General features: G+C 74.6%; 52 protein-coding genes, 2 pseudogenes and 1 riboswitch (1 of these 55 running past the window's edge). Of the genes and pseudogenes, 27 read left to right on the forward strand and 27 right to left on the reverse strand.

Annotation, left to right across the window (positions count from 1 at the left end; all coding sequences use genetic code 11):
* Positions 1 to 109 precede the first annotated feature (109 nt).
* The 3 genes and pseudogenes from AB0881_RS28500 to AB0881_RS28510 form a co-directional block, all read left to right on the forward strand.
* Positions 110 to 316: pseudogene (locus AB0881_RS28500) on the forward strand (helix-turn-helix transcriptional regulator); the annotation flags it as partial.
* 115 nt (positions 317 to 431) lie between these two features.
* Positions 432 to 2000, forward strand: coding sequence for an AMP-binding protein (locus tag AB0881_RS28505; RefSeq protein WP_366621685.1), 1569 nt, complete (start codon positions 432 to 434; stop codon positions 1998 to 2000).
* A 65-nt stretch (positions 2001 to 2065) separates the two neighbouring features.
* Complete coding sequence (locus AB0881_RS28510; RefSeq protein ID WP_366621687.1) at positions 2066 to 3019, forward strand: AMP-binding protein; 954 nt, start codon at positions 2066 to 2068, stop codon at positions 3017 to 3019.
* Here the strand turns inward: AB0881_RS28510 and AB0881_RS28515 are convergent.
* The gene (locus tag AB0881_RS28515) at positions 2997 to 3146 is read right to left on the reverse strand and encodes a hypothetical protein (RefSeq protein WP_366621689.1); all 150 of its coding nucleotides are present in this window, start codon (positions 3144 to 3146) and stop codon (positions 2997 to 2999) included. The two genes, AB0881_RS28510 and AB0881_RS28515, sit on opposite strands and share 23 nt — an antisense overlap.
* Positions 3147 to 3193: 47 nt before the next feature.
* Positions 3194 to 4633 (reverse strand): aldehyde dehydrogenase, encoded by a 1440-nt coding sequence (locus AB0881_RS28520; protein WP_366621691.1) that lies wholly within the window; start codon positions 4631 to 4633, stop codon positions 3194 to 3196.
* Positions 4634 to 4767: 134 nt separating this feature from the next.
* Between AB0881_RS28520 and AB0881_RS28525 the strand changes: the two genes are divergently transcribed.
* The gene (locus AB0881_RS28525; RefSeq protein WP_366621693.1) at positions 4768 to 5379 is read left to right on the forward strand and encodes a disulfide bond formation protein DsbA; all 612 of its coding nucleotides are present in this window, start codon (positions 4768 to 4770) and stop codon (positions 5377 to 5379) included.
* 18 nt (positions 5380 to 5397) lie between these two features.
* Here the strand turns inward: AB0881_RS28525 and AB0881_RS28530 are convergent, their stop codons facing one another.
* Positions 5398 to 5817, reverse strand: a complete 420-nt coding sequence (locus AB0881_RS28530) for a deaminase (protein WP_366621801.1) — start codon at positions 5815 to 5817, stop codon at positions 5398 to 5400.
* Between the two features lie 70 nt (positions 5818 to 5887).
* Positions 5888 to 6574: a dihydrofolate reductase family protein gene (locus AB0881_RS28535; RefSeq protein ID WP_366621695.1), complete on the reverse strand. Its 687-nt coding sequence runs from the start codon at positions 6572 to 6574 to the stop codon at positions 5888 to 5890.
* A 134-nt stretch (positions 6575 to 6708) separates the two neighbouring features.
* Here AB0881_RS28535 and AB0881_RS28540 point away from each other — a divergent pair, with 134 nt between their 5' ends.
* A complete protein-coding gene (locus AB0881_RS28540) occupies positions 6709 to 7839 on the forward strand; it encodes an exonuclease SbcCD subunit D (protein WP_366621697.1) in 1131 nt (376 codons plus the stop codon).
* A 28-nt stretch (positions 7840 to 7867) separates the two neighbouring features.
* Positions 7868 to 8398: pseudogene (locus tag AB0881_RS28545) on the forward strand (SMC family ATPase); the annotation flags it as partial.
* A gap of 560 nt (positions 8399 to 8958) precedes the next feature.
* On the opposite strand, the gene AB0881_RS28550 reads toward AB0881_RS28545, so the two are convergent.
* From AB0881_RS28550 to AB0881_RS28560, 3 genes are read right to left on the reverse strand one after another with little or no spacing between them, the layout of a single operon-like run.
* Positions 8959 to 9786 carry an ABC transporter permease gene (locus AB0881_RS28550; RefSeq protein WP_366621699.1) on the reverse strand — a complete coding sequence of 276 codons (828 nt, stop codon included), beginning with the start codon at positions 9784 to 9786 and terminating at the stop codon, positions 8959 to 8961.
* Positions 9783 to 10730 carry an ABC transporter permease gene (locus tag AB0881_RS28555; protein ID WP_366621701.1) on the reverse strand — a complete coding sequence of 316 codons (948 nt, stop codon included), beginning with the start codon at positions 10728 to 10730 and terminating at the stop codon, positions 9783 to 9785. Before AB0881_RS28555 ends, AB0881_RS28550 begins: the two co-directional genes overlap by 4 nt.
* 1 nt (position 10731) lies before the next feature.
* On the reverse strand, positions 10732 to 12336 hold the full coding sequence (locus AB0881_RS28560; protein ID WP_366621703.1) for an ABC transporter substrate-binding protein: 1605 nt from the start codon (positions 12334 to 12336) through the stop codon (positions 10732 to 10734).
* A 51-nt stretch (positions 12337 to 12387) separates the two neighbouring features.
* A riboswitch (cobalamin riboswitch) is annotated at positions 12388 to 12517 on the reverse strand.
* 130 nt (positions 12518 to 12647) lie between these two features.
* Here AB0881_RS28560 and AB0881_RS28565 point away from each other — a divergent pair.
* From AB0881_RS28565 to glgX, 4 genes are all read left to right on the forward strand, one after another.
* Positions 12648 to 13208, forward strand: a complete 561-nt coding sequence (locus AB0881_RS28565) for a DUF4262 domain-containing protein (protein WP_366621705.1) — start codon at positions 12648 to 12650, stop codon at positions 13206 to 13208.
* Positions 13209 to 13218: 10 nt separating this feature from the next.
* Positions 13219 to 13740 carry a GNAT family N-acetyltransferase gene (locus AB0881_RS28570; RefSeq protein ID WP_366621707.1) on the forward strand — a complete coding sequence of 174 codons (522 nt, stop codon included), beginning with the start codon at positions 13219 to 13221 and terminating at the stop codon, positions 13738 to 13740.
* Between the two features lie 136 nt (positions 13741 to 13876).
* A complete protein-coding gene (locus tag AB0881_RS28575; RefSeq protein ID WP_366621709.1) occupies positions 13877 to 14362 on the forward strand; it encodes an ATP-binding protein in 486 nt (161 codons plus the stop codon).
* Positions 14363 to 14406: 44 nt separating this feature from the next.
* Entirely contained in the window at positions 14407 to 16509 is a 2103-nt protein-coding gene (gene glgX, locus AB0881_RS28580; RefSeq protein ID WP_366621711.1) for a glycogen debranching protein GlgX, read from the forward strand.
* Here glgX and AB0881_RS28585 read toward each other — a convergent pair.
* Together AB0881_RS28585 and AB0881_RS28590 are read right to left on the reverse strand one after the other, a co-directional pair.
* A complete protein-coding gene (locus AB0881_RS28585) occupies positions 16506 to 17402 on the reverse strand; it encodes a MerR family transcriptional regulator (protein ID WP_366621713.1) in 897 nt (298 codons plus the stop codon). The genes glgX and AB0881_RS28585 overlap by 4 nt on opposite strands.
* A gap of 83 nt (positions 17403 to 17485) precedes the next feature.
* Positions 17486 to 17893, reverse strand: a complete 408-nt coding sequence (locus tag AB0881_RS28590) for a hypothetical protein (RefSeq protein ID WP_366621715.1) — start codon at positions 17891 to 17893, stop codon at positions 17486 to 17488.
* Between the two features lie 135 nt (positions 17894 to 18028).
* On the opposite strand from AB0881_RS28590, the gene AB0881_RS28595 reads away from it, so the two are divergent.
* The gene (locus AB0881_RS28595; protein WP_366621717.1) at positions 18029 to 18775 is read left to right on the forward strand and encodes a pyrimidine reductase family protein; all 747 of its coding nucleotides are present in this window, start codon (positions 18029 to 18031) and stop codon (positions 18773 to 18775) included.
* On the opposite strand, the gene AB0881_RS28600 is transcribed toward AB0881_RS28595, so the two are convergent.
* Positions 18757 to 19461, reverse strand: coding sequence for a dihydrofolate reductase family protein (locus tag AB0881_RS28600; RefSeq protein WP_366621719.1), 705 nt, complete (start codon positions 19459 to 19461; stop codon positions 18757 to 18759). The genes AB0881_RS28595 and AB0881_RS28600 overlap by 19 nt on opposite strands.
* Before the next feature lie 88 nt (positions 19462 to 19549).
* On the opposite strand from AB0881_RS28600, the gene AB0881_RS28605 reads away from it, so the two are divergent.
* A complete protein-coding gene (locus AB0881_RS28605) occupies positions 19550 to 20623 on the forward strand; it encodes an ATP-dependent DNA ligase (RefSeq protein ID WP_366621721.1) in 1074 nt (357 codons plus the stop codon).
* A gap of 57 nt (positions 20624 to 20680) precedes the next feature.
* On the opposite strand, the gene AB0881_RS28610 is transcribed toward AB0881_RS28605, so the two are convergent.
* On the reverse strand, positions 20681 to 22384 hold the full coding sequence (locus AB0881_RS28610) for an alkaline phosphatase D family protein (RefSeq protein ID WP_366621723.1): 1704 nt from the start codon (positions 22382 to 22384) through the stop codon (positions 20681 to 20683).
* A 315-nt stretch (positions 22385 to 22699) separates the two neighbouring features.
* On the opposite strand from AB0881_RS28610, the gene AB0881_RS28615 reads away from it, so the two are divergent.
* Positions 22700 to 25120 carry an ATP-binding domain-containing protein gene (locus tag AB0881_RS28615; RefSeq protein ID WP_366621725.1) on the forward strand — a complete coding sequence of 807 codons (2421 nt, stop codon included), beginning with the start codon at positions 22700 to 22702 and terminating at the stop codon, positions 25118 to 25120.
* Positions 25121 to 25186: 66 nt separating this feature from the next.
* On the opposite strand, the gene AB0881_RS28620 is transcribed toward AB0881_RS28615, so the two are convergent.
* The 3 genes from AB0881_RS28620 to AB0881_RS28630 are packed head-to-tail and all read right to left on the reverse strand — an operon-like array spanning position 25187 to position 27007.
* On the reverse strand, positions 25187 to 25801 hold the full coding sequence (locus AB0881_RS28620; protein ID WP_366621727.1) for a maleylpyruvate isomerase N-terminal domain-containing protein: 615 nt from the start codon (positions 25799 to 25801) through the stop codon (positions 25187 to 25189).
* Positions 25802 to 25814: 13 nt separating this feature from the next.
* The gene (locus AB0881_RS28625) at positions 25815 to 26312 is read right to left on the reverse strand and encodes an N-acetyltransferase family protein (protein WP_366621729.1); all 498 of its coding nucleotides are present in this window, start codon (positions 26310 to 26312) and stop codon (positions 25815 to 25817) included.
* 20 nt (positions 26313 to 26332) lie between these two features.
* On the reverse strand, positions 26333 to 27007 hold the full coding sequence (locus AB0881_RS28630; RefSeq protein WP_366621731.1) for an FCD domain-containing protein: 675 nt from the start codon (positions 27005 to 27007) through the stop codon (positions 26333 to 26335).
* 178 nt (positions 27008 to 27185) lie between these two features.
* On the opposite strand from AB0881_RS28630, the gene AB0881_RS28635 reads away from it, so the two are divergent.
* Positions 27186 to 28889 carry a 2-isopropylmalate synthase gene (locus AB0881_RS28635; protein ID WP_366621733.1) on the forward strand — a complete coding sequence of 568 codons (1704 nt, stop codon included), beginning with the start codon at positions 27186 to 27188 and terminating at the stop codon, positions 28887 to 28889.
* A 226-nt stretch (positions 28890 to 29115) separates the two neighbouring features.
* Here the strand turns inward: AB0881_RS28635 and AB0881_RS28640 are convergent, their stop codons facing one another.
* Positions 29116 to 29319: a DUF4236 domain-containing protein gene (locus tag AB0881_RS28640; protein ID WP_366621735.1), complete on the reverse strand. Its 204-nt coding sequence runs from the start codon at positions 29317 to 29319 to the stop codon at positions 29116 to 29118.
* 203 nt (positions 29320 to 29522) lie between these two features.
* Between AB0881_RS28640 and AB0881_RS28645 the strand changes: the two genes are divergently transcribed.
* Positions 29523 to 31466 (forward strand): Xaa-Pro dipeptidyl-peptidase, encoded by a 1944-nt coding sequence (locus AB0881_RS28645; protein ID WP_366621737.1) that lies wholly within the window; start codon positions 29523 to 29525, stop codon positions 31464 to 31466.
* Between the two features lie 68 nt (positions 31467 to 31534).
* Here AB0881_RS28645 and AB0881_RS28650 read toward each other — a convergent pair whose 3' ends face one another.
* Positions 31535 to 32590, reverse strand: coding sequence for a DNA polymerase domain-containing protein (locus AB0881_RS28650; protein WP_366621739.1), 1056 nt, complete (start codon positions 32588 to 32590; stop codon positions 31535 to 31537).
* 65 nt (positions 32591 to 32655) lie between these two features.
* Between AB0881_RS28650 and msrB the strand changes: the two genes are divergently transcribed.
* Complete coding sequence (gene msrB, locus AB0881_RS28655; protein WP_366621802.1) at positions 32656 to 33057, forward strand: peptide-methionine (R)-S-oxide reductase MsrB; 402 nt, start codon at positions 32656 to 32658, stop codon at positions 33055 to 33057.
* 49 nt (positions 33058 to 33106) lie between these two features.
* Here msrB and AB0881_RS28660 read toward each other — a convergent pair whose 3' ends face one another.
* The 3 genes from AB0881_RS28660 to hemG form a co-directional block, all read right to left on the reverse strand.
* Complete coding sequence (locus AB0881_RS28660) at positions 33107 to 33691, reverse strand: hypothetical protein (protein ID WP_366621741.1); 585 nt, start codon at positions 33689 to 33691, stop codon at positions 33107 to 33109.
* A gap of 76 nt (positions 33692 to 33767) precedes the next feature.
* Positions 33768 to 34460 (reverse strand): hydrogen peroxide-dependent heme synthase, encoded by a 693-nt coding sequence (hemQ, locus tag AB0881_RS28665; RefSeq protein ID WP_366621743.1) that lies wholly within the window; start codon positions 34458 to 34460, stop codon positions 33768 to 33770.
* A gap of 2 nt (positions 34461 to 34462) precedes the next feature.
* Complete coding sequence (gene hemG, locus AB0881_RS28670; protein ID WP_366621745.1) at positions 34463 to 35887, reverse strand: protoporphyrinogen oxidase; 1425 nt, start codon at positions 35885 to 35887, stop codon at positions 34463 to 34465.
* Between the two features lie 176 nt (positions 35888 to 36063).
* Between hemG and AB0881_RS28675 the strand changes: the two genes are divergently transcribed.
* Positions 36064 to 37113, forward strand: coding sequence for a DUF4349 domain-containing protein (locus AB0881_RS28675; RefSeq protein ID WP_366621747.1), 1050 nt, complete (start codon positions 36064 to 36066; stop codon positions 37111 to 37113).
* Positions 37114 to 37128: 15 nt separating this feature from the next.
* On the opposite strand, the gene hemE is transcribed toward AB0881_RS28675, so the two are convergent.
* Complete coding sequence (gene hemE, locus AB0881_RS28680; protein WP_366621749.1) at positions 37129 to 38193, reverse strand: uroporphyrinogen decarboxylase; 1065 nt, start codon at positions 38191 to 38193, stop codon at positions 37129 to 37131.
* 165 nt (positions 38194 to 38358) lie between these two features.
* Between hemE and AB0881_RS28685 the strand changes: the two genes are divergently transcribed.
* From AB0881_RS28685 to AB0881_RS28695, 3 genes are all read left to right on the forward strand, one after another.
* Positions 38359 to 38625 (forward strand): hypothetical protein, encoded by a 267-nt coding sequence (locus AB0881_RS28685; protein WP_366621751.1) that lies wholly within the window; start codon positions 38359 to 38361, stop codon positions 38623 to 38625.
* Between the two features lie 217 nt (positions 38626 to 38842).
* On the forward strand, positions 38843 to 39409 hold the full coding sequence (locus AB0881_RS28690; RefSeq protein WP_366621753.1) for a DUF3000 domain-containing protein: 567 nt from the start codon (positions 38843 to 38845) through the stop codon (positions 39407 to 39409).
* Between the two features lie 262 nt (positions 39410 to 39671).
* On the forward strand, positions 39672 to 40871 hold the full coding sequence (locus tag AB0881_RS28695; RefSeq protein WP_366621804.1) for a ribonuclease D: 1200 nt from the start codon (positions 39672 to 39674) through the stop codon (positions 40869 to 40871).
* A gap of 97 nt (positions 40872 to 40968) precedes the next feature.
* Here AB0881_RS28695 and AB0881_RS28700 read toward each other — a convergent pair whose 3' ends face one another.
* The 6 genes from AB0881_RS28700 to AB0881_RS28725 are packed head-to-tail and all read right to left on the reverse strand — an operon-like array spanning position 40969 to position 44994.
* Positions 40969 to 41298 (reverse strand): tetratricopeptide repeat protein, encoded by a 330-nt coding sequence (locus tag AB0881_RS28700; RefSeq protein WP_366621755.1) that lies wholly within the window; start codon positions 41296 to 41298, stop codon positions 40969 to 40971.
* Positions 41299 to 41333: 35 nt separating this feature from the next.
* A complete protein-coding gene (locus AB0881_RS28705) occupies positions 41334 to 41696 on the reverse strand; it encodes a hypothetical protein (RefSeq protein ID WP_366621757.1) in 363 nt (120 codons plus the stop codon).
* Positions 41697 to 41755: 59 nt separating this feature from the next.
* Positions 41756 to 42946 carry an ABC transporter permease gene (locus AB0881_RS28710; RefSeq protein ID WP_366621759.1) on the reverse strand — a complete coding sequence of 397 codons (1191 nt, stop codon included), beginning with the start codon at positions 42944 to 42946 and terminating at the stop codon, positions 41756 to 41758.
* Positions 42943 to 43605 carry an ABC transporter ATP-binding protein gene (locus tag AB0881_RS28715; RefSeq protein WP_366621761.1) on the reverse strand — a complete coding sequence of 221 codons (663 nt, stop codon included), beginning with the start codon at positions 43603 to 43605 and terminating at the stop codon, positions 42943 to 42945. Before AB0881_RS28715 ends, AB0881_RS28710 begins: the two co-directional genes overlap by 4 nt.
* Positions 43598 to 44647 carry a peptidoglycan-binding protein gene (locus AB0881_RS28720; RefSeq protein ID WP_366621763.1) on the reverse strand — a complete coding sequence of 350 codons (1050 nt, stop codon included), beginning with the start codon at positions 44645 to 44647 and terminating at the stop codon, positions 43598 to 43600. The genes AB0881_RS28715 and AB0881_RS28720 overlap by 8 nt, the downstream gene beginning before the upstream one ends.
* Positions 44644 to 44994, reverse strand: coding sequence for a hypothetical protein (locus tag AB0881_RS28725; RefSeq protein ID WP_366621765.1), 351 nt, complete (start codon positions 44992 to 44994; stop codon positions 44644 to 44646). Before AB0881_RS28725 ends, AB0881_RS28720 begins: the two co-directional genes overlap by 4 nt.
* 367 nt (positions 44995 to 45361) lie before the next feature.
* Here AB0881_RS28725 and AB0881_RS28730 point away from each other — a divergent pair, with 367 nt between their 5' ends.
* From AB0881_RS28730 to AB0881_RS28745, 4 genes are all read left to right on the forward strand, one after another.
* A complete protein-coding gene (locus AB0881_RS28730; RefSeq protein ID WP_366621767.1) occupies positions 45362 to 46774 on the forward strand; it encodes an arylsulfotransferase family protein in 1413 nt (470 codons plus the stop codon).
* A gap of 64 nt (positions 46775 to 46838) precedes the next feature.
* Positions 46839 to 47744 carry a superoxide dismutase gene (locus AB0881_RS28735; RefSeq protein WP_366621769.1) on the forward strand — a complete coding sequence of 302 codons (906 nt, stop codon included), beginning with the start codon at positions 46839 to 46841 and terminating at the stop codon, positions 47742 to 47744.
* A 41-nt stretch (positions 47745 to 47785) separates the two neighbouring features.
* Entirely contained in the window at positions 47786 to 48442 is a 657-nt protein-coding gene (locus AB0881_RS28740) for a response regulator transcription factor (protein ID WP_366621771.1), read from the forward strand.
* Entirely contained in the window at positions 48442 to 49644 is a 1203-nt protein-coding gene (locus AB0881_RS28745) for an ATP-binding protein (protein ID WP_366621773.1), read from the forward strand. Before AB0881_RS28740 ends, AB0881_RS28745 begins: the two co-directional genes overlap by 1 nt.
* Here the strand turns inward: AB0881_RS28745 and AB0881_RS28750 are convergent.
* Positions 49562 to 51316 (reverse strand): AMP-binding protein, encoded by a 1755-nt coding sequence (locus AB0881_RS28750; protein WP_366621775.1) that lies wholly within the window; start codon positions 51314 to 51316, stop codon positions 49562 to 49564. The genes AB0881_RS28745 and AB0881_RS28750 overlap by 83 nt on opposite strands.
* A gap of 146 nt (positions 51317 to 51462) precedes the next feature.
* Here AB0881_RS28750 and AB0881_RS28755 point away from each other — a divergent pair, with 146 nt between their 5' ends.
* The 3 genes from AB0881_RS28755 to AB0881_RS28765 form a co-directional block, all read left to right on the forward strand.
* Positions 51463 to 52665: a thiolase family protein gene (locus AB0881_RS28755; RefSeq protein ID WP_366621777.1), complete on the forward strand. Its 1203-nt coding sequence runs from the start codon at positions 51463 to 51465 to the stop codon at positions 52663 to 52665.
* On the forward strand, positions 52662 to 54758 hold the full coding sequence (locus tag AB0881_RS28760; protein ID WP_366621779.1) for a 3-hydroxyacyl-CoA dehydrogenase NAD-binding domain-containing protein: 2097 nt from the start codon (positions 52662 to 52664) through the stop codon (positions 54756 to 54758). The genes AB0881_RS28755 and AB0881_RS28760 overlap by 4 nt, the downstream gene beginning before the upstream one ends.
* Before the next feature lie 153 nt (positions 54759 to 54911).
* On the forward strand, positions 54912 to 55778 hold the 5' portion of the coding sequence (locus tag AB0881_RS28765; protein WP_366621782.1) for an amino acid permease. The gene runs 612 nt beyond the window's last position; 867 of the gene's 1479 nt are visible here — the first part of the coding sequence; the start codon lies at positions 54912 to 54914; its stop codon lies off the right edge, out of view.

The following is a 55778-nucleotide window of genomic DNA, read 5'->3' on the forward strand; positions in this document are numbered from 1 at the left end:
GCCAAGGTCAGTGATGGGACCGCCGGCGCCACCAGGGCAGGTCGGGGGCGGCGAACGGGTCGGGGCTGGTGCGGGCCAGGAAGATGTCGCGGCCGCGCCGGTGACCCCGCCGGCCACCCTCACCGCCCGCGAACGGGAGATCGCGGCGCTGGTCGCGCGCGGCCTCAGCAACCGCGGCATCGCCGACGAGCTGGTCATCAGCCCGGCGACCGTGGCCCGGCACGTCACCAACATCCTCACCAAGCTGGGCTTCGGGTCGCGCGCCCAGGTCGCGGCCTGGGCGGTCGACCACCTGGGCGACGGCCCCCGCGGCTGACCGGTGTGTACACAGGGCGCGGTCCGGGCGGCGGTGCCGGGCGCCGCCGGGATACGAGCCCGGATCCCCAGACCGGCGCATGCGCGGGCGCGCCGCCGCGATCTAGGTTCGGAGCATGATCCCGATCGGTGGCGACGCTGACCCGCTGGCCGCGTTCCCCGCGGTGACGCTGACGGAGGCCGTGCTCGGGACGCCGGCCGCCGATCCCGGCCGCGCCGCCGTGGTCGACGCGCCGACCGGCCGCGCCCTCACGCACGCCGGGCTCGCCCGGGAGGTCGCGGCCGCGGCGGCGGCGCTGGCCGCCGAGGGCGTACGGCGGGGGAGCGCGGTGGGGGTGCACCTGCCCGACGGCCCCGAGTTCGCCGTCGCGGTGCACGCCGTGACCGCCGCCGGGGCCGTGCCGCTGCCGCTGCGGGTGACGGCCCCGCCGGCCGAGCTGGCCCGCCTGCTGCGCGCGGGCGGCGCGGAGGCGCTCGTCACCTGGCCGGCCCTGAGGAGGAGCGCCCGGGACGCGGCCGAGACCGCCGGCATCGCGCGCCTGCTCACCACCGCCGATCTCGCGCCTCCCCACGCGCCCACCGGCGATTCCCCGGCCGGACCGGCGCCGGCCCGGGACGTTTCGCGTTCCGGCCCCCCGTCCGAGGGCGGTGCCGCCCGGCCTGAGGCGCCGGGCGTGGACGCGGTGGCGGTGCTGGGCTGCACGCGGGGGACGGCCGGGCCCGCGCGGGTCGTCCCGCTCACGCACGCCGAGATGGTCGCCGGGCTCGTCCGGGTCGCGGACTCGGGCATGGTCGGGCGGGACGACACCGTGCTGCCGGCGCTGCCGCTCAGCGGCTTGCTCGGGCTGAACGGCGCGCTCAACCCCGCGCTGCGGCTGGGCGCCACCGTCGTCGCCGGGCCCGGCGGCGGGCGCCACGACCTGCTGCGCGCCCTCCAGGACCGCGCGGTCACGGTCGCGCTGCTGCCGCCCCGGCTGGTCGAGACGCTCGCGTACGACCGCGTCGTGCCGCGCTACGAGCTCGGCGCGCTGCGCTCGGTCGTCGCGGCGGGCGGCCCGCTGCGCGCCGAGACCGCGCGCGCCTGCGCCGCCCGGCTCGGCTGCGCGGTGCGGCAGGCGTACGGGCTGACCGAGGCCGCCGGGCTCACCCACCTCAACGTGCGCGGCGCCGAGGAGGGGGCGCTCGACTCGGTCGGCCGCGGCCTGCCCGGCGTGGCCTGGCGCGTCGTGGACGCCGCCACCGGCAAGGAGCAGGCGGCGTACCAGCCCGGTGAGCTGTGCGTGCGGCTGCTCGCCACGGGGACCGCCCGGCCCGGCTCGGTGCGGTGGTCGGCCACCGGCGACGCCGCGTTCCGCGACGACCACGGCCGCGCGTACATCCTCGGCCGGCTCGGCGAGGGCCGCCCCGAGCCGCCCGCCGAGCCCGAGACGGTGCTCGCCGTCCACCCCGCGGTGCGGGACGCGGTCGTCGCGCCCGCCCCCGACCCCGAGCTGGGGCTGGTCCCGTACGCGTTCGTGGTGCTGTCCGAGTCCGCCGCGGCAGGCGACCTCCTGGACTACGTCAACGACCACGTGCCGCCGTACAAGGGCGTGGTCGCCGTGCGCGTCGTGGACGAGATCCCGCGCACGGAGGACGGCGAGGTGCGGCGGCGCGCCCTGCTGGCAAGAGCGGGGTTGCCCGGATGAGCTACATACCTGTCTACACACTTCTTCTGATGTGACGGGCCGTGCGCGCGGCGTACGGTCGTGCCATGTTCGACGGGGACACCGGCCGGTCGGCCGTTTCCGACGCCACGGTCACCGCGACCGTGCTGGACGCCGCGCGCAGGAACGCGCTGCGCTGCGGCGGCCGCCCCGCCATGGTGGGCCCCGGCCGGGAGCTCGGCTACTCGCGGTTCTCGGTGGTCGTCCCCGCGGCCGCCGCCGGGCTGGCCAGGCACGGTGTCCGGCCCGGCGACGTCGGCGCCGTCCACCTCGCCGACGCCTGCGACACGGCCCTGGCCGTGCACGCGGTGAGCGCGGTCGGCGCGGTACCCGCCCCGCTGCCGCCGCACTCGTCCGCCAGGGAGCTGGCGCAGATGCTGAACGAGTGCCGGGCGCGGTTCCTGATGACCGGGTCCGGCGAGGAGGCCGTCCTGGCGCTGGCCGCGGCGGAGCGCTCCTACGTGCGGCAGGTGTTCGCGTTCGGCGACCTGCCCGGCGCGACGCCGTTCGCCCGGCTCGTCGACAACCACGAGCTGCGCGCGCCGCTCGCCGACCCGGCCCCGCCGGTCGACCTCGCCCGCGACGTCGCGCTGCGGCTGTGCGACCCGCCCGCGCGGCCGACGCACGCCGAGCGGCTCGCCGAGCTGCACCGGCTCGCCGCCCGCGCCGGGATCGAGCAGGGCGACGTGCTCGCCTGCTGCTCCTGGGACTGCACGGCCTCCACCTGGCTCGGGCTCATGAACCTGTGCCTGATCCAGGGCGCGACGTTCGCCGGGGTCGCCGAGTCCGGCACCGAGGCGCTGCTGCGGGACGTCCGCGAGCACAGCGCCACGCTCGCGGTCGTCACCCCCGACAAGCTGCGGGCGCTCGCCCGCGAGGGCGATCCCGGACCCGGCCGCCCGCGCCTGCGGCTGCTGGTGACCGGCACCGCCGACCCCGAGGACGTGCGGGCCTGCCGCGCCCGCCTCGGCTGGACGGTCACGGATCTGGGACGGCCTTGAGCGCCAGGATGGCCATGCCGCCGTCCGGCGGCCGCCCGCCGCGCCGGCCGGCCGAGTGGAGGACGTGGCCGCGAAAGAGGCCCTTCGGCTCCTGGTTCAGGAGCCGGAGGGCCTCCTCGCGGCGCATGGGTCCCTGCCCGGCCGCCGCGGGGCGGGCGGGCCCGACGCCGTCCGCTAGCCGGCGGCGGGGCGGGGGATGGCCTTGTGCTCCAGGTACGGGGACAGGCCCTCGGGGCCGAGCTCGCGGCCCAGGCCGCTGTCCTTGTAGCCGCCGAACGGGGTGTTCGGGTCCATGACGTACATGTTGACGCCGCAGCTCCCGGTGCGGATGCGCCGCGCGACCTCGACGCCGTGGTCGACGTCGGCGGTCCACACCGAGCCGCCGAGGCCGTAGTCGCTGTCGTTGGCGATCCGGATCGCGTCCTCCTCGTCCTCGTACGGCAGCAGCGCCAGCACCGGGCCGAAGATCTCCTCGCGGGCGATCCGCATGTCGTTGGACACGCCGCCGAACACGGTGGGACGCACGTACCAGCCGCGGTCGTGCGGGCGGTCCAGGCCGCCGGTGATGAGCTTGGCGCCCTCGTCCTGGCCGATCCGGATGTAGTTCTCGACGCGCTCCTGCTGGCGGCGGGCGACGAGCGGGCCGATCTCGGTGGTGTAGTCGGCCGGGTCGCCGACCGACAGCCCGCCGACCATGGCGGCCAGCGCGTCGGCGACCTCGTCGTAGCGCGAGCGCGGCGCGAGGATGCGGGTCTGCGCGGCGCACGCCTCGCCGTTGTTCATCAGCGAGGCCAGCTTGAAGCCCTCGACGGTGGAGGCGAGGTCGGCGTCCTCCAGGATGATCGCGGCCGACTTGCCGCCCAGCTCCAGCGTGACCGGGCGCAGCCGCTGCCCGCAGGCCGCGCCGATCTGCCGGCCGGCGGCGGTGGAGCCGGTGAACGCGACCTTGTCGACGCCGGGGTGCTCGACCAGGTACATGCCGGCCTCGCGCCCGGCCGGGACGATGTTGACGACCCCGTCCGGGATCCCGGCCTCCTTGATCCACTCGGCGAGCAGGTAGGAGTCCAGCGGCGCCTCGGGGGACGGCTTGGCCACCACCGTGCAGCCCGCGATGAGCGCCGGGGCGAGCTTCATCATGAGCGTGAACTGCGGCACGTTCCACGGGTAGATCGCGGCGACCACGCCGACCGGCTCACGGGTGACGGTGACCGGGCCGAGCATGCCGGGCCGCTCCTCCTCCCAGGTGAAGGAGGCGGCCAGGTCCACGTAGTACTGCAGGGTCATCTGCGGGATGGCGGCCTGGCCGAAGATCGAGAACCCGATGGGCGAGCCCATCTCCTCGGTCGCCAGGTCGGCCATCTGCTGCTGCCGCTCGGCGTAGATCGCCGACAGCCGGCCGAGGATCTCGGCCCGCTCGGCGGGCGTCATCCGCGGCCAGGGGCCGCGGTCGAACGCCTCGCGGGCGGCGGCGACGGCGGCGTCCATGTCGGCCGGGGTGCCGTCCGGAACCCGCCCGATGATCTCCTCGGTGTGCGGCGAGATCACATCGATCGTGCCGGTGCCCGAGGGGGTGGTCCACTGGCCGCCGATGAACAGCCGATCGTGCTCGCGCATGCTGCCGTACCTTCCCCAGCGCAGGAAAAACTTTGACCGAGTGCTTGCTTGGCCACAGCATCGCATGCCGCCCCCCGGCGTTGGCAAGAGCTGATGAGACTACAGTCTCATTTTGGTCGTGGGAGCATGGCCGGATGACGATCGCGGACTTCTGGTTCGACCCCGCCTGCCCGTACACCTGGATCACCTCCCGCTGGCTGCTGTCGGCGGCCGAGGTGCGGCCGATCGAGGTGCGGTGGCACGTGCTGAGCCTGTCGGTCCTGAACGAGGACCGCGAGGACGACCCGGAGAACGACCCCGAGGGCTACCTGTGGCTTCCCGTGCGGGTCTGCGCGGCCGTCGCCGTCGAGCACGGGCAGGAGGCGCTCGGCCGCTTCTACACCGCGCTCGGCGAGCGGCTCCACGAGGGCGACGGCGAGTGGGACCCGGACGCGTTCGCCACCGCGCTCGCCGAGGCCGGCCTGCCGACCGACCTCACCCAGGCCGCGCTGACCGAGGAGTACGACCCCGCCGTGCGCGCCTCCCACTGGGAGGGCATCGCCAAGATCGGCACCCATGTCGGCACGCCGATCATCGTGGCGACCGGCGCGGACGGGGCGGAGTCGGCGTTCTTCGGCCCGGTGATCTCGCGCATCCCGCGCGGCGAGGAGGCCGGCCGGCTCTGGGACGGGACGCTGCTGGTCGCCGGCGTCGAGGGCTTCCACGAGCTCAAGGGCTCCCCGCACGCGCCGCCGGACTTCGGCTGAGACCGCGGCCGCGGCCGTTCAGCGGCCGAGCAGGTGGGCGTTGGGCTCGCGGGCGAGACCGGCCAGCGCGGGCATCTCGACGACCTCGACGCCGTGCGCGCGGAGCCGTTCGGCGCCCGTTCCCGGAACGAACAGCGCGGGCTCCCGCCAGGCGAACACCACCCGGGCCAGGCCCGCCGCGATGATGCGGTCCGTGCAGGTCAGCGGGCGCGACTTGCGCTCGCCGCACGGCTCCAGCGAGCTGTAGACCGTTCCACCGGCGAGCGCGGGACCGGCCGCCCTGGCCAGCGCCGCCTCTTCAGCGTGGTCGTGCGGATCGGACTCGCGCGAGAAGCCCCGCGCGATCTCGTGGCCGTCCGCGCCGACGATGACCGCGCCCACCGAGAACGCGGTCTCCGACGGCGGGCAGCGCCGGGCCAGCTCGCAGGCGAGCCGCAGCCACCGCTCGTCGTCCGCCGTGCCGCCCGCCGTGCCGCCCGCCGTGCCGGCCGCCGTGCCGTCGACGCCGTCAGCCACGGGCGCCGCCGATCAGGTAGCGCAGCAGCACCAGGTCGCCGATCCGCGTCGACTCGGCGAGCCGCATCGGCCGTCCGGGCGACTGCGGGAACACCCCCGGCCCGGCGAAGCGCGGCGCGGACGGGTCGCCGATGAAGAACGGCGCCACGACCAGCTGCAGCTCGTCGGCCAGCCCGGCGGTGAGGAAGCGGGTGTGCACCCCGCCGCCGCCCTCCACCATCAGCCGCCGCACCCCACGCGCCGCCAGGTCGGCCAGCAGCGCCGGCAGGCTCACCGGGTCGCCGGCGTCCAGCACCTCCGCGCGGCCCGCGAGCCGTTCCGCGAGCGCCGGCACGGCGGCGGGCGGCGCGTACACCAGCTTGGCTGAGTCGCCGGTGGTGAAGAACCGCGACTCCGGGTCGAGGTCGCCGCTGGCGGTCAGCGTCACCTTCGTCAGGTCGGCGGGCAGCCCGCGCGCGGCGCGCCGCTCCCGCCGCGCCGCGGACCGGATCAGCAGCTTGGGGTCGTCGGCCCGGATCGTCCCGGCACCGACCATGATCGCGTCGCAGGACGCGCGCACGGCGTCCACCCGGTCGAAGTCGGCCGGGGTGGACAGCCGCAGCCGCTCCGGGCCCGCGTCGTCGATGTACCCGTCGACCGACATCGCGCAGCTCAGCAGCACGTAGGGACGCTCGCTCACGCCGGCAAGCCTAGGGGAACCAGGGGTACGGGCCCGCGGCCGGAGGGGAATGCCCGGGATATCGGAGATCATCCGGGTGTCCCCGGCGTTTCTGCGCCGCGAGTGTCGGAGGGGACGCCTAAGGTGGCTGCGACATGCGACTCCTCCACACCTCCGACTGGCATCTGGGCCGGTCCTTTCACCGCGAGGGGCTGCTCGGCGCCCAGGCGGACTTCATCGACCACGTGGTCGAGACCGTACGGTCGGAGCGGGTCGACTGCGTGCTCATCTCCGGCGACGTCTACGACCGCGCGCTGCCCGGCGTCGACGCCGTACGGCTGTGCAACCAGGCGCTCGAGCGGCTCGCCGAGCTGACCCGGGTGGTGCTCATCGCGGGCAACCACGACTCGGTCCAGCGGCTCGGCTTCGGCTCCTCGCTCATGGACGCCGGCGGCGTGCACATCCGCACCGACCCGTCCCGGGTGGGCGAGCCGGTGATGGTCGGCGACACCGCCGTCTACGGCGTCCCGTACCTGGAGCCCGAGCTGGTCCGCAACGACTGGGAGCTGGACGAGCGCAGCCACGCCGCCGCGCTGGCCGAGGCCATGGGCCGCGTGCGGGCCGACATGGCGGCGCGGCGCGCCGCGCGGTCGGTGGTGATGGCGCACGCGTTCGTCACCGGGGGAGAGGCGAGCGACAGCGAGCGCGACATCTCCGTGGGCGGCGCGTCCAGCGTCCCGGCCTCGGTGTTCGAGGGCGCCGACTACGTCGCGCTGGGCCACCTGCACGGGCGGCAGGCGATGACCGGCCGGGTGCGCTACTCCGGTTCCCCGCTGGCGTACTCGTTCTCCGAGGAGCACCACCTGAAGGGCTCCTGGCTGGTCGACCTGCGCGACGGGGAGCCGCACGCGGAGTTCGTCGAGGCGCCCGTGCCGCGGCGCGTCGCCCGCCTGCGCGGCCGCATCGACGACCTGCTGGCCGACCCGCGCCACGAGGCGTACGAGGACCGCTGGCTCCAGGTGACGCTGACCGACCGGCGCCGCCCCTCCGGCGCCATGGAGCGGCTCCGCCGCCGCTTCCCGCACACGCTCGTGCTCGGCTTCGAGCCCGAGGGCGCGACCGAGGACGGCGGCCGCACCTGGTCCGAGCGGGTCAGGGAGCGCTCCGAGCTCGACATCGCGGGCGACTTCGTGGCCGAGATGGGCGACGCCCCCGCGACCCCCGCCGAGCGCGACCTGCTGCACGAGGCGTTCGAGGGCTGCCGGCACAAGGCGGCGCTGGCATGAGCGCGGCCGGTATGAAGGACGTGCCGGCATGAGGCTGCACCGGCTGGAGGTCACGGCGTTCGGGCCGTTCTCGGGGACGGAGGAGATCGACTTCGACGCGCTGTCGGACGCCGGGCTCTTCCTGATCCAGGGCCAGACGGGGGCCGGCAAGACCAGCGTGCTCGACGCCGTCTGCTACGCCCTGTACGGCCAGGTGCCCGGGGCGCGCAACGCGGTGAAGGGCCTGCGCAGCGACCACGCCGCCGACGGCGCGGCGCCGCGCGTGGTGCTGGAGACGACGATCCGGGGCCGCCGGCTGCGCATCACCCGCTCACCCGGGTGGGAGCGGCCCAAGCTGCGCGGCACCGGCACCACCTCCGAGAAGCCCAAGGCGCTGCTGGAGGAGCTGGAGCACGGCGCGTGGATCGGGCTGTCCAACCGGATCGACGAGGCGAGCGACCTGATCGGGCAGCTGCTCGGCATGACCGCCGACCAGTTCTGCCAGGTGGCGATGCTGCCGCAGGGCGAGTTCGCGGGCTTCCTGCGCGCCCGCGCCGAGGAGCGCCGCAAGGTCCTCGAACGGCTCTTCACCGCCGAGATCTACACCCATGTCGAGAAGTGGCTGGCCGAGCGGCGCGCGGCGACCGGCCGGGACGCGGGCGAGCTGCGCGCCGGCGCCGAGGCCGTCGCCGAGCGCGTCGCGGAGGCGACCGGCGCCCGGCCGCCGCGCGGCGCCGCCGCGGGGCCGGTGCCGCGGCCGCGGCAGGGCGAGCCGGTGGACGAGCCGTTCGACGAGATCGAGGTGCTGCCCGCGTGGGCGGCCGAGCTGGCCGTCCAGCACGACGCGATCCGCGCCTCGGCCGAGGAGCTGACCGGCGCGGCCGCCGCCGCCGAGCAGGCCGCCCGCGCCGCGCTGGACGAGGCGCGCGCCCTGGCCGACCGGCGCCGCCAGCAGCACCTCGCCCTCCAGCCGGACGCCCCGGCGCGAGGCCGCGAGCGCGGCCAGGCCCAGCGTGGTCTTGCCGCTGCCGGAGGGGCCGGCGACGGCGACGATCGAGCCCGCCGGGACGGTGAGGTCGATCCCGCCGAGCAGGCGCGCGTCCCCCGCGTACGCGGACAGCCCGCGGATCTGGAGCAGCGTCACGGGACGCGCCTCCTCCGGGCCAGGGCGTGGTCGACGAGCAGGTTGCCGCCCACGCACATCGACATCAGCAGCCCGGCCGGCACCAGGACGGCGTACGGCTGGGTGAAGAGCGCGTCGGCGTTGCGCTCGATCAGGACCGCCCAGTCGGGCGACGTGGACGGCAGGCCCAGGCCGAGGAAGTTGGCCGACGCGAGCAGGTACAGCACCAGCGGGAAGCGGGTGCCCGCGTCGGTGGCGACGGGGGCGGCCAGCTCGCGGGCCAGGTGGCGCAGGTGGATGTAGGCCCAGCCGTACCCCTGCATGCGCAGCGCCTCCACGGACGTCCGGGACGCGGGCGCCAGCGCCGCGCCGCGCACGAGCCGGGCGACGGCGGGGACCTGGAGCAGGCCGGCCGCCGCGACCAGCCAGTACCAGCGGCGGTGCCCGGTGGCGGCCAGTGTGATCAGCACGAGCAGGCCGGGGAAGGCCAGCAGCAGGTCGAGGGCGCGCATCACGGCCTCGTCCACGAGCCGCCGCGGCCCGGCCGCCAGCAGCCCGAGCGGGACCCCGGCCGCGTACGCGATCAGCAGTGCGCCCGCCGCGGTGCCCAGCACGGAGGGCCCGCCGTGCAGGACGAGCGCGAGCACGTCGCGTCCCAGCACGTCGGTGCCCAGCGGGTGCCCGGGGCCGGGCGGAGCGGACGGGAGCGCGGCCGGCCCGGACGGCGGCGGCTCGGCGGACCCGCCCGCGAGCGGCCCGGCGGCGGCCAGCAGCACCGGCACCCCGAGCAGGACCGCCGCGGCCCACTGCCGCTTGTGCGGCGACGTGCCGCCCCGGTGGCTCACACCGCCTCCCAGCGGCGCGGGGCGAGCCGGTACGAGACCAGGTCGCCCGCCAGGTGCACGGCCACGGTCGTCCCGGCGAACAGCAGCGCGTACGCCTGGATCTGCGGGGTGTCGCGGTTCTGCACGGCCTCGACGAAGCCCGTGCCGAGTCCCTGAATCCCGAACAGCGACTCCACCAGCAGGGCGCCGCCGAGCAGGCCCTCCACGCAGCGCGCGAACTGTTGCGCGGCGGGGCCGAGCGAGTTCGGGACGACGTGGCGCACGACGACCGTCCGCTCGCGCAGGCCCAGCAGCCGCAGGTGCTCGGCCACGGGCCCGCCGCGCCCGGCCGCGACCCCGGCGCGGATCTGCCGGGAAAGGTCGCAGGTCCGGCCCGCGGCCAGCACCGTCACCGGCAGCACCAGCACGGCCGGGTCGGCGAGCAGCCGCGTCCCGTCCAGGCCGACCGCGGTCGCCGGGAGCAGCCCCGCGGCCAGCGACAGCCAGGCGATCAGCAGCAGCCCGAGGACGAACTCCGGTACGGCGTGCAGCAGCACGGCGGCCCCGTTCAGGGCCCGGTCGAGCCGGGTGCCCTCGCGCAGGCCGGTGACGACGCCCAGCAGCGGGGCGAGGACGGCCACGGCGGCGAGCGCGGGCAGTCCCAGCGCCAGCGAGGCGGCGGTCCGGCGGGCGATCTCCTCGCCGACCGGGGCGCCCGTCATCAGCGACCGTCCCGCGTCCCCTGAGGCCAGGGCGCCGAGCCAGTGGCCGAAGCGCGCCCAGGCGGGCTCGTCCAGGCCGAGGCGGGCGCGGAGCGCGGCGATCTGCTCGGGCGTGCCGTGCTCGCCGCGCAGGACGTCGGCGGTGTCGCCGGGCAGCAGCGCGCCGAGCGCGAAGACCGCGGCCAGGACGGCGGCGCACTGCGCCACGGCCAGCGCGCCCCGCCGGGCGGCGTACCCGCGCACCTCAGGCGAGCGTGACGCGGTCGAACCGGGCCCATGCGTGGGAGTTCGGCGGTGCCGCGCGCAGCCCGCGCACCGACGCCGCGATCCCGTCGTTGGCGTCGGAGAACGCCCACACGAGCAGGCCGGACTCGTCGCGCAGGATCCGCTGCGCCTCCGTGAGGAGGTCCTGCCGCTCCTTCTCGTCGCGGGCGGTGCGGGCCCGGTCGAGCAGCCGGTCGAAGCGGCCGGAGCGGAAGCCCGTCATGTTCCGCGCCGCGCCGGAGCGGAAGCGCTGCTCCAGGAAGTCGGGGACGGGCAGCGTCGACGTGGTGCTGAACGACGCGACACCGCGCTTCTTGCTCTCGCTGAAGTACGTGGTGGCGGCGAGCGTGCGGGGTTCGAGGCGCAGCCCGATCTCGGCGAGCTGGCGCGTCATGAGCGCGGCCGCCGGCTCCCACGCGGCGTCGAGCGTGCTGGTGTCGAGCGGGACCGCCAGGCCCTCCGCGCCCGCGTCGCGGACGAGCCGCCTCGCGCGCTCCACGTCGCGCCCGCGCTGCGGGAGGCCCGCCGCGTAACCGCGCAGGCCCTTGCCGAACAGGTCGTTGCCCGCCTCGCCGTGCCCGGCCAGCGCGACCCGCACCAGCGCCTCGCGGTCGATGCCCAGCGCCATCGCCTGGACCAGCCGGGAATCGGAGAACGGCTCCCGGTCGGTGCGCAGGATGACCTGCTGGGCGGTGGCGCGGCGCGCGGTCAGCAGGCGCACGGACCGCTGCCCCTTGAGGCGTTCCACGAACGCCCCGGCCAGGTCGGCGGCGTAGTGGACCTGGCCGGACAGCAGCGCGTTGACCCGGGCCGACTCCTCGTTCGCCGGGACGATCTCCAGCTCGGCGATCGCCGGCGGCCCCTCCCAGTGGCCCTCCCAGCGCCGGTACCGCGCGGTCCCGCCCGGCGTGAACGACACGTACCGGAACGGGCCGGAGCCGACCGGGTTCCGGAAGGCGGTCGTGCCGTCCGGGACGATCTCCGTTCCGGGACCGCCGAACGCCGTCGGGAACCCGAAGTCCGGCTTCTCCAGCGCCAGCGTCAGCGTGCGCTCCCCGGTGGCGCGGCTCGCGCCGAAGTCGATCGCCGACAGCAGCTGCTGGGACGGCGACCCGACCTCCGGGTCGGCGGCCCTGCGGTAGCTGTAGAGGACGTCCTTGGCGGTGACGGGCCGCCCGTCGTGGAAGCGCGCCGCGCGGAGCCTGACGTGCCAGCGGGTCCCGGCCGCGTCGCTCTCCCACGACTCGGCCAGGCGCGGCCGGACGGACATGTCGTCGCCGTAGGTGGCCAGCGTGTCGAACAGCGCCTTGGCGCGGGCCTGGTCGACGAAGTTGGGCGCCACGTGCGGGTCGAGCGTCTCCTGGGAGCCGCCGGCCGGGAACGCGGCCCGGAAGCGGTCCGCGCCGCCGCCGTTCCCGCCGCCGCAGCCGGCGAGCAGCGCGGCGGTCGCGGCCGCCCCGCCCGCCGCCAGGAACTCGCGCCTGCCGATCCCCCGATCCCGCTCTTCGGGCGACCGCCCTGGGGGTCTAGAGGTCCGCCCCCAGAGGGTGTGCTGCCCCGCCGCCTTCCGGGCATGGCCGTTCATCGGATCCTTCCTCGGGGTGTCCTCGCCCCTGCCGGTGGACCGGCGACGGGTCAGTCTCCTGGCTCCCGGATCATCGCTCGCCCCGGCCTTCCCGCACGCGCGCGCGGACGGTGGCCGTGCCTGGGGATCGCTCCTCGGTCACAGTGGCGGGACCGCGCCGGATTCGCACCGGCTTCCTGGTCCCCGTCGCCTTTGTCCGATCATTCTGGCCCATCCGGACGCCCGACAACGACCTGCACAATGCAAACGCACGTGCACGCGGACGCCCGATCACTCTCGTCAAGCGATCAACTGGCCGTAAGCTGGCGGCCATGTCCGAGGGCCGCCCCGCTTGCGAGTGCATCATCTGCCGCGACTACGGAGATCGCGGCCGGCTGGGCAACTTCCAGCTGCGCACCATCGTCCACATCAGCCAGTACGGCTGGAGCATGGTGCTGGTGCCGCCGGTCGGCGACGGCCCCGGCTGGGCGTACACCGTCGGCCTCTGGCACAGCCTGCGCTCCCCCGAGCTGGCGATGTTCGGCGGCGACGTGTACGAGATGGAGGAGATCCTCAACGCGCTCGGGCGGCAGGCCGGGCGCGAGGGCCCGCCCGCCGACGGCGAGCGCCGCGACGACGTCGTGCGCGGCCGGCCCGCCGCGTTCCGGGGCGTCGACCCCGGCTGGCACGAGCGCGCCTTCCACGGGGCGATGGCGTTCTACCGCGGCCGGCCGCTGCCGTTCCTCCAGGTCGTGTGGCCCGACGAGAACGGGCTCTACCCGTGGCAGCCCGGCACCGAGCTGCCGTTCCGGCGCTCCCAGCCGTGGCTGTGGCTGAGCCCCCGGCAGCATCCCGAGGGCGTCTGGACGCACCGCCTCACCGCCCCGGCGTAGAGTCGGGCGGATGCCCGTACCGATCACCGAGGCCATCCGGACCCGGCGCCTCACGCTGGAGCCGCTCGGCGCCCACCACGCCGACGAGATGGCCGAGGTCCTCGGCGACCCCCGGCTGCACCGCTACACCGGCGGCGAGCCCCTCTCCCTGGACGAGCTGCGCGCCCGGTACGCGCGGCTGGCCGCCGGGCCCGCGCCGTTCCACCAGGAGCAGTGGCTCAACTGGATCGTCCGGCGGCGCCGCGACGGGCAGCCGGTCGGGACCGTCCAGGCCACCGTCACCCCGGGCGAGGCGGGGCCGCGGGCCGCGGTCGCCTGGGTGGTCGGGATGCCGTACCAGGGCTTCGGCTTCGCCACCGAGGCCGCCCGGGCGCTGGTGTCCTGGCTCGCCGGGCACGGCGTCCGCGAGATCACCGCCAACGTCCATCCGGCCAACCGCGCCTCCGCGGCCGTCGCCCGCCGCGCCGGGCTGTCCCCCACCGCGCGGTACGCGGGCGACGAGGTGGTCTGGAGCGACCGGCGGGGCGGGTGAGCTCGGGCGATCCCCGCGTTTCACCGAAGTTCTCAGAGTTTTCTCCTCCGGGAGACGGCGCCGCGCCCCGATCCGCCCGTACCTCCCTGTGGACCGGTCCCCGACCAGGACCCCGTTCGCGGGAAGGAGCAGGCGCATGGCGTCGCGCGCGGAAGGCGTCCCGAAAGAGCGTCCCCTCACCGTCCTCGGCGCCGTGGTCCTGCCCGGCACCGAGCAGGCCGTCGCGCTCGTCCGCCGGTACGCGCGGGCGCTCCTCGGCCCCGGCTTCCCCGATCTGTACGAGCTCACCGTCGTGGCGAGCGAACTCTTCACCAACGCCGTGCGACACTCCCGGTCGGGGCCCCGGCCCGGCGACCGCCGGGGCGGGCATGTGACGGTGTCCTTCCTGGCGGGTGCGGGTGTCGTCCGGCTGGAGATCGCCGACCAGGGGGGAGGCGGTGCGCCGCGGCTGCGCGCGCCCGACGACAATGGGGAGGGCGGGCGCGGCCTGCACGTGGTCGAGGCGCTGAGCCTGGGCTGGGGATCGGAACGCCGGGACCGGCACACGGTCGTGTGGGCCGACTTCGCCCGCCCTGGTGACGAGCCGATCTCCGCGTGCGAGACCCGCCGCCCCGATGGGTAAGGGAAAATCGGAGGCTCGCGCGCGACGAGCCGAGGGGTGGAGAGATGCGGGAGGTCTGGCCCGGCGAGGCCTACCCCCTGGGCGCCACGTGGGACGGCACCGGGACCAACTTCGCCCTGTTCTCCGAGGTGGCGCACCGGGTGGAGCTGTGCCTGTTCGACGCCGAGGGGCACGAGGAGCGCATCGTCCTGCCCGAGGTCGACGGGTTCGTCTGGCACGGCTACCTGCCCGGCGTCGGGCCCGGCCAGCGGTACGGGTACCGCGTGCACGGCCCGTACGACCCGCGGAACGGCCACCGCTGCAACCCGAACAAGCTGCTGCTCGACCCGTACACCAAGGCCGTCGAGGGCGAGATCCGCTGGCACGAGTCGCTGTTCTCGTACCGGTTCGCCGACCCCGGGACGCTCAACAACGACGACAGCGCGCCCTACATGCCGAAGAACGTGGTGATCAACCCGTTCTTCGACTGGGGCGACGACCGGCCGCCGCGCGTGCCGTACCACGAGAGCCTGATCTACGAGGCGCACGTCAAGGGCCTGACGAAGCTGCATCCGGCGATCCCCGAGGAGCAGCGCGGCACGTACGCCGCGCTCGCCCATCCGGTGATGATCGACCATCTGACCGAGCTGGGCGTGACGGCGGTCGAGCTGATGCCGGTGCACCAGCACGTGCCCGAGCACGCGCTGGTCGCGCGCGGCCTGACGAACTACTGGGGCTACAACACCCTCGGCTTCCTGGCGCCGCACAACGCCTACAGCTCCTCGGGGCAGCGCGGCGAGCAGGTGCTGGAGTTCAAGGCGATGGTGCGGGCGCTGCACGCGGCCGGCATCGAGGTGATCCTCGACGTGGTCTACAACCACACCGCCGAGGGCGACCACCTGGGCCCGACGCTGTCGTTCCGCGGCATCGACAACGCCTCGTACTACCGGCTGCGCGACGACGACAAGCGCTACCACCTCGACTACACCGGCTGCGGCAACTCGCTGAACGTGCGCAGCCCGCACGCGCTCCAGCTGATCATGGACTCGCTGCGGTACTGGGTCCTGGAGATGCACGTGGACGGGTTCCGGTTCGACCTGGCCTCGGCGCTGGCCCGTGAGCTGCACGACGTCGACCGGCTGGCCGCCTTCTTCGACCTCGTCCAGCAGGACCCGGTGGTGTCGCAGGTGAAACTGATCGCCGAGCCGTGGGACGTGGGCGAGGGCGGCTACCAGGTAGGCAACTTCCCGCCGCTGTGGACGGAGTGGAACGGCAAGTACCGCGACACCGTCCGCGACTACTGGCGGGGGCGGCCGGCGACGCTGCCGGAGTTCGCGTCCCGGCTGACCGGCTCCAGCGACCTTTACGAGAACAGCGCCCGCCGCCCGTTCGCGTCGATCAACTTCGTGACCTGCCACGACGGCTTCACGCTCGCCGACCTCGTCGCGTACAACGGCAAGCACAACGAGGCCAACGGCGAGGGAAACCGGGACGGCACCGACGACAACCGGTCCTGGAACTGCGGCACCGAGGGCCCGACCGGCGACACCGACGTCCGCACGCTGCGGGCGCGCCAGCGCCGCAACTTCCTGGCCACGCTGTTCCTGTCGCAGGGCGTGCCGATGCTGTCGCACGGCGACGAGTTCGGCCGCACGCAGCACGGCAACAACAACGCCTACTGCCAGGACAACGAGATCGCCTGGGTCGACTGGGACGACGCCGGCGGCTGCGGCCTGGAGTTCGTCCGCGTCCTGTCGCGGCTGCGGCGCGACCATCCCGTCTTCCGGCGCCGCCGCTTCTTCACCGGCGGCGCCCCGGGCGCCGCGCCCGCCGACATCGCCTGGCTGACGCCGGGCGGCGAGCCGATGACCGACCACGACTGGAACGCCGGGTTCGCGAAGTCGCTGGGCGTCTTCCTCAACGGCGACGCGATCACCGAGCCCGACCAGCGCGGCCGGCGGATCCGGGACGACTCGTTCCTGCTGCTGATCAACGCCCACTCCGAGCCGGTGGGGTTCGAGCTGCCCGGGCCGGAGTACGGCGAGCGGTGGGAGTACGCCCTGGACACCGCCGACCCCCGCGCGGTCGGCGAGCGGCCCCGCGTCAAGGCGCGCGACCTGGTCACCGTGGTCAGCCGCTCCCTGACGGTGCTCCGCCGGATCGTCTAGGCCGTGTGGCAGGCGGCGGGAGACTCTTGGGCGGACAGCTCTGCGGCCAGTTCTATGCAGCGCAGGCGGGCCGGGGAGAAGTCGTAGGGCATCTTGCCGATGGCTTCGAGCACGCTCATGGAGCCGGCCTCGTCCTCGCCGTCATCGGCGGTGGCGGGGTGCAGAGCGTCCCAGGCGTCGAAGAGGGCATCGTCGTCCTTCCCCAGGCCGGACTCCTCGATGGCGGCCTCCAGGACGCTTTCGAAGGCGTGCCGCTCGGCGGCGACCTGGGCCACCCGCGGATCATCGACGGCGACGCCGTCATCGAGCGCCTCCTCGGCCTCGTCGACGCGGTCGGAGTCCTCCCGCAGAGCGGGATGCGTGGCCAGGGCGGCGAAGCGGGTGGCCTGGACGGCCGCGCCGAGCGGGCCGAAGATCCGCTCGGTGACCAGCAGGGTGTCCAGGTCCGCCTGGCGCAGGGAGCCCTCGGGCAGGCTCTTGAGACGGTCGGTGACGACGTCGGAGAGCGGGCCCATCCGGCTGCCTTCGGTGCGCATCCGCTGCACGGCGGTCCGCTGCCGCCGCAATTCCGCCTCCTGCTCGGCGAGGGTCTCCTCCAGCCGCTCCAGGATGCCCGCGATACCGTCCCCGCCGTCCGCACCGGCGGAGGCCGTGCCGGTGGTGAAGGCGTCACGGATGTCGTCCAGGGCGATCCCGGCGTCGGCCGTCCTGCGGATCCACAGCAGTCGGATCATGTCCTCGTACCCGTAGCGGCGGCGGTCGTCGCCGCCCCGCTCGGGCTCGGGGAGCAGGCCGATCTCGTGGTAGTGGCGAATCGCCCGCGGCGTGGTGCCGGCGAAGGCCGCCGCGTCACCGATCTTGACCTGGCGAGGCGGCATGAAGGACGAACGCATGAACAGGGACCTTCCTCAAGGGATCGGGATGTGATCACCGAACCACATGCCGCTACGGAAGGTGCAACCCCATGCGCGGGCGGCTAGGCGCCGGCCCTGACGGCGGTCAGCAGCACCAGCACGAACGTGGCGGCCCCGACCGCGCCGTGCAGGATGACGGCCCTGGCCGGGAACTCCTGCCCGGCGTCCCGGGCGTGCCGCCCGCCCCGCCCGACGAGCCAGCGCGTGAACAGCACGAACCCCTGGAGCATGACGACCAGCAGCGCCGTGAAGGCGCCCCACGCGTACGCGGCCTGCCCGGTCGCCAGGAACGCCGCCCAGAGCAGCAGGCCGGCGACCGCCGCCAGCGGATGGCCGACCAGGACGAGGAGCGGGTAGCGCGTCACCTTGGTCGCCTGCCGGCGCAGGCCGCCGCCGGTGATCCAGGTCGCCATCAGGTACGCGCCCACGGCCGCCGCTACCAGCCAGGCGCCCAGCGCGGCGAACTCCACCCCCGGCTCCTTTCGGCGCGGTCCTTGCCTCCCGGGCGTAGTGTCTCCCGCGCGGCCGCCGGGCGTGACGGAAACGGCCGAATCGCATACCGCCCGTTATCGAGCGCGCCGATCGGGTGCAGTAGCTTGGCGGGCATGCTCATGCGGCGACTCACTCCCGAGAACGGCAAGGCCGACCTGGCGGAGGCGTACGCGTACCCGCCCTGCCTCGACCGCCCCTGGGTGCGGGCGAACATGGTGGCCAGCGCGGACGGGGCCGCGACGTGGGAGGGCCGCAGCGGCGGGCTGGGCGGCGACGCCGACCGCCACCTGTTCCTGTACCTGCGCGGCCTCGCCGACGTGATCCTGGTGGGCGCCGGGACGGTCCGCGCCGAGGGGTACGGGCCCGCGCGGCCCCACCCGTCCTGGGAGGGGCTCCGGACCGGCCGCCCGGAGACGCCCGCGATCGCGATCGTGTCCCGGTCCCTCGACCTCGACTTCACCGCGCCCATCTTCACCGAGGCGGCCCCGGACGCGCGGACGATCGTGCTGACCGTCCGGGACGCCGACCCGGACCGGCTCCGCGCCGCCCGCGAGCACGCCGAGGTGATCCAGCTGGGCCGCGCGGGCTGCGACTTCGCCTCGGCCTTCGAGCGGCTCGCCGGGATGGGGCACCGGCGCGTGCTCTGCGAGGGCGGCCCGCACCTGCTCGCCCAGGTGGCCGCCGCGGGCATGCTGGACGAGCTGTGCCTGACCGTGAGCCCCGTGCTCGCCTCCGGGAACGCGCCCCGCGTCCTCGACGGGACGGTGCTGCCGCCCGCCGCCCGGCTGCGGCTGGCGCACGTGATCGAGGACTCCGACGACGCGGGCTTCCTGTTCCTGCGCTACGTGCGCAGCCGGTAACGCAGGAACAGCACGCCCTCGTCGACGTACACGGCCGCCGGCCGGAGCCGCACCTCCGCCGGCAGCTCCCCCAGGAGCCGCGTGTGCCGGGGGCCTCCGCCGTACAGCGTGGGCGCCACGTTCAGGCACAGCTCGTCGGCGAGGCCCTCCCGGATCAGCGAGGTCGTCAGCGCCGGCCCGCCCTCGCACAGCAGCCGCGGGAACTCCTCCTGGAGGAGCCGCACCGCCGCCGGGAGGTCGATCTCCTCGTCACCGTCCTCGCCCGGCGCGACGGCCCGCACCGGCGGGGCGTGCCCGGCCAGGGCCGCCGGTGAGGTGACCACGATCGTGGGCGTCTCGGCCGCCGTGAACAGCGGCAGCGACCAGTCCAGGTCGAGCGTGCGGCTCACGACCACGATCGGCGCGGGCGGGCCGCCCCGCCGCTCCCGCAGGTCGGCGCGCAGCCGCGCGGGCCCCAGCCGCCCGGTGCGGACCGTCCCGGCGCCCACCAGGATCGCGTCGGCCAGCGCCCGCAGCGTGCGGAAGACCCGGAAGTCGGCCTCGCCGCCCAGCCGGTCGGTCCAGCCCTCGTCGTCGGTGACGGAGCCGTCGGCGCTCATCACCATGCCGATCCGCAGGCCGGGCGCGTCCCCGTACGCCTCGTACGGATCGGCCTCGGCGGCGGGCTCGGGCAGCAATCGGCGCATCCCCGCAGGTTAGCGCGGGGGCGGCGACACGGGCCGGGCGCGGGGGGCGGTCTCCCGCATTGTCGGTGGCGGGGTCCAGGATGGGGGGATGGACCTGCCGATCAGCCTGCCGCTGTCGCCGATGCTGGCCAAAGCGGTCAAGACCATGCCCAAGGGCGACGTGCTGTACGAGCCGAAATGGGACGGCTTCCGCTGCATCGTCTTCCGCGACGGCGACGAGGTTGAGCTCTCCAGCCGCGGCGAGCGGCCGCTGACGCGCTACTTCCCCGAGCTGGTCGAGGCGGTGAAGCGCGAGCTGCCCGAGCGCTGCGTGGTGGACGGCGAGATCGTCCTGCGCAGCGGCTCGCGGCTCGACTTCGACCGCCTCCAGCAGCGCATCCATCCCGCCGCGTCCCGGGTCAAGCTGCTGGCGGAGCAGACGCCCGCCTCGTTCATCGCCTTCGACCTGCTGGCGCTGGGCGACGAGTCGCTGATGGAGGTGCCGCTGGGCGAGCGGCGCCGGCGCCTGGTCGAGACCCTCGGCGAGGTGAGCGCGCCGATCCACGTCACCCCGGCGTCCGACTCCTACGACACGGCCCTGCGCTGGTTCGAGGAGTTCGAGGGCGCCGGCCTCGACGGCGTCATCGCCAAGCCGCTGGACATCGGGTACGAGCCCGACCGGCGCGTGCTGTTCAAGGTCAAGCACGAGCGCACCGCCGACTGCGTCGTCGCGGGGTTCCGCTGGCACAAGTCCGGCCCGATCGTGGGCTCGCTGCTGCTCGGCCTCTACAACGCGGACGGCATGCTGCAGCACGTCGGCGTCGCCGCGTCGTTCACGATGAAGCGCCGCGCCGAGCTGGTCGAGGAGCTCCAGCCGTACCGGATGGAGGACTACGGCGGGCATCCCTGGGAGGGCTGGGCCCGGCAGACCGAGGCCACCGCCGACCGCATGCCGGGCGCGGTCTCCCGCTGGACCGGCAAGAAGGACCTGACCTGGGTCGCGCTGCGGCCCGAGCTGGTCGCCGAGGTCGCCTACGAGGGCATGGAGGGCGACCGCATCCGCCACACGGCGCGCTTCCGCCGGTGGCGCCCCGACCGTACTCCGGAGTCCTGCAACTACGAGCAGCTCGAGGTGCCCGTGGCGTACGACCTGGACAACATCTTCGCGGGCCCCGGCGCCTGAAGCGCGCCGCCCCGCGCCCCGGACGGTGCCGGGGGCGCGGGGCGGCGGGCGCGGCCGCTACGGGCGCCGCGTCTCGTTCTCGATGGTCTCGCGGATCCGGTCGCGGTCGGCCCGGGTGTCGGACTTGGTGCTGACGTGCGGGCGCAGGTAGGTCTGCCGGACGCCCGGCACACGGTCCTCGACGACGAAGGTGGCCTTGGTGGACGCCTCGGCGCCGGGAGTGCGGACGGTGGGGAGCGTCTTGAAGTCCGAGCGCATCTCGTCGCGGTCCAGCCGGCTGATCACGTAGCCGCGCTGGTTGTTGTAGAAGCGCAAATGCGGGTTGATCTTCAGGAACGGGTGGCTCGCCGGGTCGGAGTCCGCGCCGTCGCCGCCGCTGGTGATGGACGTGCAGACGAGCTCGGCGCCGATGGTCTTCGAGTCCGGGTCGTCGTAGTTCGCCTTGAGGTCGCTGGCCCAGTGGGCGTGGACGTCGCCGGTGAGCACGACGGGGTTGCGGACCTTCGCGTCCAGCCAGCCTTTGGTGATGCGGTCACGGGAGGCGACGTAGCCGTCCCAGCCGTCCATGCTGGTGACCTTGGCGGGGCCGGAGTTGTTGTCGCGCTGGGCGAAGAACACCTGCTGGCCGAGGACGTCCCAGCGGGCCGCCGAGCGGCGGAAGCCGTCCAGCAGCCACTTCTCCTGGGCGTCGCCGGTGATGGAGCGCTTCGGGTCGCTCGCGGCGGCGCAGTCCTTGTAGCCGTCGCCGCACGCCTGGTCGTCGCGGTACTGGCGGGTGTCGAGCATGTGGAAGTTCGCCAGCCGGCCCCAGCGGACGCGGCGGTAGATCTGCATCTCCGGGCCGCGCGGGACCGAGCTGCGGCGCAGCGGCATGTTCTCGTAGTACGCCTGGAACGCGGCGGCGCGGCGGGCGCGGAAGTCGGCCGGGTCGGGCGTGTCGGAGCCCGCCTCGGGCACCGCGCCGGCCCAGTTGTTCTCGGTCTCGTGGTCGTCCCAGACGACCAGCCAGGGGGCGGCGTGGTGGGCAGCCTGGAGGTCGGGGTCGGACTTGTACTGGGCGTGCCGCTGGCGGTAGCCGGCGAGCGTGACGGTCTCGGGGCCCTCGTGGTCGCGGACGTTGCCGCCGGGGATGGTGTAGACGCCCTTCCGGTACTCGTACTGGTAGTCGCCCAGGTGCAGGACCAGGTCGGGCTGCTCCTCGGCCAGCCGGCGGTACGCGGTGAACAGGCCGTGCTCGTACTGCGAGCAGGACACGAACGCCATGGACAGCGCGGGCCCGAAGGACGACGGCCGGGGCGCGGTGAGGGCGCGGCCGACGGGCGAGACGAAGTTCCCGGCGCGGAAGCGGTACCAGTACTCGCGGCCGGGGCGCAGGCCCCTGAGCTCGACGTGCACGCTGTGGGCCGACTCGGGGCGGGCGGTGGCGGTACCGCGCCGCTCGATCCGGCGGAAGCGCTCGTCGGCGGCGACCTCCCACCGCACCGGGAACGCGGCGTCCGGCATGCCGCCGAGGCCGTCCTCGGCCAGCGGCCGGAGCGCGAGCCGCGTCCAGAGGACGAAGCCGTCGTGGTCGGGGTCGCCGGAGGCGACGCCGAGGGTGAACGGGTCGCCGGCGAGGTTGCCGGGGGCGCGGCGGGCCGCGGCGTGCGCGGGCGCGGCCACCGCGCCGGCGGCGACGCCCATGGTGGCGAGACCCGTGGTGGCGAGACCGGTGGTGACGAGGAACGATCTCCGGGCGAGCGGCTGCTGAGCGTCGGCCATGGCGTGAGGTGACCCTTCGAACGGTCGGTGATGATCGCCGGAAAGCCTCACGGAGGCCGGTGACCGCGGCGTTCCGTGCAGATGACACGCGTTCCAACAGAACCGATCTTTTCCGTCCGGCGCGCGGGGCGGCCGGAGGACGCGCGAAGGGCCCGCCCAAGAAACCGGAAAAACGGGGACCGTAACCCGGAAACGGGGAGGCGGAAACAGAAAAACCCCGGCGGCGGGCACCGGGGCGGCATGAAGGATGGTAGGCTTCCGCCTGCAAACAGGCCGACACCACCTCTACCTTACGAACAGGAGACTACCGGACGCATGCGAGCCCGTCAAGTCAAGTCCGTACCGGAACCGATTTCCCAGCCGGACGCCGACGCCGCGCGGGAGGCCGCGACGCGCACCGAGCAGGAGTACGTCACGCGCCTGTACGACCGGCTCGACACCGAGCGCGAGCAGGCCGAGGCCGAGCTGCGGTCGGGACCGGCCCGCACCGGCGGCGGCAGCGCGTTCCAGGCCAGGGTCGAGCGGCAGGCGGCCACCGAGGCGGCGGCCCGCCGGCTGGCCCGGCTGTCGGCGGTCGAGCGCGCCCTGTGCTTCGGCCGCATCGACCACCGCGCCGAGGAGGACGAGCCCGGCGACACCTTCTACATCGGGCGCGTGGGGCTGCGCGACGCGGACCGCGAGCCGCTGCTGATCGACTGGCGGGCCGAGGCGGCCCGCCCGTTCTACACCGCCACGCCCGGCTCGCCGGGAACGCTGGCGCGCCGCCGCCACCTCCACCTGCGCGGCCGCTCGGTGGTCCGGCTCGACGACGAGGTGTTCGACCTGGACGGCCTGTCCGAGGACGACCGCGGCACGATCGTCGGCGAGGCGGCGCTGCTGGCGACGCTGCGCCGCGGCCGTACCGGCCGGATGACCGACGTGGTCGCCACCATCCAGGAGGAGCAGGACCAGGTCATCCGGTCCGGGCTGCACGGCGTCCTGGTCGTGCAGGGCGGCCCCGGCACCGGCAAGACCGTCGCGGCGCTGCACCGCGCCGCGTACCTCCTCTACACCCACCGCGGCGTGCTCGAACGCCGCGGCGTCCTGGTCGTGGGGCCGAACGCGACGTTCCTGCGCTACATCGAGCAGGTGCTCCCCGGGCTCGGCGAGACCGACGTCGCGCTGGCGACCGTCGGGTCGCTCTACCCGGGCGTGCGCGCCACCGAGTACGAGACGCCCGCGGCGGCCGTGCTGAAGGGCGACATCCGGATGGCGAAGCTGGTGGAGGACGCCGTCCGGGACCGGCAGGCGGTCCCGGAGGGCGATCTTGAGGTGGCGGCCGACGACATGGTGCTGCGGGTCCCCCATGAGGACTGCGTCCGCGCCCGCGACCGCGCGCGGGCGCTGCGCGCGCCGCACAACATCCAGCGCCGGCTCTACGTGCACGACCTGCTGGAGGCGCTCGCGCTGGACCGCGCCCGGCAGTACGACCGGCTGGCCGACGAGCCGCTGGAGCAGATGATCGCCGAGAGCGGCGTGCCCGCCTGGCTCCAGGAGCTGATCGACGAGGCCGAGGACGAGCCGCTGCTGGACGAGGCCGATCTGAAGCTCGCCAAGGAGGCGCTCTGGCAGACCCCGTCCGTGCGGGCGGCGATCGACGCGCTGTGGCCGGAGCTCACCCCGCAGCGCCTGCTCGCGGACCTGTTCGCCGCCCCCGCCGCGCTCGACCGGGCCGGCGGCCACCTGTCCGCGCCCGAGCGGCGGCTGCTGCACCGCGCCGCCGGCGCGGACTGGACGGTGTCGGACGTGCCGCTGCTGGACGAGGCGGCCGAGTGGCTGGGCGAGGACGACACCGCCGACCGGATCCGGGCCCGCGCCGCCGCGGCCGAGCAGGCCGAGGAGGAGCGCTACGCCCGCGAGGCCATCGAGTCCACCGGGCAGACCGGGGTGGACTGGATGAACGCGGCGGACTGGGTCGACGCGGCCACCCTCGCCGGGCGCCACCACGACGACGGCCCGCCACTGACCACGGCGGAGCGCGCCGCCGCCGACCGGCAGTGGGCGTACGGGCACGTGATCGTGGACGAGGCCCAGGAGCTGTCGGAGATGGCGTGGCGGACGGTGATGCGCCGCGTCCCGACGCGATCCCTGACCGTGGTCGGCGACATCGCGCAGACGGGCAGCCCGGCCGGGGCGCGGTCCTGGGGCCAGATGCTCGACCGGTACGTGCCGGGCCGGTGGCGCGAGCAGCGGCTGATGGTCAACTACCGCACCCCGGCCGCGATCATGCGGGTGGCGGCGGACGTGCTGGCCGCGGTGGCGCCCGACCAGGTGCCGCCGGAGCCGGTCCGCGACGACGGGCCGCCGCCGCGCGCGCTGCGGATCGCTCCCGCGGAGCTGCCGGACCTCGTCGGCGCGGAGCTGGCCGAGATCGACACCGGTGAGCGCGGCGCGGGCCGGCTCGCGGTGATCTCGTCCGGCCGGCGCTACCCGGCGGTCCGCGCGGCCCTGCCGGACGCCGAGTACGGCGCCACGCCGGAGGCGCTCGACTCCCCCGTGGTGGTGCTCACCACCGACGAGGCCAAGGGCCTGGAGTTCGACTCGGTGATCGTCGTCGATCCGGCGGCGATCATGTCCGAGTCGCCGCGCGGCGGCCAGGACCTGTACGTCGCGATCACCCGCGCCACCCGCCGCCTCACCGTCGTCCACGACGGCGACCTGCCGCCGGTCCTCGCCGCCCTCACTCCGGCGGACTGACCCGGCACGCCGCGCCCCTCCCCCGCCGTCCGGGGAGGGGCGCCCGCCGGGGCCGGGCGGGGCCGTTCAGGGGGCGGAGCGCCAGCTCCACCCGGTGCGGCGAGGGCGGCCGGGCAGCTCGGCGCGGCCGGTGGCCCACAGCAGGGCCGTCCACGGATCGCCGTCCCCGGGTACGTCGGGGAAGAGCCGGGCGAGGGACGGGGCGCACACGCCGGCGGGCGGCGTCCAGCCGAGGCCGAGACCCTCGGCCATGTCGTGGGTGTGCACCAGGGTCTCCACGACGCCCATCGCCGCGAAGCCGGCCGGGTCCGCGACACCGAAGCTGTGGTACGAGCGCAGCTCCGGCGGCGCGGCGCGGACCAGCGCGCTCAGCATCGCGCCGCTCGCCTCCAGCACCTGCAGGAGGCCGTCCGGGCCCGCCGCGCGGTCGGCGTGGATCGCGTTCCGGGGGCCGCCGGGCCGGCGGCTCACCCAGGCGAACGGCACCGGGCCGTCCTGGGCGGGCGTCCTGGGGCCGAGTTGCGCGGCGTACGAGAAGAGGTCGTCGGCCAGGTGCTCGGCGGTCTCCCAGCAGGTCCAGTCGAGGGAGCCGGCCTTGCGGTCCCAGGCGTCCGGGGCGGCCGGGCGGAGGGTGTCGAGCGCGAGCCGGACGGCCCGGTCGAGATCATCGGCGAGGGGCATGCGGTCCTGTCGGTCAGTCGATCACGGGGCTGCGGCGTTCGAGGAACGCCACGTCGCGCCAGCGGCTCGTCCCGCCGAAGTCGTGCCGCGCCATGCGCTCGCGGACGCCGATCGTACGGAAGCCGAGCGCCTCGTGGAGGCGGATGCTGGCGACGTTCTCGGGGAAGATCCCGGCCTGGAGCGTCCAGAGTCCGCCGCGCTCGCTGGAGTCGATCACGGCGCCGAGCAGGGCCCGGCCCACCCCGCGGCCCTGCGCCGCGGGGTCGATGTAGATCGAGACCTCGGCGATCCCGGCGAAGCAGGCGCGATCGGAGATCGGGGACAGCGCGGCCCAGCCCAGCACGCGGTCGGCGTCGCGGGCCACGAAGCGGTGCGCGGCCAGCTTTCCGGCGTCGAACCTCTCCCAGCTCGGGGCGGCCGTCTCGAACGTCGCGTTGCCACCGTCGATCCCGCTCTGGAAGATGGCGAGCACCTCGTCGGCGTGCTCGGGAAGCATTGGAAGGATCTCCACCCCACCACTGTAAGGAGTGGTCAGGAGTGCTGGAGATGCGCGAGGGTCCTGGCCAGCTCGGCGCCGATGGCCCGCCCGGCGGCGGCCGGGTCGCGGTCGCGGACGGCCTCGACGAGCGCGGCGTGCGCGTCGGCGCCCGGCTCCTCGTGCGCGCGCACGTCGATGATCCGCACCAGTTCGAGCAGGCCGTCCCGCAGCACCGGGACGAACTGCGCGAACAGGTCGGTCAGCAGCGGGTTGCGGGCCGCCGCGACGACGGCCCGGTGCACGGCGATGTCGGCGTCCACGAACGGCTCGGCCGGCCCGCCCGCGGCCGCCCGCCGGCCGGCCAGGGCCGCGTCCATGGCGGCCAGGTCGGCGTCGGTGCGGCGGGCGGCGGCCAGCTCGGCGGCCCTCACCTCGATCATCATCCGGATCTCGTACACGTCGGCGACCGAGGCGCGGCGCAGCCGGGCGGCCCAGTCCGCGGCGGGCTCGGTGGCGACGACGAAGACCCCGGCGCCCTGCCGGGTCCGCAGCAGGCCCGCGCCCGCCAGGACGCGGATCGCCTCCCGTACGGTCGAGCGCCCCACGCCCAGCTCGGCGGCCAGGGCCGTCTCGCCCGGCAGGCGGCTCCCGACCGGCCACTCCCCCGCGGAAATGCGGTCGCGGAGGTTGTGGGCGGCCTGCTCGACGAGGGGGCTGGGACGGAGCATGCGGAGTTCCTCCACACCGAGGCGACTTGTCTGAGGAGCTGACAAGTTCTAGTCTACGTGACCATGCTGTCGCGCAGCCTGCTTCTCGGCCGCCGCGGCGGGGCCTGATCACGACCGGCACCCCGCCGCGGGGTCCGGTGCTGCCGGTCGTCCGACGAACGGCGAGGAACAGGCCAGCATGAACTTCCCGACCCTGACCACCCCGGCCGGCCCGGCGGGCCCCGACGCGTGGAACCCGCAGCGCGCGAGCTCGATGCCGTACCACCGCTACAGGCCCGCCCACGAGCGGGTCCTGATCCCCGAGATCGACCGCGCCTGGCCGTCCCGGCGCGTCGAGCGCGCCCCGCTGTGGGTGCCCGTCGACCTGCGCGACGGTAACCAGGCGCTGGCCGAGCCGATGGACCCGGCCCGCAAGCGCCGCATGTTCGACCTGCTGGTGGCGATGGGCTTCAAGGAGATCGAGGTCGGCTACCCGTCGGCCAGCCGCGCCGACTTCGACTTCGTCCGCGAGCTGGCCGGGCCGGCCGGGGTGCCCGGCGACGTGACGATCGTGGTGTTCACCCCGGCCCGCCGGGAGCTGATCGACCGGACGTTCGCCGCGATCGAGGGCGTCCCGCGCGCGGTCGTCCACCTGTACGCCGCGACCGCCCCGACCTGGCGCGACATCGTGCTGGGCCACGACCGCGACCGGCTGTACGAGCTGATCCGGGACGCCGCCGGGCATGTCGCGCGGCTGGCCGGCGACCGTCCCGGGCTGCGCTTCGAGTTCTCCCCCGAGGTCTTCAACCGCACCGAACCCGACTTCGTCCTGCGCGTCTGCGACGGGCTGACGGAGCTGTGGGACGCCTCCCCCGACCGGCCGGTGATCCACAACCTGCCCGCCACGGTCGAGATCGCCACCCCCAACGTGTACGCCGACCAGATCGAGTACATGCACCGCCACCTGGCCCGCCGCGACTCGGTGATCCTGTCGGTGCACCCGCACAACGACCGCGGCACCGGCGTGGCCTGCGCGGAGCTGGCGATGCTGGCCGGGGCGCAGCGGGTGGAGGGCTGCCTGTTCGGCAACGGCGAGCGCACCGGGAACGTGGACCTGGTCACGCTGGCCCTCAACCTGCACGCGCAGGGCGTCGACCCGATGATCGACTTCTCCGACATCGACGAGATCCGCCGCACCGTCGAGCACTGCAACCGGATCCCCGTCCACGACCGCCACCCGTACGGCGGCGGCCTGGTCTACACCGCCTTCTCCGGCACCCACCAGGACGCGATCGGCAAGGGCATGGCGCACCACGCCCGGCAGGCCGCCGCGCTGGGCGTCCCGGCGGGCCAGGCCCCCTGGGACGTCCCGTACCTGCCGATCGACCCGGCCGACGTGGGCCGCGACTACGAGGCGGTCATCCGCGTCAACAGCCAGTCCGGCAAGGGCGGCATCGCCTACCTGCTGGAGACCGGATACGGCCTGGACCTGCCCCGCGGCCTGCGCGTCGAGTTCTCCAAGGTCGTCCAGGAGGCGACCGACGCCACCGGCGAGGAGATGACGGCCGCACAACTGCGGGACCTGTTCCACGCGACGTACCTCACCGAGGGCCCGATCGTCCTGGCCGGCCTGCGCGCGACCCACAGCGGCCCCGGCCGGGAGGACTTCACGGCGGTGGTCCGGGTCGATGGCCGCGGGCACGCGGGCGGCGGCGAGGGTCCGGTCCCGGCTCTCACCGCCGCCCTGTCGGCGGCGGACGTCAAGGTCGACGTCCTGGAGCAGGACGAACGCGCCGGGACGGCGTACGCCCGCTGCCGCGTGGACGGCGTCACGCGATGGGGCGCGGGCGAGGACCCCGTACGAGCCGTACTGTCGGCCGCCAACCGGGCCACGCGCCGCTAGAACTCCGTCCGCGCGGCCCCCGGCCACCGCGCGAGCGCGCTACCTGACCGGGGGAGGCGAAGCCGAAGGCGGGCCTCCCCCGGTCAGATCGCGACGCGATGTCGCGCTCGCCCGTTCGTGGTCACGGAGCGAGCCGCCAGGCGAGCGCAGTGGGCCAGGGACGCATTCGACACAGCGGCGGGCCGCCGGTGCCGCAGCCCCGGTCGGCCGGCGGCGCCGCCGCTGCTCACCGGCGCCTGCCGCGCCGGGATCCCATGGGGCGGCGCCAGGAGAGGCCGGTGCCGGGGATCCGGAACGTCATCTCCTTGCGGCCGTCGGCGGTGCGGGTGTAGCGGGCGCCGCGCCCGCCGACGCTGTGCCCGACACCCGACTTCGACAGGTTGAGGCGGAACGGCCCCAGCTTGATCGATTTCCGGTAGCTCCAGCCCATCGTCTCCTCCAGACGGTTCGCCGCGTGCCTGCCCGCACGGGGGCCGTCCACCCTTCGGCCGCCGACACAGGCGACCGTAATCCGCGTTACGGGCATCTTCCGACCAAAACCGGCCGGGTTTCCCAAGGCGCCGACCTTTACCCGCCGCGTCCGGGCGAGGAACCTGTGCCTCTGACAGTGATCAACTACACCGGAGGTGCGGGTTGACCAGGAGACCCCTGCGACGCAGCGCCACGATCGCCACGCTGGCCGCCGCCGCCCTGATCGGGGCGGCCGGTGCCGCCGAGGCGCGTGCCGCCGTGCCGAGGATCGTGGTGAAGGACGGGCTCACCCAGCCCGCCTTCTCCTACAAGGACGCCATCCGCGAGCACGTCTTCGTCGAGTCGCCCGTCGACAGCGACGGCGACGGGAGGCGCGACCGGGTGAACGTCGACATCGTGCGGCCGAAGGAGTCCGACCGCGGCCTGAAGGTGCCGGTCATCATGGACGCCAGCCCGTACTACGACAACGCCGGGCGCGGCAACGAGTCCGAGCGCAAGACCTACGACGCGAACGGGAACCCGGTGAAGTTCCCGCTCTTCTACGACAACTACTTCGTCCCGCGCGGCTACGCGTTCCTCGCGGTCGACATGATCGGGACCACGAAGTCGGACGGCTGCCCGACCTCGGGCGGCGCGCCGGACGTCCTGGGCGCCAAGGCCGTGGTGGACTGGCTGAACGGCCGCGCCAAGGCGTACCGGGCGGACGGCGGCCCGGTGAAGGCGGGCTGGAGCACCGGCCGCACCGGCATGATCGGGAAGTCGTACGACGGGACGATCGCCAACGGCGTCGCCGCGACCGGGGTCCGCGGGCTGGAGACCATCGTCCCCATCTCGGCGATCAGCAGCTGGTACGACTACAGCCGGATGAACGGCGTGAAGTACTGGAACGACGAGCAGCCCTGGCTCGCCGACTACGTCGACACCGACCCGCCCGCCAAGTGCGCCGCCGTGCGCGCCGAACTGGACCGGGGCGAGGACGACGCGACCGGGAACTACAACGCCTACTGGTCGGAGTCGAACTACCGGCGCGGCACGGTCGGGAACGTCGGGAACGTGCGGGCGAGCGTCTTCGCCTTCCACGGCGCCAACGACCTGAACGTCAAGACCAACCACTTCTCGCTCTGGTGGGAGGGGCTGGCGAAGCGCGGCGTCACCCGCAAGGTGTGGCTGTCGCAGCGCGGCCACGTCGACCCGTTCGACACCCGCCGGGAGAAGTGGGTCGCGACGCTGCACCGGTGGTTCGACCACGAGCTGCACAAGATCGACAACGGTGCGCTGCGGGAGCCGCGCGCCGACATCGAGGTGGGCCCCGACCAGTGGATCACCCAGCGCGACTGGCCCGCCCCCGGCGCCCGCGCGCTGACCCTGCGCCCGGACGCCGGCGGCTCGCTCGGCGGCGGCACCGGCACGTTCACCGACTCCCCCGGCCCCGAGGGCGCGGGCTACAGCGAAGGGGAGCTGGTCAGCGACCCGACGGCCGCCAAGCCGTACCGGCTGGCGTACGTCTCGGGCCCGGCGCCCCGTTCCGCCCGCATCTCCGGCACGCCCTCCGCGCGGCTCAAGGTCAAGCTCGACAGGCCGACCGCCAACCTCACCGCCCTCCTGGTCGACTACGGCGAGGACACCCGGATCGACTACCTCGGCCGGGGCGAGGGCATCGAGACCCTGGCCACCGAGAGCTGCCACGGGGAGAGCACCGCGGCCGACGACGCCTGCTACAAGCAGACCCGCACCAAGACGGTCACCTCACCGGTGAACGTCGTCGGCCGGGGCTGGCTCGACGCCCAGAACCACGCCTCGCTCAGCGACCCGCGCCCCCTGAAGCCCGGCAGGTACTACGGCGTGCGCTGGGAGACCCTCAGCCAGGAGTACGTGCTCAAGAAGGGCCACCGCATCGCGCTGATCATCGCGGGCACCGACGCCGACTACACCACCGAGACGCCCACCGGCGCCCGGGTGACCGTGGACCTGGCGGGCAGCTCCGTCCGCGTCCCGGTCGTCCTGGACTCCGCGGACGTCTCCCCGTTCGTCGCGCCCGAGCCCCGCGACATCTGGAGGGGCCCGGCGAACGTCGTCCTCCCCGTCCAGCCGCGCGACTTCCACTGACCGACTGATCCTTCGAGCCGCCGGTCCTCCCGGGCCGGCGGCTCGCCGCGTCCCGCCGTCAGTGCCCGTCAGTGGCCGTCGCGGTCCTTGCTGGGCTGGACGCGCTTCGGCTCGCCGGGCATCTTCGGGTAGTTCGGCGGGTACGGCATGTCGCCGAGCCCGTGGTCGTTCTCGTCGCGGTCGGCCATCTCCAGGAGCGGCTCCAGCGAGAACGCCCGGTCGTCGATGGCCGCGTGCAGGTCGCCGACCTTGGCGAAGCGCTCGGGCATGGTGACGATGGTGAAGTCCTCGGGGCGGACGTCGCCCAGCTCGTCCCAGGTCACCGGCGCGGAGACGGGCGCGTGCGGGGCCGGGCGGACGCTGTAGGCGGAGGCGATCGTCCGGTCGCGGGCGTTCTGGTTGAAGTCCACGAAGATCTGCTCGCCGCGCTCCTCCTTCCACCACTTCGTCGTCACCTGGTCGGGGACGCGGCGCTCGATCTCCCGGCCGAACGCGAGGGCGGAGCGGCGGACCTCGGTGAACGTCCAGCGCGGCTCGATCCGCACGTAGATGTGGACGCCGCCCTTGCCGGAGGTCTTGACGAAGCCGGTGTAGCCCAGCTCGTCCAGCAGGTCGCGGGCGGGGCCGAGGGCGACCCGGACGGCGTCCTCGAAGCCGGTGCCGGGCTGCGGGTCGAGATCGATGCGCAGCTCGTCGGGGTGGTCGACGTCGCCGGCGCGGACCGGCCAGGGGTGGAACGTGAGGGTGCCGAGGTTGGCGGCCCAGGCGACGGCGGCGACCTCGGTGGGGCAGACCTCGTCGGCGGACCGGCCGCTCGGGAAGTCGATCCGGGCCGACTTCACCCAGTCGGGCGCGTTCTTCGGGATGCGCTTCTGGTAGAACGCGTCGGCGCCGTGCGGGTTGTCGCGGGTGGCGAGGCGGGCGCCCTCGAACACCCCCGACGGCCACCGTTCGAGCGTGGTGGGGCGGTCGCGGGTGGCGCGCAGGATCCCCTCCCCCACGGCCAGGTAGTACTCCACGAGCTGCCGCTTGGTGTAGCCGTGCTCCGGGAAGTACACCTTGTCGGGATTGGTCACCTTGACGAGCCGATCCCCTACCGGGATCTCGATGAACGGCGAGGCCATGCTGGCACGTTAACCCACGCGTCGGACAGAGTCGGGAAAGCCCGGCACGAGGTAACGTCATGAGCATGGGGAAGATCCACAAGACCGAGGAAGAGTGGCGGGCGCAGCTCAGCCCCGAGGAGTACCACGTGCTCCGCGAGGCGGGCACCGAGCGGCCGTTCACCGGGGAGTACACCGACACCAAGACGGTGGGCGTCTACCGGTGCCGGGCCTGCGGCGCGGAGCTGTTCCGCTCCGAGACGAAGTTCGACTCGCACTGCGGCTGGCCGTCGTTCTACCAGCCGTCGGAGTCGGACGCGGTGGTGCTGATCGAGGACCGGTCGCTGGGCATGGTCCGGACCGAGGTGCGGTGCGCGAACTGCGACTCGCACCTGGGCCACGTGTTCGAGGGCGAGGGGTACGACACCCCGACCGACAAGCGGTTCTGCATCAACTCGGTGTCGCTGGCCCTCGAACCGGCCGGCTGACCGGCCACACCCGGGCTCCCCGGGCCTCCCGGCCCCCGGGCTCCGGCGGTCAGCGGGTCTCGCCGACCTCGCAGTCGTCCTTGTCGCTCTGCTTGTTGGCGAGGACGACGCTGCCGTTCCCGGAGCTCTTGCCGTGCACGAAGACGCGGGGCTTCTCGTCCCCGCCGCTCTTCAGGAACTCCAGGGTCCACTCGCAGAGGGAGACGGCCGGTTCCGAGTTCTCGTCGCCCTCTTCGAGGTCGGTGTAGACCCGCAGGAAGTCGCCGGTGCGCTGCACGTCCTTGACGTACTTGGAGACCTTCTTGTCCGGGTCCTTCGTCTGGATGTAGGGGAGGACGTCGGCCGTCTCGTCCCCGGGCGCGTCCGCCGGCTCACTCGCGGCCGGAGTGGCGGCGGCGGAGGAGCGCTTCTGCTGCGCGGCCGCCGCGGCGTCGTGCCCGCCGTCCCCGTCGACCGCCGCGAACGCGACCCCGGCGACCACGGCGGCGAGCGCGACCGTGGCGGTGCCCGTGCCGGCCGCGACCAGCCGGCGTCTCCCCCGCGCCGCCCTGGCCAGCCGGTTCCACCGGACGCTGATCTGGGACGGCGGTTTGGCGTGCCGGCCGCGGCCGTGCCTGGGAGGAGCTTTGGTCACGGCCAGCACTTTACTGGCCTTTCGGCCGGGCCCGGCCCGCATCGCGCAATCCGCCTCGCGGGCCGGGCCGTGACCGCTACGGCAGGCCCGCGACCAGCTCCGCGACCGGCTTGCGGCGGCCGGTGTAGAAGGGGATCTCCAGCCGGACGTGCCGGCGCGTCTCCGAGCCGCGCAGGTGCCGCATCAGGTCCAGGATCCGGTACAGCTCGTCCGCCTCGAACGCCAGGATCCACTCGTAGTCGCCCAGCGCGAACGACGGCACCGTGTTGGCCCGCACGTCCGGGTAGTCCCGCGCCATCATGCCGTGCTCGGCGAGGAGCGCGCGGCGCTCGTCGTCGGGCAGCAGGTACCACTCGTACGAGCGCACGAACGGGTACACGCACACGTGCGCGCGGGGCTCCTCGTCGGCCAGGAAGGCCGGGATGTGCCCCTTGTTGAACTCCGCCGGCCGGTGCAGCGCCATCTGCGACCACACCGGCTCGCTCGCCCGCCCCAGCGCCGTGCGGCGGAAGCGGGAGTAGACCTCCTGCAGGTCCTCCGACGCCGGCGCGTGCCACCAGAACATGTAGTCGGCGTCCGCGCGCAGGCCCGCGACGTCGTACAGGCCGCGCGTCGTCACGTCCTTCCGCGCCGCCTGGTCGAGCAGGTCCTGCACCTCGCCCGCGTCCTTCTCCCCCACGACGCCGGTGTCCTTGACGCGGAACACCGACCACATCGTGTAGCGGATGACCTGGTTGAGGTCGCGCGCCTTGGGCTTGCCCTCTGCCATGGCTATTCCCTCCCGGCTCTCGCCCGGCTCTCCAGAAACTCCTGCACCCTGGCCGCCGCGGCGCGCGCGCTCGCGATGCAGGCCGGGATGCCCAGTCCGTCGTACGCCGCCCCCGCCACGGCCAGTCCCGGCTGCCGGAGGACGGCGGCGCGGATGCGCGCCACGCGGTCGGCGTGGCCCACGTTGTACTGCGGCAGGCCCCCGCCCCAGCGGGTCACCCTGCTCTCCACGGGCAGCTCCGAGACCCCGCAGGTCGCCGCCAGCTCGGTCATCGCGGCGGCCTTGAGGTCGTCGTCGCTCCGCTGCAGGGCCTCCTCCTCGCGGAACCGCCCGATGGAGCACCGCACGGCGATGACGCCCGGCTCCCGGTCGCGCAGGTGGGGCCACTTGACGGAGCTGAACGTGACCGCCTTGACCTCGCGCCCCTCCACGGCCGGTACGAGGTAGCCGCTGCCCGTGGGAAGGCGGCGGAACGCGCTCGCCGAGTAGGCGAGCGTGATGATGGCCATGCTCGCGTAGTCGATGCGGGCCAGCTCCCGCGCGGCGGCCGGGACGTCGGCGTCCAGGAGGCGCGCGGCGGGCACGGCCGGTACGGCGATCACGACGGCGTCGGCGTCCAGCCGCTCGGGGTCGCGGGTGGAGCCGAGGGTGAGGCGCCAGCCCTCCGGGGTGCGGCGCAGCTCGCGGACCGCGGTCCCGGTCCGGACCGTTCCGCCGGCGGCCGCGAGGTCCTCGGCGACCAGGTGCGGCAGGGTGCCGAGCCCCTCGGGGAGGGTGGCGAACACCGGCCCGGCCCGCGCCGGGTCGGGCGCCGCCTCCCGGATGCCGCGCACGGCGGCGATGAGCGAGCGGTGCGAGCGGGCGGCGGCGGCCACGGCGGGAAGGGTCGACTCGAACGAGAGCTCCTCGACGCGGCCCGCGTACACCCCGCCCAGCAGCGGCTCGACGAGCCGGTCGACGACCTCGCGGCCCATCCGGGCGCCGATGTAGTCGGCGACGGACACGTCGCTGCCGCGCGGCGTCTCGCGCAGCAGCAGGTCGAGCGGGACGCGGGCCATCCCCCCGGCGGACAGCACGTGCGAGCCCGCCAGCGCGCGCAGGTCGGACGGGACGCCCATGACCTGCCCCGACGGGATCCGGCGGAGCGCGCCGTGGCTGAGGATCGCCGACGAGGTCGTCCCCGGGTTCACCAGATCGCCGGACCGGCCGAGGTCGCGGACCAGGTCCAGGCCCTCCGGGCGGCGGGCCAGCATCGACTCCGCGCCCTCGTCCACCGGCACCCCGGCGATCTCGCTGACCTGGAGCTTGCCGCCGATCCGCGGGGAGCCCTCCAGAACGGTCACCCGCGCGCCGCCGCGGGCCAGGGTCCGGGCCGCCGCGAGGCCCGCGATGCCGGCCCCGACGACCACGACATGGGAGGTGCTCATGCCCTCAACGATCCCAGACACCCCCCGCGGACCCGGCAGCACCCCACCTCTCGCGACCGCTCGCGCCGCGAGTGGTGGACCCGTCCACCTGGGGCGTGACCTGGGCGCGGCCTCATCGTGGCCGGATCGCGATCCGGCCGCCGGAACGGTGATCTGCGTCATACCGTCAGAGCGCCATGCTGACCGTCAGAACCGTCAGACACGCCGTGTGCGTGCTCGCCGTACTGCTGCTGGCCGGCGCCCTGGCCGCCTGCGGCGGAGGCGGCGGCAGCGAATCCTCCGGGGCGGGCGCGCCCGCCCCGGCCGCCAAGGAGGGCGGGGGTGCCCAGGACACCACGACCAACCGCTACTCCGGCGGCGGTGCCACCGGTTCCGGCGGGTCCGCCGACCGGCAGGGCGCCCGGGCCCCCGAACGGCTCCAGGCCCCCGCCGGGCGCGCCGTCGTCTACTCGGCCGACCTGCGGGTGAAGGCCGAGGGCGTCGAGCGGGCCGCGGCGACGGCCAAGCAGCTGACCGGCGCGGCGGGCGGCTACGTGGCGGACGAGACCTCGGCCACCGACCCTGCGACGGCCCGGCTCACCCTGAAGATCCCCGCCGACCGGTACGCGGCGGTCCTGGACCAGCTCACCCGGCGGCTCGGCGAGAAGGTCTCGCTGCGCCAGGAGGCCGAGGACGTCACCGAGCAGGTCGCCGACGTCGACAGCCGGGTCCGGTCGGCCGAGGCCACGCTGGCCTCGTTCCGCAAGCTGCTGGACCGGGCGGACACGGTCGGCGAGGTGATCAACGTCGAGGAGCAGATCGCGACCCGGCAGGCCGATCTGGAGGCCCTCCAGGCACGGCAGAAGGCCCTCAAGGCGAGCACGGCCTACGCGACCGTGTCGCTCGTCGTCCAGTCGCCCGAGAACGCCCCCAGGGACGACGGTGACCCCAAGGGCTTCCTCGGCGGCCTGAAGAGCGGCTGGGCGGCGTTCACGGGCTTCCTGTCCGGGCTGGCGCTCGTGGCCGGCTGGCTGCTGCCGTTCCTGGCGCTCGCCGCGACCGTCGGCGTCCCCGCCTACCTCCTCCGGCGCCGGTGGCGGAGGGCGCACCCCGCGCCGCCGAAGCCGCCGGCCCCCGCGCGGGCTCCGGCCCCGGAGATCGTCCCCGGCATGGAGTCCGCCCAAGAGGAGTCCGCCGGAGAGGGCGGGGAACCGGCCCGGGAGAACGCCCCCGAGCCGCCCCGGTAGCGGCCGGCGGGCCCGTCAGCGCGCGCTCGCCTCGTGGACCAGGTCCGCGAGGCGGGCGAGCATGTCGGGGTTCGTGGTCGGCAGCACGCCGTGGCCGAGGTTGAAGACGTGGCCCTCGGCGGTACGGCCGCGCTCCAGGACGTCCCGCGCCCGCCGCTCGACGACCTCCCAGGGCGCGAACAGCAGCGCCGGGTCCAGGTTGCCCTGGAGGGCCTTGCCGGGCTCCACCCGGCGGACGGCCTCGTCCAGCGGCACCCGCCAGTCGACGCCCACCACGTCGGCCCCGGCCTCGCCCATCAGCCCGAGCAGCTCGCCCGTGCCGACGCCGAAGTGGATGCGGGGCACGCCCAGCGGCTCCATCTCCGCGAAGATGCGGCGGGTGTGCGGCAGCACCGACGCCCGGTAGTCCTCCGGCGCGACCGCGCCCACCCAGGAGTCGAACACCTGGATCGCGCTCGCGCCCGCGGCCACCTGCACCTTCAGGAACCCGATCGTGATGTCGGCGAGCCGCTCCATCAGCTCCGCCCACAGCTCGGGCTCGCCGTACATCAGGGCCTTGGTGCGGTCGTGGTTCTTGGACGGGCCGCCCTCGATCAGGTACGACGCGAGCGTGAACGGGCCGCCCGCGAACCCGATCAGCGGGGTGCCGCCCAGCTCGCCGACCAGGCCGCGCACGGCCTCGGTGACGTACGGCACGTCATCGGGCTCCAGCGGGCGCAGCCGCGCCGCGCCCGCGCGGTCCCGGATCGGGTCGGCGATCACCGGGCCGACGCCCGGCTTGATGTCCAGGTCGACCCCGATGGCGCGCAGCGGCACCATGATGTCGCTGAAGAAGATCGCGGCGTCCACGGCGTACCGCCGCACCGGCTGCATCGTGATCTCCACGATCAGGTCCGGCCGGGCGCACGCCTCCAGCATCGCCACGCCCTCGCGGGCCTTAAGGTACTCCGGGAGCGACCGGCCGGCCTGGCGCATGAACCAGACCGGGGTGTGCGGAACGGGCTCGCGGCGGCACGCCTTCAGGAAGGCGCTCTCGCGGAGCCCGGCGGAGTCCTGCGGAACATCAGCGTCGGTGACCACCCCACGATGGTCCCATGACCTCGCCGGAGCCGCGCACCAGGTCCCCCGTCGTCCCGTACGGCCGCCCCGGTCGTCCACGAAGTTCCGGACACGCCGAGCGAAGTCCCGCATTCTGTCGGTGGCTCGTGCGAACGTGATCCGTGTCATAGCCGAGGGAGGTCCCCCTTGTACTGTTCCACCTGCGGCGACGAGCGCGATTTCGAGCGTCCGCCCTGCCAGGACGGGCACGGCCCCGACTGCCCCGAGCTGGCGTGCGTCGACTGCGGCTCGGCCGTCCTGACCGGCTTCCCGGCCGGCACCCCGGGCCCCGCCTCCGGCACCGCTTCCGACGCAGCCACCGCCGCCGCCGAAGGCTCTGAAGCCCCGGCGCCCGACCCGGCCCCCGGCCCTCCGCGGCCCCGCCGGACCGCGTCCCAGCGGGCCGTGGCCTGACCGGCCCGGCCCCCGAAACGAAATCACCTGTGCTGTGCCTGTCTCTTCCACGCCCCCCGGCCTCACGGGCTGCCCTCCCGCGCACCCGAACGGCCCCCACCGGCCCCACCGCCCCGCGGCGCCACCCGCGGCCGGCGCCGCCGGCGACCTGTCCTCCGACCTACCGGCAGACCTGCCTTCCGATCTGCCCGCCGAGCTCCCCGCGGCCGGTGCGCCCGTGACCCCGGCGCCGTTCCAGAAGGCGGTCGAGACGCTGCGCGCGATCATCGACGGCCCGCCGCTGCGGCCCGAGCTCGACCTGGAGGACATGCCCGCCCCGCAGCGCCTGGCACCGTACGCCACGGCGATGTCGGGCAGCGTCTACCGCGAGGACGACACCGAGGCCGCCATGGGGCGGCTGATCGTCCTGTACGACCCCGAGGGCCGTTCCGGCTGGACCGGCGGGTTCCGCGTGGTGGCCTACATCCGGGCCGACCTGGAGCCCGAGATCGCCGCCGACGAGCTGATCGGCTCGGTGGCCTGGAGCTGGCTGCTGGAGGCGCTGGAGCCGGCCGGGTACGCGGGCGAGTCCGGCACGATCACCCGCGCGGTCTCCGAGAGCTTCGGCGACAAGCGCGGCGAGCCGTCCACCACCGAGCTGGAGCTGCGCGCCTCGTGGTCCCCGACCGGCGACGACCTGGAGGGGCACGTGCGCGCGTGGTGCGAGGTGATGTGCACCACGGCGGGCCTGCCGCCCTCCGGTGTCAGCGCGCTGCCGGACCGCCCCGGCGGCACGACCGGCTGAGCGACGTACGGTAGGGGGCGTGGGAAGCACAGCGTCCGAGACCGAGACGGCCGGCGGCGGCGCGCAAGCGTCCGGTCCCGCGGCCGTCCGGCCCGAATCAGCGTCCGAGGAGTCCGCCACGACCGGCCAGGCCACCGAGCCCGAGTCCACCGCGCCCGCCCCGGCGACCGCCGGCGCGGGGCCCGCGCCCGCCTCGGCCGCCGGCGCCGCCACGACCGCCGCCGGAGCGGCCGCCGAGCCCGCCGCCCGGGCCGCGGTCCCGCTGCTCGAACCCCGCGAGGGCGTGCCCCCCGTGATCGCCGACGCGGCGGGGTTGGAACGTGTCATCGCCGCGTTCGCCGCCGGTACCGGCCCGGTCGCGGTCGACGCCGAGCGCGCCTCCGGCTACCGCTACGGCCAGCGCGCGTACCTGATCCAGCTGCGCCGCGCCGGGGCCGGCACGGCGCTGATCGACCCGACCGCCTGCCCCGACCTGTCCGCCCTGGACGCGGCGCTCGCCGACGCCGAGATGGTGCTGCACGCGGCCAACCAGGACCTGCCGTGCCTGGCCGAGGTGGGCCTGACGCCCCGGCGGCTGTTCGACACCGAGCTGGCCGGGCGGCTGCTCGGCTACCCCCGGGTCGGGCTCGGCTCCATGGTCGACAACGTCCTCGGCTTCGCGCTGGAGAAGGGGCATTCGGCCGCCGACTGGTCGACCCGCCCGCTGCCGGAGGACTGGCTGCGCTACGCCGCGCTGGACGTCGAGCTGCTGGTGGAGCTGCGCGACGCCCTGGAGGAGCGGCTGGTCGCCGCGGGCAAGCTCGACTGGGCGCTGCAGGAGTTCGCCGCGATCCTGGCCACGCCGCCCAAGACGCCCCGGCCCGACCCGTGGCGCCGCACGTCCGGCATCCACCGGGTCCGCAACCGCCGCGCGCTGGCCGTCGTACGGGAGGTCTGGGAGGCCCGCGACCGCATCGCGCAGGAGCGCGACCTGTCCCCCGGCCGGGTCCTGCAGGACGCGGCGATCGTCGAGCTGGCGCTCAACACCCCCAAGACGCCCGCCGAGCTGCACGCCCTCCCGACGATGCGCAACCGGGGCGCGCGCCGCCACCAGACCGCCTGGCTGCGCGCGGTGAACCGGGCCAGGGGGCTGCCCGACAAGGCGCTGCCCGAGTCCAACCTGCCCGGCGACGGCCCGCCGCCCGCGCACCGCTGGGCCGAGCGCGACCCCGAGGCCGCCAAGCGCCTCACCGCGGCCCGCGCCGTGGTCGCCGCGCTCGCCGACGAGCACGCGCTTCCCACGGAGAACCTGCTCCAGCCCGACTCCGTACGGCGCCTGGCGTGGTCCCCTCCGCAGGAGACCACGCCGGAGACCATCGCGACCGCCCTGCGCACGCTGGGCGCCCGCACCTGGCAGCTGGACCTGGTGGCCAAGCCCCTGGCGAAGGCGCTGCTCCGCCTGGAATGCAAGGGCGACCTCTAGGCGCACCGCACGAACATGCGATCCGGCCGGGGAGGCGAGCCTCCCCGGCCGGATCGCGAAGTGATGCCGCGCCCGCCCGTTCCCGGGCCGGAACGGATCAGTACGCGGTCTTGCCGCCCATCGCCAGTGCCAGCTTCCGGAAGGGGGCGGCCTCGTCAGGGCGGTTCCGGCGCTCCAGCGTGCGGGCGAGGGCCTCGTGCGCCCACGCGTTGCACGGGTCGATGTCCACCAGGTGGCGGAACGTCTCCTCGGCCCGGGCCAGCTGGGCGGAGTGGAAGTAGGCGCGGCCGAGCAGCTCCACGACGTCGCGGTTGCCCGGGTGCTCGTCGGCCAGGGGCGCCAGGATCCGCGCGGCCTCGGCCGGGTCGCGCATGTCGAAGTACAGGCGGGCCCTCTCGAACGTCTCGAAGTGCTGCTGAATCGCCATGCCCGCGGAACGCGCGGCGTCCCCCGGCTATTCCGTCACAGGTCGGGCAGCGGGTCGCGGGGCAGGCTGTCGCGGGCGAAGATCTCCGCGTCGGCGGCGTTCACGACCGGCACGTACTCGTCGTCCACCTCGAAGAACGCGCCCGCGAACTCGAAGGACGCGCCGTCGCCCGTCTCCACCGGGCCGATCCGGGTGCCGCGCGGGTAGCTGCCCCACACGCTGCGCGGCTTGGAGCCGCTGAGCGACCCGGTGGAGATCACGGCGATCTGCTCGTCGGTCACGACGAAGACGAAACCGGCGCCGCCGCCGTACGTCATCGCGGGGAAGATGTAGCGGATCTCCCCCTCGATGCCGAGGAACTCGCGGCATCGGTCGCGCAGCGGGCGTGGGACCGGCATGGCGGCGGGAACCTCCAGCGAACGTGCGTCGTCGGCCGTCCCAATCATGCACCGCTTCCTCAGACCGTGGCCAGAGCCGCCGTCGGCGACAGCCGTGCCGCCCGCATCGCCGGGTAGAGGCCCGCCGCCGTCCCGATGGCCAGCGTCGCCGCCAGCGCGCCGCCGAGCGCCCAGAGCGGGACGACCGGGGGCCAGCCGCGATACAGGGCGAACCCGGCGGTCACCGCCGCGCCCAGGACGGTCCCGGCGGCTCCCCCAAGGGTCGACAGCAGCAGTGATTCGGCGAGGAACTGGATCCTCACCTGCCCGCGGGTGGCGCCGAGCGAGCGGCGCAGGCCGATCTCGCGGCGCCGCTCCAGCACGGAGATCACCATGGTGTTGGCGACCCCGACGCCGCCGACCAGCAGCGCGACCGCGCCGAGGCCGAGCAGCAGCCCGGTGAACGCCCCGGCCGCCGCGGCCTTGGCCGCCAGCGCGTCCGAGGGCCGGCTGACCTCGACCTCCTCGGGGTGCTCCGGGTTGACCGTCCGGGCGAGGACGGCCCGGACGTCCTCCACGGAAGCGTCGGTGGACCGCTCGTACAGCGTCGTCGGGTGCCCGTCGAAGCCGAGGTACCGTTCGGCGGACTCCCAGCCGACCAGGGCGGAACGGTCGATCTCGGGCGCCAGCTCCGCGGTGTCCAGGACGCCGAGGACGGTGAACCAGCGCCCGCCGATCCACACCCGCCCGCCGGGCCGGTCGGTCCCGAGCCGCCGCGCCGCCTCGGCGCCGAGCACCACGCCGGGGTAGCGGGCGGTGGCGGCGTTCAGCCAGGCCCCCTGCCGGACGGTCGTGCCGAGCGTCCCGAGCAGGTCGTGGGACGCGGCCGCGACCCCGATCCCGTGCGTGATCTCCGCGGGAATCCGGTCGGTGCGGCGGACGGTCGCGTCGACCGTCCCGACGGCGCCGACCGCGGTGACCGGCCCGATCCGCGCGACCATCGCGGCCGAGCCGCGCGGCAGCCGGGCCTCCTCGCCGAACAGCGTCCCGCCGGGCTCGGCGGTCAGCAGGTTCGTCCCCAGCCGGTCCAGCCGCCGGAGCAGGTCCTCCTTGCTGGACGAGGAGATCCCGATGACCGCGACCATCGTGGCGATCCCGATCGCGATGCCCAGCGCCGACAGCACCACCCGCGCGGGCCTGGCGCGGAGCCCGGCGAGTCCGACGCGCAGCACGTCCGGCCCGGACAGCCGCGCCGGTACGAGCCCGCTCATCGGACGACCTCCCCGTCCCGCATCCGGACCCGCCGCGGCGCCCGGGCCGCCACCTCCCCGTCGTGCGTGATGATCGCGACGGTGGTGCCGGCCGCGTGCAGGCCGTTCAGCAGCCCCAGGACCTCCTCGCCCGCGGCGGAGTCGAGGTTGCCGGTCGGCTCGTCGGCGAGGAGCAGGTCCGGCTCCCCGACGACGGCCCGCGCCACGGCCACCCGCTGCTGCTCGCCGCCCGACAGCTCGGACGGTCGGTGCGCGGCGCGGTGCCCGAGGCCGACCCGCTCCAGCGCGGCCCGGGCCCGTTCCCGGCGCTCCTTCAGGGGGACGCCGCCGTAGAGGAGCCCGTCGGCGACGTTGTCGAGCGCGCCGGCGCCCGGGGCGAGGTGGAACTGCTGGAAGACGAACCCGATGTGCCGGGCCCGCAGGGCCGACAGTTCCCGGTCGTCCAGCGCCCCGATCTCGTGCCCGGCGATCCGCACGGTGCCCGCGCTCGGCCGGTCCAGCGTCCCGATCATGTGCAGCAGGGTGGACTTCCCCGATCCCGAGGGGCCCACGATCGCGGTCAGCTCGCCGCGCTCGATGACCAGGTCGACGCCCTTGAGGGCCGCGACGCCGCCGTAGCGCTTGGCGACCCCCGCCAGCTCGACGATGCGCTCACCCATCGGACGGCACCCCGACCTTCATGCCCGCGGCCAGGCCGGCCCCGCTGACCTCGACCCGCCCGCCGCCGAACGCCCCCGTCCGCACGGGGACGACGCGCCGGCGCGCCCCGTCCACGGCCTCGACCCCGAAACCGCCCTCCCGGAGGGCCAGGAGCGCCTCGACCGGCACCGACAGCACGTCCTCGCGCCGCTCGCTCTCCAGCTCCACGGTCACCGGCGCCCGGTCCAGCCGCGTCCCGCCGCCGTCCAGCGAGATCTCCACGTCCACGGTCGTCGCGGGATCCTGCTCGGTCCCGGTCTGCTCGGCGACCGTCCCCACGCTCTCGACCCGGCCCCGCACCACCTGCCCGCCGGGCAGCTCGACCGACACCCGCGCGCCCTCGCGCGCCATGTCCTGCTTCTCCGCGTCCAGATCGACGTGGACGAGCCGCCGCGTCCCGGCGACCGTCAGCACGGGCTGCCCGGCGCCCGTCCGCTTGCCCTCGGGCGCCGCGACCTCCTTCACCCGCACGGCGTGCGGCAGGAAGACGACCTGGCGCGCGTCCACGCTCCCGGTGACGTCCAGGCCCAGGTCGTCCTGCCACTCCCGGACGGCGGCATCGGTCGCCCCCGTGAACTCCTTGTCCACGGTCAGCCCGTCCCCGTACCCGAGGGCGTCGAGGTTGCCCTCCAGCTGCCGCACGTCGGCGCCGTCGGACACGCCTTGCCGGAGCGTCCGGTACATGGGCGTTCCCCCGTACAAGAGCACCACGGGCTCCCCCTGCACCCGCACGAGCGGCTTCCCCCGCCGGATCGTCGCCCCCTGCGCCGGCGCCCAGGTGACGACACCCGAGGCACCCGTCCAGACGGACCGCTCCCCGTCATAGGTCAGCGTCCCGTCGACCTTCTCGGTGTCCACGAGATCGCCCCTGGTGACCACGGCCGTGGCCGGCTCCGGCTTCCCCGTCGCCCGCGCCTGCCCGCCGTCCCCGCTCAGCGCCCACACGGCCCCGCCGCCCGCGACGACGCTCACGGCCGCCCCTGCCGCCAGCGCCCGCTTCACCCGTTCCTCCCCGGCAGCAGGTGCCCGCACAGCTCGCGCGCCTTCTCCAGCTGCTCGCGGCTGACCTTCCCCATGATCCCCTTGAGCCCGTCCTCGCCCACCGGGTCCGGAATGTCGATCCCGTTCTCCCGCGCACACCGCGCGAACCGGACGAGCTTGTCCCGCGTCTCCGGATCGTTCAGATCGGGGACCTTCCCGGTGGCCTCCAGGAAGTGCCGGCACTTCTCCATAGCGCCCTGCAGCTTCTTCGTGTCGCCCTGCTTAGGGAGCTCCATCCGGAAGTCCTGGCCGGGCTTGGGATCGGGAACGTCCACCCCGTTGTCCCGCAGGCACCGCGCGAACCGCAACTGCGCGTCCTCAGGACTCAGCGACCGCGACGGCGAGGCCGACGCCTGCCTCTCCCCCGCTCCCCCAGCACTCGCGACCCCACTCCCCTGCTCCCCGCCCCCGCACCCCGCGCTCCCGGCCAGCACCGGACCCGCGACCACCACGAGAACCCATCCACGAAGCCTCACCACGTCCTCTCCGCCAAAGGCACCCTGCCTCCAGCGGAGCCAATGAGACCGCCCCCGGGATTAAACCCGCGTCAGCCGACCCGGCGGCTTCGAGAGAGGACATCGGAGTGCCTCGCGGGAGATTTTCAGGGGGCTCTCGGGGTCCTTGCAGGTGGGGGCCCTACAACGGAGAGTCATGGGGCTGACACGACGAGGATTCATGGCGGGTGCCGGCCTGGTGGGGGCGGCCGCGGTGGCGGGCGGGGTGGCGGCGGTGCGGCAGGAGCCCGCGCGGAGCGCGCCGGTGAGCGGGCCCGAGCGGTACGTGACGCGGCCGGACATCGAGCTGCCCGAGATCACGGTGCGGCGGACGGGGGCCACGGCCGGCGGGCCGCTGTTCCTGACCCCGCACCGGGGCACCGGGCAGAGCGACGCGCTGATCGTGGACGGGGAGGGGCGGCCGGTCTGGTTCCAGCGGTCCGAGCGGCTGATCACCGACCTGCGGGTGCAGACCTACCGGGGCGAGCCGGTGCTGACGTACTGGGAGGGCGAGCGGCTGGAGGGCGGGCACGGCCGGGGTACGGGGATCATCCTCGACGGGAGCTACCGGAAGATCGCGACCGTACGGACGGGGAACGGGGTGGAGGCGGACTTCCACGAGTTCCGGCTCACCGACCGGGGCACGGCGCTGCTGATCGCGTACCCGAAGGTGAAGGCCGATCTGCGGGTGCTGGGCGGGGCCCGGGACGGGGAGATGGTCGACAACCGGATCCAGGAGGTCGACGTCCGGACCGGGCGGGTGCTGCTGGACTGGAGCGCGCGCCGGCATCTCGCGCTGGACGAGAGCTTCGTCGAGGCCGGGGAGGGCACGCTCGACCCGTTCCACGTGAACTCGGTCGAGGCGGACGGCGAGACGCTGCTGGTGTCGGCCCGCAACACGCACGCCGTCTACTCGCTCGACCGGCGGACGGGCGCGGTGCGGTGGCGGCTCGGCGGCAAGAGGAGCGATTTCGAGATGGGGGCGGCGGCCTCGTTCGCCTGGCAGCACGACGCGCGGCGGGTGGGCGGCGGGCGCGTCTCGCTCTTCGACAACCACATCGAGAACGCCGGGGACGGGCCGTCGCGCGGCATCGTCCTCGACGTGGACGAGGAGCGCCGGCGGGCGTCGCTGGCGAGCACGTTCGCGGTCGGCCCGCGCTTCGGCCAGTACATGGGGAACCTGCAGAGCCTGCCCGGCGGGAACCTGCTGGTCGGCTGGGGGTCCACGTCCGGGGCGACGGAGTTCGCCGCGGACGGCACGGTCGTGATGGAGATCGGGCTGGGCGGGAGCGCCTCGTACCGGGCGTACCGGATGGAGTGGGAGGGCAGGCCCGCGACCAGGCCCGATGTGGCGGTGGGGCCGAAGGACGGGAACCGGATCGAGGTCCACGCCAGCTGGAACGGCGCGACGGGCGTGGCGGGCTGGCGGATCCTGTCCGGGGCGGCGGAGGGCTCGCTGGCCACGGCGGCGACGGTGAAGCGGGCCGGGTTCGAGACGTCCGCCGTGATCGGGCGGCGGGGGTACGTCGCCGTGGAGGCGCTGGACGCGGAGGGGGCGGTGCTGGCGCGCTCGGCGGTGCGGTCGGTGGCCTGATCCAGCCAGATTCCGATCACGCTGGGCCTGTCGGGCCGGGCCGGATCGCGCGATGTTGGAAGGCATGAGATCACGAATTCTGAGTGTGGCGATGACCGTGGGCCTGCTGGTCCCCCTGGGCGGGACGGCGCAGGCCGCCGAGATGGGGCGGGCGTTCCCCGACCGCCTGCCGCTGCCGGACGGGTTCCAGCCGGAGGGCATCGCGACCGGTCCGGGCCCGGTGGCGTACTTCGGGTCGCGGGTCGACGGGCGGATCTGGCGCGCCGATCTGCGCACCGGCAAGGGCCGCGTCTTCAGCCCCGGCCCGGGCACCCCGTCACTGGGGCTGAAGACCGGGAACGGGCTGCTGTACGTCGCGGGCGGCACCGGCGGCGACGCCCGGCTGGTCGATCTGAAGAGCGGCCGGGTGCTGAAGCGGCACGTCCTGGCCACCGGGACCGCGTTCGTGAACGATCTCGTGCTGACCCGGGACGCCGCGTGGGTGACCGACTCGGCCAACCCCGTCCTGTACCGGCTCCCGCTCGGCACGAAGGGCGCGGCGAAGACGGTGCCCCTCAAGGGCGACATCGAGTACCAGACCGGGACCAACGCCAACGGGATCGTGCAGTCGCCCGACCGCCGGTCGCTGCTCGTCGTGCAGTCCAACACCGGCCGGCTGTTCAAGGTGAACCCCCGGACGGGGTACGCGAGGGCCGTCGATCTCGGCGGCGAGTCCCTCCAGTTCGGCGACGGGATGCTGCTCGAAGGGAGCACGCTCTACGTCGTCCAGAACCGGCTCAACGCGGTGGCCGTCCTGAAGGTCGCCCGGGACGGGTCCAGCGCGCGGGTGGTGGAGCGGATCACCGACCCCCGGTTCGACGTGCCGGCGACGGTCGCGCGCTACGGGCACCGGCTGTATCTGCCGAACGCCCGCTTCACCACTCCCCCGACGCCCACCACCCCGTACGACGCGGTCGCCGTCCGCCCCTGAGGCTTACCGCCGTTTAACGCCCGCCACGGCATGCTTCCGGCATGCGCGTACTGATCGTTGAGGACGAGCGGGTGCTCGCCGACGCCATCGCCGAGGGCCTCCGGGAGGAGGCGATGGCGGTGGACGTCGCGTACGACGGCGGCTCCGCCCTGGAGCGCGCCGCGTACACCGCCTACGACGTCGTCGTGCTCGACCGGGACCTGCCGGGCGTGCACGGCGACGACGTGTGCCGGGATCTGGCCGGGGGGCATCCGGGCCGGATCCTGATGCTGACCGCGGCCGGGGACGTCGGGCAGCGGGTGGACGGGCTGGCGCTGGGCGCCGACGACTACCTGCCCAAGCCGTTCGTGTTCGCCGAGCTGGTGGCGCGGGTGCGGGCGCTGGGCCGGCGGTCGGCGCCCGCGGTCCCGCCGGTGCTGGAGCGGGCCGGGGTACGGCTCGATCCGCACCGGCGGACGGTCCTGCGGGACGGCCGGCCCGTCCGGCTCACCCGGAAGGAGTTCACCGTCCTGGAGGAGCTGCTGCGCGCCGACGGCGGGGTGGTGAGCGCCGAGACGCTGCTGGACCGGGCGTGGGACGAGCACATCGACCCGTTCAGCAACATCGTGCGGGTCACGATGGCGACGCTGCGCAAGAAGCTCGGCGAGCCGCGGCTGATCGAGACCGTCACCGGGGCCGGCTACCGGCTGGAGGCGTGATGGCGCGGCCGAGCGTGCGGGCCCGGCTGACGCTGGTGTACGGCGGGCTGTTCCTGGCGTCGATCGCCGTGCTGGTCGCGGTCAGCTACGCGCTGACGGCGCGGGCGATCGACCAGCGGGTCGGGGCGGTGCCGGGCGCCGGGTCGGTCAGCGCGGAGCGGATCCTCACCGCGACCGACCGGGTGCGGGCGATCACCGAGGCCAAGGCGGCGTACGACCGGCAGATCGAGGCGCAGAAGCGGGAGGTCCTGGCGCAGCTGCTGCAGACCTCGCTGCTCATGCTGGTGGTCTTCGGGGTGCTCGCGGTGGTGATCGGGTACCTGGTGGCGGGCCGGATGCTGCGGCCGCTGCACCGGGTGACCGCGACCGCGCGCCGGCTGTCGGAGAGCACCCTGCACGAGCGGATCGCGCTGGACGGCCCGCAGGACGAGATCAAGGACCTGGCCGACACGTTCGACCGGATGCTGGACCGGCTCGGCCGGGCGTTCGACGCGCAGCGGCGGTTCGTCGCGAACGCCTCGCACGAGCTGCGCACCCCGCTGACGATCAACCGGACGGTGCTGGAGGTGGCGCTGGCGAGCCGGAAGAACCCGCCGGAGACCAAGGCGCTGGCGGACGTGCTGCTCGGCAACACCGCCCGGCACGAGCGGCTGGTGGACGGGCTGCTGCTGCTCGCCCGGTCCGAGCGCGAGCCGCAGAACCCGGCGCCGACCCCGCTGCCGGACGTGGTGCGCAGCGCGCTCGACCAGGCCGAGGCCCACGGGGACGCCGAGGTGGAGGTCCGGCTCGGGGACGCGGTCGTCGAGGGCGATCCGGTGCTGCTCGAACGGTGCGCGGCCAACCTGCTGGAGAACGCGCTCAAGTACAACGTCGAGGGCGGCCGGGTCTGGGTCCGCACCGGGGAGCGGGACGGGCGGGCCGTGCTGCACGTGGCGAACACCGGCAGGCCGGTCCCGTCGTACGAGATCGAGCGGATCTACGAGCCGTTCCGGCGGCTGCGGGCGGACCGGGTGGGCTCGGCGGACGGCGCCGGGCTGGGGCTGTCGATCGTCCGGGCGGTGGTGGAGGCGCACGGCGGGACAATCGAGACGGTCCCGCGCGACGGCGGCGGGCTGGCGATCACCGTGCGGTTTCCCGCGGCGGGCCGGGCCCCGGATCCTCCGGTACGGGGGCCGCTGCCAGCGGCCGCGGCGCCCAGCTGACCCGGCCCTCGGGCGCCGGTGAGGGCTGCGCGGTCAGCCAGCGGTGCACGACCTTGCCGGTGGCGTTGCGCGGCAGCTCGCCGATGAAGTGGACGTCGCGCGGCACCGCGTAGCGGGCCACCCGGTCGTGGACGTGGGCCCGGACGCCGTCGGCGTCCAGCCGAGCGCCGGGACCGGGAACGATGTAGGCGGCGAGCCGCTGCCCCCAGGACGGGTCGGGGACGCCGACGACCGCGGCCTCCTGGACGCCGGGCAGCGCGAGCAGCGCGTCCTCGACCTCGCGGGGGACGACGTTCTCGCCGCCGGAGACGATCATGCCGTCGGTGCGGCCGTCCACGAACAGCAGCCCGCGGTGGTCGATGTGGCCGAGGTCGCCGGTGCCGAGCATCCCGTCGCGGACCTCCATGGGGTCGCCGCTGGTGTAGCCCTCGAAGAGCAGCTCGTTGGCGGCGAAGATCTGGCCGCGCACGGACCGGCCGACCGGGCGGCCGTCCTCGTCCAGGACGGCCAGCGAGGTGTTGCGCGGCGGCCGCCCGGCGGTGCGGGGGTCGCGGCGCAGGTCGCGCGGGGTGGCGATGGCGACCCAGGAGACCTCGGTGGATCCGTACACGTTGTAGAGGACGTCGCCGAACGCGTCCATGAACCGGGTGGCGAGGTCGCCGGGGAGCGCGGCGCCGCTCAGGGCCGCCACGCGCAGCGAGGAGGTGTCGTACCGGCGGCGGACCTCCTCGGGCAGCTCCATGATCCGCTGGAGCATCACCGGGACGAGGAAGACGGCGGTCTCGCGGTGGGCGGCGACCGACCGCAGCGTCGCCTCGGGGTCGAACCGGCGGCGCAGCACGACCGGGGCGCGCAGGCCCCAGGCCATCTGCAGCGCCGCGTACCCCCAGGTGTGGAAGAGCGGCGCCTCGATGATCACGGTGTGCCGGGCGCGCAGCGGGATCCGGGAGGTCATCGAGGCCAGCGACCACAGGCCGGGGCGGGGCGGGCGGCGAGCGCCCTTGGGCCGGCCGGTGGTGCCGGAGCTGAGCACGATGGTGCGGCTCTGCACGCGCGGCGGGGCCAGCGGGGGCGCGGGCGCGGAGTGCACGATCTGGTCGAGGGTCGGCCCGGCGCCGTCCGGCCCGGCGAGGCCGGGCGGCCGGTCGGCCCAGACGACGGCGCGGCGCAGCGCGATCGGCACGGTGGCCAGCACGGGCGCGAACTCGGCGTCGGCGACGATGAGGTCCGGCCGCAGCTCGCCCAGCACGGCCCGGACCTGGCCGGGCCCGAACCCGGTGTTCAGCAGGACGACCTCGGCGCCGCGCTTGCTGCAGGCCACCAGCGTCTCCACCATCCCGCGGTGGTTGCGGCACAGCACGCCGACGCGGGCGCGCGGGCCGTCCAGCGGCAGCCCGACCGCGAGCCGGGTGCTGCGGTCGTCGAGCTCGGCGAAGCTCAGCCGGCCGCGCTCGTCGATCACGGCGGGCCGGTGCGGGGAGCGGGCGACGGCGGCGGCCACCGCCCCGGCGAGCGTGGTGCCCCACCGGCGCAGCGCGCCGGCCTGGGCGAAGACGCGCTGCGGCGAGCCGCCGGAGAGCAGGCCGGTGCGCAGGAAGAGGGAGGTCAGATCGCGGACGTGCCCGATCCGCCGCCGCATCCCGGGGCGGTACACGGGTCTCGCATGCACCACCGTGCCCTCCTCCGGTGATTTCCGGTCACGTTACCTACCGGCCGACAGGCCGGACAAGAGCCGCATCCGGGGCGCGCGGTGGCGCTCGTCAGTGGTTACTGACGAGTAGGATTGCTTGTTACTGACGAGTAGAGGAGGGACGACCCGTGCCCCGTACCGCACGTGACGTCGTGTTCGTCGACGGCGTACGCACGCCGTTCGGCAAGGCGGGCCCGAAGGGCCTGTACGCGGAGACCCGCGCCGATGACCTGGTGGTCCGCGCGATCCGCGAGCTGATGCGCCGCAACCCGTCCCTCCCGCCGGAGCGGGTGGACGAGGTCGCGATCGCCGCCACCACCCAGACCGGCGACCAGGGGCTGACCATCGGCCGCTCCGCCGCCGTCCTGGCCGGGCTGCCGAAGAGCGTGCCCGGGTACGCGATCGACCGGATGTGCGCGGGCGCGATGACGGCCGTGACCACTTCCGGCGCCGGGATCTCGTTCGGCTCGTACGACGTCGTCATCGCCGGCGGCGTCGAGCACATGGGCCGGCACCCGATGGGCGAGGGCGTCGACCCGAACCCGCGGTTCATGACCGACAAGCTCGTGGACCCGTCCGCGCTGGTCATGGGCTCGACCGCGGAGAACCTGCACGACCGGTTCCCGCAGATCACCAAGGAGCGCGCCGACGCCTACGCGGTGCGCAGCCAGCAGAAGGTCGCCGCCGCGTACGCCGCCGGGAGGATCCAGCCGGACCTGGTGCCGACCGCGATCCGGTCCGCCGAGAAGGGCTGGGGCCTGGCCACCGAGGACGAGCCGCCGCGCCCGGGCACCACGATGGAGAGCCTGGCCGGGCTGAAGACCCCGTTCCGGGTCGCCGGCAACGTCACCGCGGGCAACGCCGCCGGGCTGAACGACGGCGCCACCGCCTGCCTGCTGGCCGCCGAGGACGTGGCCCGCGAGCTGGGCCTGGCCCCGCGGATGCGGCTGGTCGACTTCTCCTTCGCCGGTGTCGAGCCCGAGGTCATGGGGGTCGGCCCGGTCCCCGCGACCGAGAAGCTGCTCGCCCGCAACGCGCTGACCATGGACGACATCGGCCTGATCGAGATCAACGAGGCGTTCGCCGTCCAGGTGCTGGCCTTCCTGGAGCACTTCAAGATCGCCGACGACGACGCCCGGGTGAACCCGTGGGGCGGCGCGATCGCGCTCGGCCACCCGCTGGCCTCGTCCGGCGTCCGGCTGATGAACCAGCTGGCCCGGCTCTTCGAGGAGCGCACCGACGTCCGCTACGGCCTGACCACGATGTGCGTCGGCATGGGCATGGGCGGCACCGTCCTCTGGGAGAACGTGAACTGGGAGGGCGCCAAGTGAGCGCGGACACCCCGAACATCAGCGAGATCTTCGCGGACGAGGTCGTCACGCACGCCCGCGTCCGGGACGTCGCCCTGCCGTACGGCGCCGGGACGCTGGCGCTGATCACCCTCGACAACGGGCACGACCACACCAAGCCGAACACCTTCGGCCCGAACGGCCTGACCGAGCTGAACGCCGCCCTCGACGCCGTCGCCGCCCGCGACGACATCGCGGCCGTCGGCGTCACCGGCAAGCCGTTCATCTTCGCCGTCGGCGCCGACCTCAAGGGCGTGCCGCTGATCGGGCGGCGCGAGGACGCGCAGGCCATCGGCGAGCTGGGCCACGACGTGTTCCGGCGGCTCGGCGAGCTGGACGTCCCCTCGTTCGCGTACGTCAACGGCGCGGCGATGGGCGGCGGCGTCGAGATCGCGCTGCACTGCACGTACCGGACGATCTCCGCGGGCGTCCCGGCGCTGGCGCTGCCCGAGGCGTTCCTGGGCCTGGTGCCCGGCTGGGGCGGCACGTACCTGCTCCCCCGCCTGATCGGCGCCGAGAAGGCGCTCAAGGTCATCATCGACAACCCGATGGCGCAGAACCGCACCCTCAAGGGGCGGCAGGCGTACGAGCTGGGCATCGCGGACGCGATCTTCGAGTCGGCCGACTTCCTGGAGGAGTCGCTGGCCTGGACCGCCCGCGTGCTCACCGGCGAGACCAAGGTGGAGCGGCCGGAGATCGACACCGGCAAGGCGTGGGACGACGCGGTCGCGCGGGCCCGCTGGACGGTCGAGGGCAAGCTGCACGGCGCCGCGCCGTCGTTCGTCCGCGCCCTGGACCTGGTCGCCGCGGCCAAGGACCGCACCCGCGACGAGGGCTTCGCCGCCGAGGACGAGGCGCTGGCCGACCTCATCATGAGCGACGAGCTGCGCGCCGGGCTGTACGCGTTCGACCTCACCCAGAAGCGCGCCAAGCGCCCGGCCGGCGCCCCCGGCAAGGAGCTGGCCCGCCCGGTGACCAAGGTCGGCGTGGTCGGCGCGGGCCTGATGGCCTCGCAGCTGGCGCTGCTGTTCGCGCGCCGGCTGGAGGTCCCGGTCGTGCTGACCGACCTGGACCAGGACCGCCTCGACAAGGGCGTCGGGTACGCGCACGGCGAGATCGACAAGCTGCTGGCCAAGGGCCGCGTGTCGGCCGACAAGGCCAACCGGCTCAAGTCGCTCATCGGCGGCTCGCTGACCAAGGACGCGTTCGCCGACGCCGACTTCGTCATCGAGGCGGTGTTCGAGGAGATGTCGGTCAAGCGGAAGGTGTTCGCCGAGCTGGAGGAGCACGTCTCCCCCGAGTGCGTGCTGGCGACCAACACCTCCTCGCTGTCGGTCACCGAGATGGCCGCGGAGCTGCGGCACCCCGAGCGGGTGGTGGGCTTCCACTTCTTCAACCCGGTCGCGGTGCTGCCGCTGCTGGAGATCGTCCGCGGTGAGCAGACCGACGACGCGGCGCTGGCCACCGCGTTCGCGGCGGGCAGGAAGCTGAAGAAGTCGTGCGTGCTGGTCAAGGACGCGCCCGCGTTCGTGGTCAACCGGATCCTGCTGCGGCTGATGGCGGAGATCATCCAGACCGTGGACGAGGGCACGCCGGTCGAGGTCGCCGAGCGCGCCGCCGCGCCGCTCGGGCTGCCGATGCCGCCGTTCGTGCTGATGGGGCTGGTCGGCCCGGCGATCGCGCTGCACGTCAACGAGACGCTGCACGGCGCGTTCCCCGAGCGGTTCCCGCTGTCGGAGAAGTTCGCGGCGTTCGTGAAGGCGGGCAAGACGGGCGTGTACCGGCCCGACTTCACCCTCGACCCCGAGGCGGTCGCGTTCTTCGAGGGCGGCACCGCGCCGTCCACCGAGGCCGAGGTGCTCGACCGGGCGCTGCGGGCGCTGGCCGAGGAGATCGGGATCATGCTGGACGAGGGCGTGGTCGCGGCCGCGCAGGACATCGACCTGTGCATGATCCTGGGCGCCGGGTGGCCGTTCCACCTGGGCGGCATCACGCCGTACCTCGACCGGGCCGGGATCGGCGAGGCCGTGAACGGCCGCCGCTTCCTGGAGCCGGGGGCGGCGTCGCTCGGCTAGCCCTGCGGCCGAAATACGGGCGAAAGGGGCGTTTCCGGAGGTTTTCGGGAACGCCTCTTTCGTGGATTTCCCCCAATCCCCTACGGACCGGTTTCGGCCGGGCGCATTCGGTGATCATCAACCCGTACCATCACCCCCGCCGAGGAGGACGGCGTGAGCCTGTTCCGTACCAAATCCGTCGAGGAGTCGATCCGCGACACCGAGGCGCCCGAACAGCAGCTGCGCCGCGACCTCGGCGCGCTCGACCTGGTCGTCTTCGGGGTCGGTGTGATCATCGGCACCGGCATCTTCGTGCTGACCGGCCAGGTGGCCAAGGACAAGGCCGGCCCCGCGGTGGCGATCTCGTTCATCCTGGCCGCCGTCGTCTGCGGCCTGGCCGCCCTCTGCTACGCCGAGTTCTCCTCGACCGTCCCCGTGGCGGGCTCGGCCTACACGTTCTCCTACGCCACGCTGGGCGAGCTGCCCGCCTGGATCATCGGCTGGGACCTCATCCTGGAGCTGGCGCTGGCCGCCGCCGTGGTGTCGGTCGGCTGGTCCGGATACGCGGCCTCGCTGCTGGACTCCCTCGGGCTCACGCTGCCCGAGTCCATAGTCAATCCACCGGGCGAGGGCGGCGTCGTCAACGTCCCCGCGATCCTCCTCGTGCTGGCCGTGACCGCGGTCCTCGTCCTCGGCGTCAAGGTGTCCTCGCGGGTGAACGCCGTCGTCGTCGCCATCAAGGTCTTCGTCGTCCTGCTGGTGATCGTCGCCGGGCTGTTCTTCATCAAGGGCGCCAACTACAAGCCGTTCATCCCCGAGTCCCAGCCGACCCCGTCGGTCGAGGGCGCCAAGGCGCCGCTCATGCAGGTGCTCTTCGGCATCGAGCCGGTCAGCTTCGGCTGGCTCGGCATCTTCGCCGCCATCGCGATCGTGTTCTTCGCCTACATCGGCTTCGACATCGTCGCCACCGCCGCCGAGGAGGCCCGCCACCCGCAGCGCGACATGCCGATCGGCCTGCTCGGCTCGCTGGCGATCACGGCC

It is taken from the genome of Spirillospora sp. NPDC029432, assembly GCF_040703975.1.
GTDB lineage: Bacteria > Actinomycetota > Actinomycetes > Streptosporangiales > Streptosporangiaceae > Spirillospora.

Coding starts and splice junctions, on each gene's coding strand:
- AB0881_RS28505 (WP_366621685.1), top strand. CDS start 432: ATGATCCCGATCGGTGGCGACGCTGACCCGCTGGCCGCGTTCCCCGCG.
- AB0881_RS28510 (WP_366621687.1), top strand. CDS start 2,066: ATGTTCGACGGGGACACCGGCCGGTCGGCCGTTTCCGACGCCACGGTC.
- AB0881_RS28515 (WP_366621689.1), bottom strand. CDS start 3,146: ATGCGCCGCGAGGAGGCCCTCCGGCTCCTGAACCAGGAGCCGAAGGGC.
- AB0881_RS28520 (WP_366621691.1), bottom strand. CDS start 4,633: ATGCGCGAGCACGATCGGCTGTTCATCGGCGGCCAGTGGACCACCCCC.
- AB0881_RS28525 (WP_366621693.1), top strand. CDS start 4,768: ATGACGATCGCGGACTTCTGGTTCGACCCCGCCTGCCCGTACACCTGG.
- AB0881_RS28540 (WP_366621697.1), top strand. CDS start 6,709: ATGCGACTCCTCCACACCTCCGACTGGCATCTGGGCCGGTCCTTTCAC.
- AB0881_RS28560 (WP_366621703.1), bottom strand. CDS start 12,336: ATGAACGGCCATGCCCGGAAGGCGGCGGGGCAGCACACCCTCTGGGGG.
- AB0881_RS28565 (WP_366621705.1), top strand. CDS start 12,648: ATGTCCGAGGGCCGCCCCGCTTGCGAGTGCATCATCTGCCGCGACTAC.
- AB0881_RS28570 (WP_366621707.1), top strand. CDS start 13,219: ATGCCCGTACCGATCACCGAGGCCATCCGGACCCGGCGCCTCACGCTG.
- AB0881_RS28575 (WP_366621709.1), top strand. CDS start 13,877: ATGGCGTCGCGCGCGGAAGGCGTCCCGAAAGAGCGTCCCCTCACCGTC.
- glgX (WP_366621711.1), top strand. CDS start 14,407: ATGCGGGAGGTCTGGCCCGGCGAGGCCTACCCCCTGGGCGCCACGTGG.
- AB0881_RS28585 (WP_366621713.1), bottom strand. CDS start 17,402: ATGCGTTCGTCCTTCATGCCGCCTCGCCAGGTCAAGATCGGTGACGCG.
- AB0881_RS28595 (WP_366621717.1), top strand. CDS start 18,029: ATGCTCATGCGGCGACTCACTCCCGAGAACGGCAAGGCCGACCTGGCG.
- AB0881_RS28600 (WP_366621719.1), bottom strand. CDS start 19,461: ATGCGCCGATTGCTGCCCGAGCCCGCCGCCGAGGCCGATCCGTACGAG.
- AB0881_RS28605 (WP_366621721.1), top strand. CDS start 19,550: ATGGACCTGCCGATCAGCCTGCCGCTGTCGCCGATGCTGGCCAAAGCG.
- AB0881_RS28610 (WP_366621723.1), bottom strand. CDS start 22,384: ATGGCCGACGCTCAGCAGCCGCTCGCCCGGAGATCGTTCCTCGTCACC.
- AB0881_RS28615 (WP_366621725.1), top strand. CDS start 22,700: ATGCGAGCCCGTCAAGTCAAGTCCGTACCGGAACCGATTTCCCAGCCG.
- AB0881_RS28620 (WP_366621727.1), bottom strand. CDS start 25,801: ATGCCCCTCGCCGATGATCTCGACCGGGCCGTCCGGCTCGCGCTCGAC.
- AB0881_RS28630 (WP_366621731.1), bottom strand. CDS start 27,007: ATGCTCCGTCCCAGCCCCCTCGTCGAGCAGGCCGCCCACAACCTCCGC.
- AB0881_RS28635 (WP_366621733.1), top strand. CDS start 27,186: ATGAACTTCCCGACCCTGACCACCCCGGCCGGCCCGGCGGGCCCCGAC.
- AB0881_RS28640 (WP_366621735.1), bottom strand. CDS start 29,319: ATGGGCTGGAGCTACCGGAAATCGATCAAGCTGGGGCCGTTCCGCCTC.
- AB0881_RS28650 (WP_366621739.1), bottom strand. CDS start 32,590: ATGGCCTCGCCGTTCATCGAGATCCCGGTAGGGGATCGGCTCGTCAAG.
- msrB (WP_366621802.1), top strand. CDS start 32,656: ATGGGGAAGATCCACAAGACCGAGGAAGAGTGGCGGGCGCAGCTCAGC.
- hemQ (WP_366621743.1), bottom strand. CDS start 34,460: ATGGCAGAGGGCAAGCCCAAGGCGCGCGACCTCAACCAGGTCATCCGC.
- hemG (WP_366621745.1), bottom strand. CDS start 35,887: ATGAGCACCTCCCATGTCGTGGTCGTCGGGGCCGGCATCGCGGGCCTC.
- AB0881_RS28675 (WP_366621747.1), top strand. CDS start 36,064: ATGCTGACCGTCAGAACCGTCAGACACGCCGTGTGCGTGCTCGCCGTA.
- AB0881_RS28700 (WP_366621755.1), bottom strand. CDS start 41,298: ATGGCGATTCAGCAGCACTTCGAGACGTTCGAGAGGGCCCGCCTGTAC.
- AB0881_RS28705 (WP_366621757.1), bottom strand. CDS start 41,696: ATGCCGGTCCCACGCCCGCTGCGCGACCGATGCCGCGAGTTCCTCGGC.
- AB0881_RS28710 (WP_366621759.1), bottom strand. CDS start 42,946: ATGAGCGGGCTCGTACCGGCGCGGCTGTCCGGGCCGGACGTGCTGCGC.
- AB0881_RS28715 (WP_366621761.1), bottom strand. CDS start 43,605: ATGGGTGAGCGCATCGTCGAGCTGGCGGGGGTCGCCAAGCGCTACGGC.
- AB0881_RS28730 (WP_366621767.1), top strand. CDS start 45,362: ATGGCGGGTGCCGGCCTGGTGGGGGCGGCCGCGGTGGCGGGCGGGGTG.
- AB0881_RS28735 (WP_366621769.1), top strand. CDS start 46,839: ATGAGATCACGAATTCTGAGTGTGGCGATGACCGTGGGCCTGCTGGTC.
- AB0881_RS28740 (WP_366621771.1), top strand. CDS start 47,786: ATGCGCGTACTGATCGTTGAGGACGAGCGGGTGCTCGCCGACGCCATC.
- AB0881_RS28745 (WP_366621773.1), top strand. CDS start 48,442: ATGGCGCGGCCGAGCGTGCGGGCCCGGCTGACGCTGGTGTACGGCGGG.